The 49,972-nt window shown below is 51.4% G+C and carries 49 protein-coding genes (1 of these 49 running past the window's edge); 23 read left to right on the top strand and 26 right to left on the bottom strand.

Annotated features, from left to right (window positions below; genetic code table 11):
* The first annotated feature begins 165 nt into the window (after window positions 1-165).
* The 9 genes from BZG80_RS02325 to BZG80_RS02285 all read left to right on the top strand — a co-directional run bounded on the left by BZG80_RS02325 (window position 166) and on the right by BZG80_RS02285 (window position 11,420).
* The gene (locus BZG80_RS02325; RefSeq protein WP_077678648.1) at window positions 166-2,760 is read left to right on the top strand and encodes a TonB-dependent receptor plug domain-containing protein; all 2,595 of its coding nucleotides are present in this window, start codon (window positions 166-168) and stop codon (window positions 2,758-2,760) included.
* Window positions 2,761-2,818: 58 nt separating this feature from the next.
* Window positions 2,819-3,580, top strand: coding sequence for a DUF3450 domain-containing protein (locus tag BZG80_RS02320; RefSeq protein ID WP_077646496.1), 762 nt, complete (start codon window positions 2,819-2,821; stop codon window positions 3,578-3,580).
* Between the two features lie 2 nt (window positions 3,581-3,582).
* Window positions 3,583-4,935, top strand: a complete 1,353-nt coding sequence (locus BZG80_RS02315) for a MotA/TolQ/ExbB proton channel family protein (protein ID WP_077646495.1) — start codon at window positions 3,583-3,585, stop codon at window positions 4,933-4,935.
* Between the two features lie 9 nt (window positions 4,936-4,944).
* Entirely contained in the window at window positions 4,945-5,475 is a 531-nt protein-coding gene (locus BZG80_RS02310; RefSeq protein ID WP_077678647.1) for a MotA/TolQ/ExbB proton channel family protein, read from the top strand.
* 19 nt (window positions 5,476-5,494) lie between these two features.
* Entirely contained in the window at window positions 5,495-5,902 is a 408-nt protein-coding gene (locus tag BZG80_RS02305; RefSeq protein WP_069361944.1) for an ExbD/TolR family protein, read from the top strand.
* A gap of 3 nt (window positions 5,903-5,905) precedes the next feature.
* Complete coding sequence (locus tag BZG80_RS02300) at window positions 5,906-6,535, top strand: energy transducer TonB (protein WP_069361945.1); 630 nt, start codon at window positions 5,906-5,908, stop codon at window positions 6,533-6,535.
* Between the two features lie 10 nt (window positions 6,536-6,545).
* Window positions 6,546-7,760: a tetratricopeptide repeat protein gene (locus BZG80_RS02295; protein WP_077646493.1), complete on the top strand. Its 1,215-nt coding sequence runs from the start codon at window positions 6,546-6,548 to the stop codon at window positions 7,758-7,760.
* Window positions 7,761-7,875: 115 nt separating this feature from the next.
* On the top strand, window positions 7,876-9,969 hold the full coding sequence (locus BZG80_RS02290; RefSeq protein ID WP_077678646.1) for a prolyl oligopeptidase family serine peptidase: 2,094 nt from the start codon (window positions 7,876-7,878) through the stop codon (window positions 9,967-9,969).
* Between the two features lie 140 nt (window positions 9,970-10,109).
* Window positions 10,110-11,420 (top strand): MATE family efflux transporter, encoded by a 1,311-nt coding sequence (locus BZG80_RS02285; RefSeq protein WP_077678645.1) that lies wholly within the window; start codon window positions 10,110-10,112, stop codon window positions 11,418-11,420.
* A 212-nt stretch (window positions 11,421-11,632) separates the two neighbouring features.
* Here the strand turns inward: BZG80_RS02285 and BZG80_RS02280 are convergent, their stop codons facing one another.
* Entirely contained in the window at window positions 11,633-12,712 is a 1,080-nt protein-coding gene (locus tag BZG80_RS02280; RefSeq protein ID WP_077678644.1) for a glycerophosphodiester phosphodiesterase, read from the bottom strand.
* A 304-nt stretch (window positions 12,713-13,016) separates the two neighbouring features.
* On the opposite strand from BZG80_RS02280, the gene gmk reads away from it, so the two are divergent.
* The 5 genes from gmk (at window position 13,017) to recG (ending at window position 19,056) form a co-directional block, all read left to right on the top strand.
* On the top strand, window positions 13,017-13,640 hold the full coding sequence (gene gmk / locus BZG80_RS02275) for a guanylate kinase (RefSeq protein ID WP_025744374.1): 624 nt from the start codon (window positions 13,017-13,019) through the stop codon (window positions 13,638-13,640).
* Window positions 13,641-13,754: 114 nt separating this feature from the next.
* Window positions 13,755-14,027 carry a DNA-directed RNA polymerase subunit omega gene (rpoZ, locus tag BZG80_RS02270; RefSeq protein ID WP_077461490.1) on the top strand — a complete coding sequence of 91 codons (273 nt, stop codon included), beginning with the start codon at window positions 13,755-13,757 and terminating at the stop codon, window positions 14,025-14,027.
* 27 nt (window positions 14,028-14,054) lie between these two features.
* Window positions 14,055-16,154: a bifunctional GTP diphosphokinase/guanosine-3',5'-bis pyrophosphate 3'-pyrophosphohydrolase gene (spoT, locus tag BZG80_RS02265; RefSeq protein ID WP_077576361.1), complete on the top strand. Its 2,100-nt coding sequence runs from the start codon at window positions 14,055-14,057 to the stop codon at window positions 16,152-16,154.
* Window positions 16,155-16,238: 84 nt separating this feature from the next.
* Window positions 16,239-16,940: a tRNA (guanosine(18)-2'-O)-methyltransferase TrmH gene (trmH, locus tag BZG80_RS02260; protein WP_025744372.1), complete on the top strand. Its 702-nt coding sequence runs from the start codon at window positions 16,239-16,241 to the stop codon at window positions 16,938-16,940.
* Between the two features lie 37 nt (window positions 16,941-16,977).
* Window positions 16,978-19,056 carry an ATP-dependent DNA helicase RecG gene (gene recG / locus BZG80_RS02255; RefSeq protein WP_077660369.1) on the top strand — a complete coding sequence of 693 codons (2,079 nt, stop codon included), beginning with the start codon at window positions 16,978-16,980 and terminating at the stop codon, window positions 19,054-19,056.
* A 17-nt stretch (window positions 19,057-19,073) separates the two neighbouring features.
* Here recG and envZ read toward each other — a convergent pair whose 3' ends face one another.
* Window positions 19,074-20,393 carry a two-component system sensor histidine kinase EnvZ gene (gene envZ / locus BZG80_RS02250; RefSeq protein ID WP_077461487.1) on the bottom strand — a complete coding sequence of 440 codons (1,320 nt, stop codon included), beginning with the start codon at window positions 20,391-20,393 and terminating at the stop codon, window positions 19,074-19,076.
* A 2-nt stretch (window positions 20,394-20,395) separates the two neighbouring features.
* On the bottom strand, window positions 20,396-21,112 hold the full coding sequence (gene ompR / locus BZG80_RS02245; RefSeq protein ID WP_077461486.1) for an osmolarity response regulator transcription factor OmpR: 717 nt from the start codon (window positions 21,110-21,112) through the stop codon (window positions 20,396-20,398).
* Window positions 21,113-21,333: 221 nt separating this feature from the next.
* On the opposite strand from ompR, the gene greB reads away from it, so the two are divergent.
* Window positions 21,334-21,825 (top strand): transcription elongation factor GreB, encoded by a 492-nt coding sequence (greB, locus tag BZG80_RS02240; RefSeq protein ID WP_077660371.1) that lies wholly within the window; start codon window positions 21,334-21,336, stop codon window positions 21,823-21,825.
* A gap of 45 nt (window positions 21,826-21,870) precedes the next feature.
* A complete protein-coding gene (locus BZG80_RS02235; protein WP_077678643.1) occupies window positions 21,871-24,174 on the top strand; it encodes a Tex family protein in 2,304 nt (767 codons plus the stop codon).
* Window positions 24,175-24,306: 132 nt separating this feature from the next.
* Here the strand turns inward: BZG80_RS02235 and BZG80_RS02230 are convergent, their stop codons facing one another.
* From BZG80_RS02230 to bioH, 3 genes are all read right to left on the bottom strand, one after another.
* Entirely contained in the window at window positions 24,307-24,780 is a 474-nt protein-coding gene (locus BZG80_RS02230) for a hypothetical protein (RefSeq protein ID WP_025744367.1), read from the bottom strand.
* 67 nt (window positions 24,781-24,847) lie between these two features.
* A complete protein-coding gene (locus tag BZG80_RS02225) occupies window positions 24,848-25,279 on the bottom strand; it encodes a hypothetical protein (RefSeq protein ID WP_077678642.1) in 432 nt (143 codons plus the stop codon).
* 99 nt (window positions 25,280-25,378) lie between these two features.
* Window positions 25,379-26,158: a pimeloyl-ACP methyl ester esterase BioH gene (gene bioH, locus BZG80_RS02220; protein ID WP_077678641.1), complete on the bottom strand. Its 780-nt coding sequence runs from the start codon at window positions 26,156-26,158 to the stop codon at window positions 25,379-25,381.
* 38 nt (window positions 26,159-26,196) lie between these two features.
* Here bioH and BZG80_RS02215 point away from each other — a divergent pair, with 38 nt between their 5' ends.
* From BZG80_RS02215 to BZG80_RS02205, 3 genes are all read left to right on the top strand, one after another.
* A complete protein-coding gene (locus BZG80_RS02215) occupies window positions 26,197-26,913 on the top strand; it encodes a ComF family protein (protein WP_077678640.1) in 717 nt (238 codons plus the stop codon).
* Window positions 26,914-26,949: 36 nt separating this feature from the next.
* Window positions 26,950-27,609: a Fe-S biogenesis protein NfuA gene (nfuA, locus tag BZG80_RS02210; protein WP_174566351.1), complete on the top strand. Its 660-nt coding sequence runs from the start codon at window positions 26,950-26,952 to the stop codon at window positions 27,607-27,609.
* 75 nt (window positions 27,610-27,684) lie between these two features.
* Entirely contained in the window at window positions 27,685-27,933 is a 249-nt protein-coding gene (locus BZG80_RS02205; RefSeq protein WP_077678639.1) for a DUF3862 domain-containing protein, read from the top strand.
* A 4-nt stretch (window positions 27,934-27,937) separates the two neighbouring features.
* Here the strand turns inward: BZG80_RS02205 and cyoE are convergent, their stop codons facing one another.
* Genes cyoE through BZG80_RS02185 form a run of 4 tightly spaced genes read right to left on the bottom strand, consistent with a single transcriptional unit; the run spans window position 27,938 to window position 31,065 of the window.
* Window positions 27,938-28,840 (bottom strand): heme o synthase, encoded by a 903-nt coding sequence (gene cyoE / locus BZG80_RS02200; protein ID WP_077678638.1) that lies wholly within the window; start codon window positions 28,838-28,840, stop codon window positions 27,938-27,940.
* Complete coding sequence (locus BZG80_RS02195) at window positions 28,815-29,837, bottom strand: COX15/CtaA family protein (protein WP_077678637.1); 1,023 nt, start codon at window positions 29,835-29,837, stop codon at window positions 28,815-28,817. The genes cyoE and BZG80_RS02195 overlap by 26 nt, the downstream gene beginning before the upstream one ends.
* A 2-nt stretch (window positions 29,838-29,839) precedes the next feature.
* Window positions 29,840-30,361 (bottom strand): hypothetical protein, encoded by a 522-nt coding sequence (locus BZG80_RS02190; protein ID WP_077660377.1) that lies wholly within the window; start codon window positions 30,359-30,361, stop codon window positions 29,840-29,842.
* A complete protein-coding gene (locus BZG80_RS02185) occupies window positions 30,358-31,065 on the bottom strand; it encodes an SURF1 family protein (RefSeq protein WP_158011518.1) in 708 nt (235 codons plus the stop codon). The genes BZG80_RS02190 and BZG80_RS02185 overlap by 4 nt, the downstream gene beginning before the upstream one ends.
* Before the next feature lie 45 nt (window positions 31,066-31,110).
* Here BZG80_RS02185 and BZG80_RS02180 point away from each other — a divergent pair, with 45 nt between their 5' ends.
* Complete coding sequence (locus BZG80_RS02180; RefSeq protein WP_077461475.1) at window positions 31,111-31,317, top strand: DUF2909 domain-containing protein; 207 nt, start codon at window positions 31,111-31,113, stop codon at window positions 31,315-31,317.
* A gap of 1 nt (window position 31,318) precedes the next feature.
* On the opposite strand, the gene BZG80_RS02175 is transcribed toward BZG80_RS02180, so the two are convergent.
* From BZG80_RS02175 to lexA, 6 genes are all read right to left on the bottom strand, one after another.
* Window positions 31,319-32,185 carry a cytochrome c oxidase subunit 3 gene (locus BZG80_RS02175; RefSeq protein WP_236719577.1) on the bottom strand — a complete coding sequence of 289 codons (867 nt, stop codon included), beginning with the start codon at window positions 32,183-32,185 and terminating at the stop codon, window positions 31,319-31,321.
* Between the two features lie 10 nt (window positions 32,186-32,195).
* Window positions 32,196-32,723 (bottom strand): cytochrome c oxidase assembly protein, encoded by a 528-nt coding sequence (locus BZG80_RS02170; RefSeq protein WP_077670153.1) that lies wholly within the window; start codon window positions 32,721-32,723, stop codon window positions 32,196-32,198.
* Window positions 32,713-34,314, bottom strand: a complete 1,602-nt coding sequence (gene ctaD / locus BZG80_RS02165; RefSeq protein WP_077678635.1) for a cytochrome c oxidase subunit I — start codon at window positions 34,312-34,314, stop codon at window positions 32,713-32,715. The genes BZG80_RS02170 and ctaD overlap by 11 nt, the downstream gene beginning before the upstream one ends.
* A 9-nt stretch (window positions 34,315-34,323) precedes the next feature.
* A complete protein-coding gene (gene coxB / locus BZG80_RS02160) occupies window positions 34,324-35,439 on the bottom strand; it encodes a cytochrome c oxidase subunit II (RefSeq protein ID WP_077678634.1) in 1,116 nt (371 codons plus the stop codon).
* Window positions 35,440-35,695: 256 nt separating this feature from the next.
* Window positions 35,696-36,490, bottom strand: a complete 795-nt coding sequence (locus BZG80_RS02155; RefSeq protein ID WP_025744362.1) for a class I SAM-dependent methyltransferase — start codon at window positions 36,488-36,490, stop codon at window positions 35,696-35,698.
* Between the two features lie 121 nt (window positions 36,491-36,611).
* Window positions 36,612-37,238, bottom strand: coding sequence for a transcriptional repressor LexA (gene lexA / locus BZG80_RS02150; RefSeq protein WP_025744361.1), 627 nt, complete (start codon window positions 37,236-37,238; stop codon window positions 36,612-36,614).
* 213 nt (window positions 37,239-37,451) lie between these two features.
* Here lexA and plsB point away from each other — a divergent pair, with 213 nt between their 5' ends.
* Window positions 37,452-39,902, top strand: coding sequence for a glycerol-3-phosphate 1-O-acyltransferase PlsB (gene plsB / locus BZG80_RS02145; RefSeq protein ID WP_077678650.1), 2,451 nt, complete (start codon window positions 37,452-37,454; stop codon window positions 39,900-39,902).
* A gap of 175 nt (window positions 39,903-40,077) precedes the next feature.
* Here plsB and ubiA read toward each other — a convergent pair whose 3' ends face one another.
* Together ubiA and BZG80_RS02135 are read right to left on the bottom strand one after the other, a co-directional pair.
* The gene (gene ubiA / locus BZG80_RS02140) at window positions 40,078-40,932 is read right to left on the bottom strand and encodes a 4-hydroxybenzoate octaprenyltransferase (protein ID WP_077461468.1); all 855 of its coding nucleotides are present in this window, start codon (window positions 40,930-40,932) and stop codon (window positions 40,078-40,080) included.
* Entirely contained in the window at window positions 40,929-41,471 is a 543-nt protein-coding gene (locus BZG80_RS02135; RefSeq protein WP_077461467.1) for a chorismate lyase, read from the bottom strand. The genes ubiA and BZG80_RS02135 overlap by 4 nt, the downstream gene beginning before the upstream one ends.
* Window positions 41,472-41,628: 157 nt before the next feature.
* Here BZG80_RS02135 and BZG80_RS02130 point away from each other — a divergent pair, with 157 nt between their 5' ends.
* Window positions 41,629-42,051, top strand: a complete 423-nt coding sequence (locus BZG80_RS02130) for a flagellar basal body-associated protein FliL (RefSeq protein WP_077670169.1) — start codon at window positions 41,629-41,631, stop codon at window positions 42,049-42,051.
* Here the strand turns inward: BZG80_RS02130 and BZG80_RS02125 are convergent, their stop codons facing one another.
* From BZG80_RS02125 to ftsY, 8 genes are all read right to left on the bottom strand, one after another.
* Window positions 42,052-42,846, bottom strand: a complete 795-nt coding sequence (locus BZG80_RS02125; protein ID WP_077461465.1) for a DeoR/GlpR family transcriptional regulator — start codon at window positions 42,844-42,846, stop codon at window positions 42,052-42,054.
* 87 nt (window positions 42,847-42,933) lie between these two features.
* Window positions 42,934-44,295 carry a glycerol-3-phosphate transporter gene (gene glpT, locus BZG80_RS02120; protein ID WP_077670170.1) on the bottom strand — a complete coding sequence of 454 codons (1,362 nt, stop codon included), beginning with the start codon at window positions 44,293-44,295 and terminating at the stop codon, window positions 42,934-42,936.
* Window positions 44,296-44,548: 253 nt separating this feature from the next.
* Window positions 44,549-45,379, bottom strand: coding sequence for a rhomboid family intramembrane serine protease GlpG (gene glpG, locus BZG80_RS02115; RefSeq protein WP_077678633.1), 831 nt, complete (start codon window positions 45,377-45,379; stop codon window positions 44,549-44,551).
* 8 nt (window positions 45,380-45,387) lie between these two features.
* Window positions 45,388-45,726, bottom strand: a complete 339-nt coding sequence (glpE, locus tag BZG80_RS02110; RefSeq protein WP_021022239.1) for a thiosulfate sulfurtransferase GlpE — start codon at window positions 45,724-45,726, stop codon at window positions 45,388-45,390.
* A 333-nt stretch (window positions 45,727-46,059) separates the two neighbouring features.
* Window positions 46,060-46,911, bottom strand: a complete 852-nt coding sequence (gene rpoH / locus BZG80_RS02105; RefSeq protein ID WP_394329765.1) for an RNA polymerase sigma factor RpoH — start codon at window positions 46,909-46,911, stop codon at window positions 46,060-46,062.
* A gap of 132 nt (window positions 46,912-47,043) precedes the next feature.
* Entirely contained in the window at window positions 47,044-47,979 is a 936-nt protein-coding gene (gene ftsX, locus BZG80_RS02100) for a permease-like cell division protein FtsX (protein WP_077461461.1), read from the bottom strand.
* Window positions 47,972-48,640, bottom strand: a complete 669-nt coding sequence (gene ftsE / locus BZG80_RS02095) for a cell division ATP-binding protein FtsE (RefSeq protein WP_077576383.1) — start codon at window positions 48,638-48,640, stop codon at window positions 47,972-47,974. Before ftsE ends, ftsX begins: the two co-directional genes overlap by 8 nt.
* Window positions 48,641-48,642: 2 nt before the next feature.
* Window positions 48,643-49,833 carry a signal recognition particle-docking protein FtsY gene (gene ftsY, locus BZG80_RS02090; RefSeq protein ID WP_077678632.1) on the bottom strand — a complete coding sequence of 397 codons (1,191 nt, stop codon included), beginning with the start codon at window positions 49,831-49,833 and terminating at the stop codon, window positions 48,643-48,645.
* Window positions 49,834-49,920: 87 nt separating this feature from the next.
* Here ftsY and rsmD point away from each other — a divergent pair, with 87 nt between their 5' ends.
* On the top strand, window positions 49,921-49,972 hold the 5' end (the start) of the coding sequence (rsmD, locus tag BZG80_RS02085) for a 16S rRNA (guanine(966)-N(2))-methyltransferase RsmD (RefSeq protein WP_077678631.1). 563 nt of this gene lie beyond the right edge of the window; the window shows 52 of its 615 coding nt (coding positions 1-52); it begins with the start codon at window positions 49,921-49,923; the stop codon falls past the right edge of the window.

Raw genomic sequence — 49,972 nt, 5'->3', positions numbered from 1 at the left:
AAAAAATAAAATATAAAACCGTTAACACTGCAGTTGATATATCGGTACTTGATTTGACGCCCAGACGAAACATTGGGTATATCTTGCTGTCATGCGCGCTCAAGTAATGGAGTTGTCTGAGTCAGCGCATTTATAAGACCGTTAAATGACAGGGAGCAATCAAGGATGAAGATAAGAACAACGGCACTGTCTGTTGCCATTGGTCTGGCAGTCGGATCAGTCACATTCGCCTCAACCGCCATCGCGGACGAGTCTCAAGAACAAGCGCAAGAACTGCAGAAACTGAAAGTAACGGGATCGCGGATCACACGCGCTTCCATGGAAGGCAGTACGCCTGTCGCAGTTATCGGTGAGGCCGAAATTGCACGTGCGGGTGATGTGTCAATTGCTGATGTTTTGCGCAAATCAAGTTATAACTCCTTCGGATCTCTCAGCGAAACGTCGGGCTCGAGCGCGCAGAGCCAAGCGACGATGTCACTACGAGGCTTAGGCGGTAGCCGTACACTGATTCTCGTTAACGGTAAACGCCTGCCTGGCTCGGCTGCGATGGGGGGCGGTCCTGCGAATATTAACGCTATTCCTGCCGCCTCCGTGGAGCGTATTGAAATCATGGCCGATGGTGGCTCAGCGGTTTACGGCTCTGATGCCGTCGCAGGCGTGGTCAATATTATATTAAAAGACAGTATTGATGGACTCAATGTGACCTTCGGTGGAGGCATTCCAGACCGAGAAGGGGGCGATGAGAAAAACGTGTCTATATCAGGTGGTACATCGGGCAGCGATGGAAGCCTAATGTTCACCTTTGAGCATGATAGCAAAGACGAAATTTATCTTCGCGATCGTGACTTCTTGCGTTCTAAAAATACCGATGCCACTAGCTTTGATGATATGCGAGGGGTGAGTGTTTACGGCCGTAATGTGTTTCATGCAGGATCAATAAAACCGATCGCCGGTACGGAGAACAATGGAGAGTGTAAAGACGGATTTGTTGGTGAAGCTGTCTATCCTGGGCTGGGGACCGTGTGCGGCTATGATTACACGTCTGAAGCGGCTAAAACCGCGTCACTTGAACGTAACACGCTGTTTGTTAATGGTGATTTGGCCTTAACTGATTCGACTACCTTTACCTCTCAGCTGCTGATTAACCGCAATGAAAGTTTCGGTCGTTTTGCCCCCGCAGCCGGTACCTTTTCGGTTGATCCAACAACAACCGGCGGCGGACAATTCTTTACTGATAATGGCCTCGATCCTGCTGACGGACCCGCAACGGTTTATTATCGGTTCGACAAAGTCGGGACACGCGATAATACAGTGACCGATTTTCAAGCTGACTTGAATTTTGGTTTAGACGGTTATTTTGCCACTGAGGCCTTTGGCGAAGTGATCTGGGAAACCGGTTATCACACCAACTATTCACAAAGTAGTGAAACAGGTACCGGCTATGTATTTAAAAGCCCTGCCGAACAGCTCGCCAATGACGGTGAATTTGTTGATGGTGAGTTCACGGACAAAGCAGCCGATATACTGAATGCAACAACGTCTCGCGACACAGAGATGGAGATGCATCAATTCACCGGTGGGTTGCAATTTGATGTTGCCGAAATCGGTGGGGTTAACGTTCCTCTCTATCTTGGCTCTGAGTTTACAAGCTACGAGTATTCAGACACTTATGATTCACAAAGTGAAGCAGGCAATATCATTGGTAGTGCAGGTAACTCAGCCGCCGGTGACCGTGAAACTTTCGCGCTGTTTGCCGAATCTGTGCTGTACCTGACTGATGATTTAGAGATGAACTTAGCAGCACGCTATGACGACTATAGCGACTTTGGCAGCGAGGTTTCACCCAAGATTTCATTTCGTTATCAACCACAAGATAATCTAATGTTCCGAGCCGGTGCAGGGATGGGCTTTAGAGCGCCTAAGCTGTCAGATCTTTACGCTGCTGATTCACAATCTAGCGATTACGCTAAAGACTATGTCTCATGTGATGCTAATGGCACAGCTGATGCTGATTGTCCTGAGCGTCAATATGATGTGATTCGTAAGTCCAACAAAGATCTGGATGCCGAAGAGTCAGTTTCATTTAACTTTGGCGTTAGCTACAGCCCGCTTGAGAACCTTGATTTGGTTGCAGACTATTACAATATCTCGATTGAAGACACCATTGTCTTAAATGAATTGCAGTCAATGATTGACGAGGCACGTTCAAGCGGCCAACCAAACCCGAACATTACTCGTCAGGGCGGAAAAATAGTCAGTGCAGATGCCGAGTGGCTTAACTTGGGGACACTCGATACATCGGGGATCGATCTTAAGGCTAACTATGCGCATGACCTAAACATCGGTAGTGTTCGTTACGATTTCAGTGGTACCTATGTGCTTGACTATAGCGAACCTGAGTTCGTTAATGGTCCGGTTAATAACCAAGTGGGCCGTAATGGATTGCCAAAATATCGTTTCCAAAGTGGCGTTGGCTTCAACTACATCGATACCCACGATATCTATTTATCCGCGGATTATATCGACAGCCAAGCTCAAGATATTGACAAGGATTATAACAAGACAGGACACATCACTAGCCAAACCACATGGAACCTGGCCTATACCTACCAGGCCCCATGGGAAGGCCAGCTTTCAGCCGGTGTACGTAACCTGACTGATGAAGATCCATCTTTTGAGAGTGATGGCGTCACCTACAATGAAGATCTATACAGCATTCAAGGCCGTGTTTTCTTCTTTAAATATTCTCAAAACTTCTAACTCAAACCTGGCGCGGCCTCGCCGCGCCTTATTTCTCCACAATTAACAGGTAACGGATATGGTACGTAAGGGATTAAATAACGCCATTCTCAGTTCTCTGTTGCTGACGAGCTCGTTTGCGATGGCTACCTCTACCGATGACGTGGTGTCAGCGGTAGAAAGTAAAAATAACGCAGGGCAAGCATCGCAACAAAAAATTGATCAATACAGCGAACAAACCGACAGCATGCTGGCCGAGTACAAAGCCGTACTGCGTCAGCTCGATAGCATGCGGGTATATAACAACCAGCTTGAACGAATGGTGAGCTCGCAAAATAACGAGCTCGCGTCATTGGAAAAGCAAATTGACCAAATTGATCAAACCGCGATGGAAATCGTGCCGCTGACACTCAAGATGATTGATTCACTCGATCAGTTTGTGCAGCTCGATTTACCTTTCCAATTAGACGAACGGGAAAAACGGATTGCCAGCCTCCACGAGATGATGGACCGCGCGGATGTCACCACATCAGAAAAATTCCGTCGCGTGCTCGAGGCTTACCAAATTGAAGAGGGCTTCTCACGTAACATTGAGGCCTACAAAGCCAGCATGGCACGTAATGGTGACACCAAAACCTATGACTTTCTTCGCATAGGTCGAACGGCACTGTTCTTCCAATCGCCCGATGGTGCCGAAACCGGCATGTGGAATAAGCAAACTAATCAATGGGAAGCCTTACCCGAAGGCTACAGTGATGCAATTACGCAAGGGCTGCGGATTGCGAAAAAACAAGCGCCACCCGCATTGATCGAGCTACCTGTCTTTACAGGGGAGAAGTAATCATGAAAGGAATCAAGTATCTATTTGCAGGGATTGCCGCGGTCGCGTTATCGCTAAGCCACGTGCAAGCCAATACCTTGGATGAGCTACTCAACCAAGTTAAAAGCGAACGCGTCACCGAATCGCAACAAAACCGCGAACGTGAAGCCGCGTTTTTAGCCGATAAAGACAACCAAGCGGCGCTATTGGCCAAAGCCAAACAAGATCTCGCCTTCGAATCGCAGAGAGGTGAAGATCTCAAAGCGACCTTTGATACCAATGACAAAACCCTCACCGAGCTTAGTGAGACCCTGCGCCAACGCTCGGGATCACTCGGTGAGATGTTTGGCGTCGTTCGCCAGTTCTCCGGCGAATTTAACGGCTTATTCAGCGCCTCTCAAAACGCGGTGCAATTTCCTGAGCGGGAAGCACTGCTAACTAAACTTGCTGAAAGTAAAGAGCTGCCGTCGATTACCGAACTCGAGCAGTTTTGGCAGATCATTATGGAGCAGATGATCGTCTCAGGTGACACCTCGACCGTACCGGCCACTGTGGTGTACGGCGAAGGCAGTGAAGCCCAAGATGATGTCACTTTGATTGGTGAGTTTAATGCCATTGCCAATGGTAAATACCTGACTTATGAGCCAGAAACCGGCAAGTTTGAAGAGTTAGCGCGCCAACCCGCAGGTACAATTCTCTCTAATGTTGCCGCGTTTGAATCTGCCTCAAGTGACTATGCCCCCTTACATATCGACCCATCACGCGGGGTGATTCTGTCCTTACTGGTGCAAAGTCCAAACGTTCAAGAACGTATCGATCAAGGCGGGATTGTCGGTTATATCATTCTCGCCATGGGTGCTGTCGGCTTGCTGATTGCCCTGCTCTGCTATCTGCGTCTATCCGTCATTGGTAACAAAATGCGCAAGCAGAAGAAAAGTGAAGAAGCGATTGGTAGCAACCCGCTGGGTGAAGTGATCACGGCTTATAAAGAGCACCAAGGTGCCAGTCTCGAAGATCTAGAAGCCAAACTAGACGAGATCATCATGCGCAATGCACCAAAAATTGAGCGCTTTATCGGATCGATCAAGTTATTTGCATCGGTGGCACCGCTACTCGGCCTACTCGGTACAGTAATGGGGATGATTGGGACCTTCCAGGCGATCACCCTATTTGGTACGGGCGACCCTAAACTGATGGCTGGCGGCATTTCCGAAGCCTTGGTGACTACCATGCTTGGCCTTGTCGTTGCGATTCCTTTGTTGTTCCTCTACACCTTTGTCCACAGCAAAGGCCGTCGACTGGTTCAAACGCTTGAAGAGCAAAGCGCTGGCTTTATTGCGCGTTACCAGGAAAAGCTTCACACCGCTGAAAGCTAAGGAGATGTCATGCAATGGATACTCTCTGAACTAGAGTCGATTCGACACTTTCTCGGTATGGGCGGCGATGTCCTCGTCGCCATTTTTATCCTGAGTGTCTTTCTATGGTGTGCATTATTGGAGCGTTGGTTTTACTTTATTTTTGTGGCACCACGCGCGGCCAAGTCGGTCGTCACACAGTGGCAACAACGCAAGGACCATAAAAGCTGGGCGTCTAAGCGGATCCGTGAGGAGCTAGTCTCCCAACGTGATATTRAAAACAAGCGCGGACTGCCTATTGTCAAAGTACTGATCGCCATGTGTCCTTTATTGGGCTTACTTGGCACCGTGGTAGGGATGATTCACGTCTTTGATACGTTAGCCGTGGTAGGCACAGGCAGCCCACGAGCAATGGCTTCAGGGATTTCCAAAGCCACTATCCCGACGTTAGCGGGCATGGTTGCCTCTTTATCAGGGCTGTTTTTTAGTACCCGGCTGGATCACCTCGCCAAATTATCCACGCGCAAGCTTGAAGATAAGCTTAAGCATGTTACCTCGTAAAAGGATTTAAGGTAGCGATATGAAACGACGTTATAGCAATGAAGGCAATGAAGAAGCGGCAATCGACATGACTCCCATGTTGGATATCGTTTTTATCATGCTGATCTTTTTTATCGTCACCACCTCATTTGTGAAAGAGGCTGGGATAGACGTCAATCGCCCCAGTGCCAATACCGCACAAACAGTCAGCAAAGGCAACATCATGGTTGCGGTTGGTCCTGCTGGCGATGTATGGGTGGACAAACGCCGCGTCGATGTTGATGCCGTACGCGCCAATATTGAGCGTTTACGAGCGGAGAGCCCAGAGGGCGCGGTTGTTATCCAAGCCGATCAAGAGGCCAGTGCGGGTGTGGTTGTCGATGTGATGGATCAAATTAAGATGGCCGGAGTCGATAGCATTTCGATTGCAGCGAAAAGCAAGGACTAGCGTATGCGTTATTTGGCGTCAATAGTGATCGCGCTGTTCGTCTCGCTGGGGCTTTTTTGGGGCATGGATAAAATTGTCAACAAAGAACGCCATGAGCTAGCTTCTGATGACGATCAGCGAATCATCGAATTTGTACGGATCAAACCCGAAGAAACGGTTAAAGAGAAAAAGCGTGAGCTTCCTAAGCCGAAACCGCCGAAAAAGCCACCACCACCACCGGAAATGAAAGTGACATCAACGGTGAAGCCGCAAATGGACCAGGTAGATTTAGATATGCCTGACCTGGATTTACCCGTCAATGTCAGTGGCGGATCGGTGCTGGGGCATTACAGCCAAGGCGGCGGCGGAGTGAGCGGCAACCAAGGGCCGACACCGCTTGCCACCTTCTTACCGCAAATGCCACGTAAAGCGGCACGCGCTGGGCTAGAAAAAGGCACAGTATTGCTTGAGTTTACGGTGAATGAGCAAGGCGGCGTCGAAAACGTGGCGGTGCTCAAAGAAGATCCGCGCCGCATGGGACTTCGCCGCGCGGCGCAAAAAACCGTTAAGCAATGGCGCTTTAAACCTAAAGTAGTGGACGGCGCCCCCGTTAAAGCTCGACTTTCTCAAGAAATAGAGTTTTCAATTAACTAGGATGGCCATCATGGAAAAAAAACTGACACGGATGTTGGCACTGGCCTTATTTGCCGCCAGTTTATCAAGTGCTAGCTATGGTGCGGATACGCCTGAGCTGTCCGATCGCACGTACCGTACCGTGAACAAAGTACAAAAATACATTGCTAACGAGACGTATCAAGAGGCGAAGCAAGAGCTGGCATCGGCACTCGAGCGTCGCGGTAACAAAAATTATGATCAGGCCGTACTTTTACAACAACTCGGCTATATCTACTCAATGGAAGATAACTATGCCAAAGCGGTCACCTATTTCGCCAAAACGTTAGAGGTTGGCGCCCTGCCCGTCGCGGTCGCGCAGCAAGTGCGGTATAGCTTGGCGCAGCTGTATATGGTGCAAGAGGACTTTGGCAAAACAATCTCACTCATGCGTCAGTGGTTCGAGATACAACTCGCTGAGGGTGAGGAAAAACCCGACGCCATGAGTTATATGACCCTGGCAAGCGCGTACATACAGCAAGAGCAGTTTAAGCAAGCGATTCCCGAGATAAAGCAGGCCATTGCGCTTAGTGATACGCCGAGTGAATCTTGGTATATGATGCTGATGTCGGCCTATTATCAAACCAACGATTTGGCAAACACGGCACAAGTGTTAACGACGCTGACCACAATCAACCCGACGAAAAAGCAATATTGGAAACAACTGTCCGGTATTGAAATGGAAAGGAACGATGAAGCGGCAGCTCTGGCCGCTTTGGAGTCAGCCTATAGCTTGGGGTTACTCGATAAAGAAAAGGAAGTGTTGAGACTGACAGACTTTTTAGCCTACCAGTCGATTCCTTATCGCGCAGCGACAACCCTTGCACAAGCGTTAGACGCTGGCATTGTCGAGCGTACCCATGGTCACTTAAAGAAACTCGCGCAGTATTGGCATCAAGCCAAAGAGTTACCGGAAGCGATCGACGCGTATCGTGCGGCTTATCGCATAGATAATGACCCGAAAACCAAACTAAAGATTGCGCGACTGATGGTACAAGACCAACAGTATCAAGCCGTTATTCCCTTTGCGGACGACAATCAAAATATCGCTGGCGATGTACGCGCAGAGCTCGAGTACTTAAAAGGCATGGCGTATTTTGAGCTTGAGAATCACCAAGCGGCACTGAAAGCGATGAAACAGGCGGCGCAGTCAGAGTCACTCAAACCGATGGCGTCGCCATGGATCGCTTTTTTGAGTAATAGTTAAACCCCACCACTGCCGTTTCGGCTTACGTTGAACCTTTTTCGACGCCGAGCATTTTGTGCTCGGTTTTTTTCTGTGTATTGACACACCCACTGACAATGACGTCGGGAGAATCACGATGACAAATAAAACCAAGTGCCTGTCAGCGGCAGCACTGGCCATGACGGTTGCGAGCGCACACGGGGCTGAGCAAGCGGATCCTTACCTATGGCTTGAGGACGTCGAGAGCAAAGACGCGCTCGAATGGGTCAAAAAACACAATGGCCAAACGGACGCTTATCTGGAAAAAAAATCGCAATATGATGCTTTTTATGACGACAGTTTGGCCGTGCTTAACGCACAAGATCGGCTTGCCTACCCGACACGGCGGGGCACCTTCTACTATAATTTCTGGCAAGACGATACCCATGTTAAGGGCATTTATCGACGCACATCGGCGCAAAGTTATGCACAAAAGGCGCCTGAGTGGGAAACCGTCATTGATATCGATGCTCTGGCACAGCACGAGCAAAAAGATTGGGTGTTAAAAGGGGTCGATTGCTACGCGCCTGACTATCAGCGCTGTATGGTCGCCCTCTCTCTCGGCGGCGCCGATGCGACGGTGAAACGTGAATTCGATATGGTCGACAAGGCATTTGTCCATGATGGCTTTACACTGCCCGAGGCCAAAAGCGGGACCACCTGGCTGGATCACGATCACTTGCTCGTAGCCACTGATTTTGGGCCCGATAGCTTAACGGACTCGGGCTACCCACGCACCATCAAACAATGGCAACGGGGCACGCCGTTATCGGAAGCGACAACCTTGTACCAAGGCGCTACCGACTCGGTATCCGTCAGCACCATGACATTACGTGATAGCCACAGCCGAGTCACCTTGATTGCAGAGGGTATGACCTTTTATTCACAAAAGCTCTTTTGGCTAAACGCAGACGATCTGGTGCCGTTGGCATTACCTGCAGATAGCGAAGTCATGGGTTATTTTGAGGGGCAATTATTTTTCCAGCTTAAATCTGACTATCGCCAAGGTGAACGCACCTTCCCGCAAGGCAGTGTTGTCTATGCCTCAATGACAGAGCTTGCCAAGCCGACCCCGGATTATCAATTACTTGTAAAACCAACGGCGTCTGCCAGTATTGAAGCGCTAGACGTCACGGCCGAGTACCTTGTGGTCAGCTGGCTCAATGATGTTACGTCGCAAATACAGCTATTCCGTCCACAGGATACTGGCCAGTGGCACACTCAGACGGTGGCAATAGAAGATAATGCAACGCTCTCGGTCTTTAATGCGACACCTGAGCACCATGATTTTTTTGTCGACGTAGCCAGCTTTCTGATCCCACCTTCGATTTATCAAGTGACCCCAGATCGCCAAGATCCCCGCGTGATTAAATCGACTAAAGCCAAGTTTAATGCAGACGATCTTCAGGTGACACAGCAGTTTGCAACATCAAAAGATGGCACCGCCATTCCTTATTTTATCGTGGCGAAAAAGTCACTCGACCTGGATCAGTCCCACCCGACATTGTTATATGGTTACGGTGGATTCGAGGTCAGCTTGACACCGCACTACAGCGCGGTAACGGGAAAAAACTGGCTCGAGAAAGGGGGCGTCTATGTCCTCGCCAATATCCGCGGGGGCGGCGAGTATGGGCCCGCTTGGCATCAAGCGGCACTTAAAGATCAACGCCATAAAGCCTATGAAGATTTTGAAGCGGTGGCAGAAGCATTGATCGCGTCAAAAATCACCTCACCAGCCCACCTTGGCATTCAAGGCGGCAGCAACGGCGGGCTTTTGGTCGGCGCAACCGCGATGCGACGGCCCGATCTTTACAACGCGGTCGTGTGCCAAGTCCCCCTATTGGACATGCGCCGCTTTAACCAGTTGTTGGCCGGTGCTAGTTGGATGGCAGAATATGGAAACCCCGATAACGATGCCGATTGGGCATATATTCGTACTTATTCGCCTTATCATAATATTAAAGCTGAAACGGCTTATCCGCGCATATTTTTTACCACATCAACCCGCGATGATCGCGTTCATCCTGGCCATGCGCGCAAAATGGTCGCGAAAATGCAGGAGATGGGGCATGACGTGCTCTATTTTGAAAACATGGAAGGCGGGCATGCAGGCGCATCAAACAATACCACCCGTGCCAAGATGCTCGCGCGGACCTATACGTATCTCGCCGACCAGCTCGGCATGGAGTAACTCGCACATGGCGTCCATCAACCATAAGTCCCCTATTTATTAGGGGTTGGTAATTTTTAGCATTCCTCTACAATTGGTGCGACTATGCCGAGCATGCCAATGCTCGGCTTTTTTCACCCTATTAATGTAAAGAGTGCCTGATGGAATCCGTTTCTCGCGCCAAGCGCCTCTTCTCTACCACCCTACCGATGCTGTTTGGTGTGCTGTCGCTGATGAGCTTTCAGTTGGTCGATAGTGCCTTCATTGGTCAATTGGGTGTACTCCCGCTCGCCGCACAAGGTTTCACCTTGCCGATTCAGATGATCATTATCGGGTTGCAAGTTGGCCTCGGCATTGCGACCACAGCGGTGATCTCGCGCGCGCTCGGCGCCGATCAGTGTCGCTATGCCAAGCAATTAGGCGGTCTGATTTTATTTATTGGCACCACAGGCGTGGCATTGTTTGCCGGCTTGCTCTATGCCTTGCGCCATCCGATCTTGCTGTTACTCGATGCGCCGGACAAGGTGTTTCCGGTGATTGATACTTATTGGCAAATTTGGCTCGTCAGTGCCTGGACAGGGGCGGTGCTTTACTTCTTCTATAGCTTGGCTCGCGCTAATGGCAATACAGTGTTGCCCGGCTCCATGATGGTGGTTACCAGCTTATTAAACCTTATCCTCGATCCTATCTTTATTTTTTGGCTCGATTGGGGCATCAATGGCGCGGCCGTGGCAACCTTGATTGCGTTTGGCGCTGGCATTGCCATTGTCGCGCCTCGCGTGTTCGGCAAAGGCTGGGTTTCGTTTGACTGGCATGACGTCAACGTTAAGCAAAGTATAGGATCGATTGGTCACATTATGGGGCCAGCGATGATTAGTCAGCTGCTACCACCCGTCTCATCGATGCTGGCGACCAAGTTACTTGCGAGTTTTGGCTCAACCGCGGTCGCCGCCTGGGCACTGGGCTCGCGGTTTGAGTTTTTCGCGATTGTCTCGGTACTGGCATTAACCATGTCGATGCCACCTATGGTGGGTCGTTTGCTGGGTAAAGGCGATTTAACCGAAGTGCGCCATTTGGTCAAGTTAGCGTGTCAGTTTATTCTCGGCTTTCAATTGCTGATCGCCGTGGTCACTTGGCTTGCCGCCGCTCCCCTCGCCGACTTGATGACCAGCGATCAACAAGTTACCGATATCTTGCACACTCATCTTACGCTAGTACCTTTTAGCCTGGGCGCGCTGGGGGTGTGTATGTTGATGGTGTCAATTACCAATGCATTAGGCCGCTCATACACCGCCCTAACCATTTCTGCGCTCCGCCTATTTGCGTTTTTCCTGCCCTGCCTTTGGTTAGGGGCACAAATTGGCGAGCTGTTTGGCCTATTTGCCGGTGCCTTAATCGGTAACCTACTTGCGGGCGCGGTGGCTTATGGCATGTACCGACGTACGCTGGCTAAACTCATGGCGAGCGAGTAGATAGCCAAAACGTTAACCTTGGGGCACACCGGCTCAGTTCGCACACAGACACGCCGTCAATCCATCCCTGGAGGCTCCGCCGCGCCATCCATGGCGCGGAGGGTCTGTTTAGCGAAATAAGCCGAACCGAACCCTATCTAGCGTTTGCCCCTAACGAAAAAGCCCGCTAATAACAGGCGGGCTCAAAGGGTAAATACAATTAACGCGCGGGATTAATAACCCAGTTGCATTAAGGTTGCTTCAATGTCTTTACCGTCGCTATCCGTTAACGTTTTCACCGCCATATTCGGACGATTGGTAAAGAAGCCATCCACACCGCGATCACGGTAGCGAATCATATCCTCGCGATCATCCAGAGTGTACATGTGCATCAGCAAGCCTTTTTCATGGCTCATGTCCACCATCCAGGTCTTCGCTAGGTCCATATAGCTAAATTGGCTTGACCAGGCATCATCGAAGTTGGCTTGGGTACCTGAAGGCCCTACACCGATGGCACCGTTTTGTTTGGCGTAATCGAGCCACTCTGCGTAGTCCGCTTTCGAGGCTACTTCCTGACGCGCGTAGTACTGGGCGTAAGATTCGTCATCCGCTTTCGGTGCGCTATCTTTGGTCGGAATGTAGCCATCACCTGCCCATAGCAGCAAGATTTTTGGCACATTCGGCATCACATCTTGCAGTGCTTCAAGGCTCGATTTATTGAAGGTTTGCAGGATCACTTTGCCCTTGGCGTCCTTATCTAGCCAACCGTGTTGGGTTAAATCTTGTTTCAAATCCTCTTCAATGCCAGGGAAGAATTCAGGCACCTTGGTCTCGATGTAAAGTCCTGGCTGATGGGCGCAGCCTTCGGCGATTTCTCGGACCTGGTCAAGTGTCACCAATTTCAAGCCACGAAAGCTTTCGCGTGCGCGTTCGGGATAGGCTTGGTTATACCAGCTACCGGCATCCAGTTTTTCCAGCTCTGCCCACGTAAAGGTGTTAACCGGATCACTGGCACGCTCAGGATAGACTGTCTCAATATTGGTGTTGCGCTTGAGGTTATCGTCATGCACGGCGATCAGTTTGCCGTCTTTTGTGCGCTGCAGGTCCAGCTCGAGGTAATCCGCGCCCACTTCACACGCAAGCTGATAGGCTGGCAACGTGGATTCTGGCGCGTTGTAGGAATCACCACGGTGGGCAATGACCGCATGATCAGCAATGCCAAGTTGGTCGCTAAGCGCACTGTCACTGGCTTGAGCAAAAGAGGAAAAAGACAAGGCACTGGCGACACTGAGCGCGGCAACGGTCACGCTCATATTTTTTTTCGATGAGGTATTCAACGGGTACTCCTTACTGTCGTTGAAAAAACAGGCGATAATTAAACATGTGTTCAATTACCAAGACAGCATAGCAAAACCTTAATTTAAAGAGAAAAAGCATTGCTGATAACACCAAGTCACGCTACTCCCCTCCGAGATTGCAACTAATCCCGTTCAAATTGCGACAGGTTCGTGCTACCCTGCGCGCCTCCCACGGGAGACAAACATCTATTCGTCGATCGACTCCCATACGCATACGCTATACTGCGGATGGGCATCAGCCAGTGAAAGTGATCAATCCATGAGCCAAGGTACGCTTTACATTGTTTCCGCCCCGAGTGGCGCGGGCAAATCTAGCCTGATTTCAGCGCTACTGAATGATAACCCTCGCTATGACATGAAAGTGTCGGTATCGCACACCACCCGCGCCATGCGTCCGGGAGAAGAAGATGGCGTGCATTATCACTTTGTTGAGGTAGAAGCATTTAAGGCCTTAATCGACCAAGGTGCTTTTTTAGAGCATGCAGAGGTATTCGGCAATTATTACGGCACGTCCAGGGTCTGGATTGAAAAAATGCTTAACAATGGCGTCGATATTTTTCTTGATATCGATTGGCAAGGTGCCGAGCAAATTCGTCAGCAAATGCCCGCAAGTAAGAGTATTTTTATTTTGCCGCCAAGCCGTGAAGAGCTGGAACGACGCTTGACAACGCGTGGCCAAGACAGTGATGAGGTCATTGCCACACGCATGCAAGAGGCACGTTCGGAAATCTCTCACTATGCTGATTATGATTACCTGATTATTAATGATGACTTTGACGTCGCATTAATGGATATTAAGGCCATCGTCCGCGCAGAGCGGATGGGGCAAACCAAGCAAGCCAGCAAATATCATACAATGATCGACGACCTGCTGGCCGACTAACCCAAATATTGAGACGTGGCCGCATTGCAGCACAAAGCTAGCAATAGGTCGCGGCCTTTTGTATACTTTTCGGTCATTTTTAATGACCTGTTTATTACATAGCTGGAGTCCTTCATGGCACGCGTAACTGTTCAAGACGCCGTTGAAAAAATTGGTAACCGTTTCGATCTCGTTCTGGTTGCGGCTCGCCGCGCCCGCCAAATGCAAACCGGTGGTAAAGACGCCTTAGTCGCAGAAGAAAACGACAAGTACACTGTGCTCTCTCTACGCGAAGTAGAAGAAGGACTGATTAACAAAGAAGTACTCGACGCCCGCGAGCGTCAAGAGAAGCAAGAGCAAGAAGCCGCCGAAATGGCAGCGGTTAGCACCATTTCTGGTCAACGTTAAACGCGTCATTTATCAGGGACAGGCCGTTTGTATCTATTTGATAGCCTGAAAGAAGTTGCTAGTCAATATTTGCCGGAGTCACAGCTTGAAGCGCTCCGGCAAGCTTACCTAGTAGCACGGGATGCCCATGACGGGCAGACTCGTTCAACGGGCGAACCTTACATCATTCACCCCATTGCGGTAGCACGGATCCTGGCAGAAATGCGTTTGGATTGTGAAACCCTCATGGCGGCGTTATTACACGATGTCATTGAAGACACCGAGGTGACCAAAGACGATCTGCAGCAGCGCTTTGGTGATGTGGTGGCTGAACTGGTTGACGGCGTGTCTAAGCTCGACAAGCTCAAATTCCGTGATCGCAAAGAAGCCCAAGCCGAGAACTTTCGCAAAATGGTCATGGCCATGGCGCATGACATTCGCGTTATTTTGATCAAACTCGGCGATCGTACCCATAACATGCGCACACTGGGCGCCCTACGTCCGGATAAAAAGCGTCGTATTGCCCGCGAAACCCTAGAGATTTTTGCCCCACTCGCTCATCGTTTAGGTATCCATAATATAAAAGTCGAGCTCGAAGAGCTGGGCTTTGAAGCCCTCTACCCCAATCGCTATCGCGTGCTCAAAAAAGTGATTGCGCAAGCTCGGGGAAACCGCAAAGAGATGATTCAAAAAATCCATGCGGAAATCGAAGGGCGACTTGAAGATGCTGGCATTGAGGCCCGTGTACTGGGCCGAGAAAAAAATCTCTATTCCATCTACAACAAGATGAGAAACAAAGAGCAGCGTTTCCATACCATCATGGATTTGTATGCGTTTCGGGTGATCGTGCGCGATCTCGATACCTGTTATCGGGTGCTGGGGCAAATGCACAGCCTGTATAAGCCTCGCCCTAGCCGCGTCAAAGATTATATCGCCGTTCCCAAAGCGAACGGCTATCAATCACTGCATACGTCGATGATCGGCCCCCACGGTGTCCCGGTTGAAGTGCAGATTCGTACCGAAGATATGGATCAAATGGCGGATAAAGGGGTCGCGGCGCACTGGGCTTATAAAAACGGCTCCGATCGTCCATCAGGGACCACCGCGCAAAAACGGGCGCAACGATGGATGCAAAACATTATCGAGCTGCAACAAAGTGCCGGGAGCTCCTTTGAGTTCATCGAAAGCGTTAAGTCAGACCTTTTCCCCGATGAGCTTTACGTCTTTACGCCGAAAGGGCGAATTGTCGAGCTGCCGGTCGATGCGACCGCGGTCGATTTTGCCTATGCCGTGCATACGGATGTCGGCAATACCTGTGTCGGTGCGCGAGTTAATCGTCAGCCCTATCCGCTCAGTCAGCCGTTAAAAAACGGCCAGACCGTCGAGATCATCACTGCGCCAGGCGCGCGCCCCAATGCCGCTTGGCTTAACTATGTGGTCACGGCACGGGCGCGTACCAAGATTCGTCAGGTACTGAAAACCATGCGTCGGGAAGAGTCGGTGACCTTAGGCCGCCGCTTACTCAATCATGCGCTTGGGGAACAAAACTTGCCGGACATCGACGCCGCGCGAGTCGATACCGTGTTAAGCGATCTCAAGCTCAAAACCAGCGACGACTTACTCGCCTCGATTGGTTTGGGTGAACTCATGAGCGTGGTGATAGCACGTCGCTTACTGAATCAAGACCCGGCCGCGCCTACCGAAGGTAAAATGCCGATTCGCGGTGCCGATGGCATTCTAGTGACCTATGCCAACTGTTGTCGCCCCATTCCAGGCGATCCTATCATTGCCCATGTTAGTCCCGGCAAGGGGTTGGTGATTCACCGTGAAACCTGTGCCAATATTCGCGGTCACCGCCAAGAGCCGGATAAGTATATGCCGGTGGAATGGGCGGATGATTTTGAGCAAGAGTTCAGTACCCGCGTCAGAGTCGATATGCAAAACCATCAAGGCGCGTTGGCCGATTTAACCAACACCATTGCCTCAACGGGCTCCAATATCCAAGGGCTCTCCACTGAAGAGCGTGATGGTCGCTTGTACACTATCTTTGTTCGATTAACGACCAAAGATCGGGTGCACCTCGCCAACATTATGCGCCGCCTGCGGGTGATGCCCAATGTGGTGAAGGTCAGCCGCCAAAAGAACTGATCGTCGCGATACATTATTATTGTCTGTCGCCCACCCTTTTGGTGGGCGCGTTTGTCTTTCGTCTGTCATTTACGGAATTGAATCATGACACCTGAACGCTTTGAACGCATTCATCAGGTGCTGGCAAAGCGCCAGCCTGATCTCACTGTGTGTATGGAGCAAGTCCACAAGCCCAATAACATTTCTGCCATCATTCGTACTGCCGATGCGGTGGGCATTCATCGTATGCATGCGGTATGGCCAGAAGGCACCAAAATGCGGACCTTAGGCGGTACATCTGCCGGTTCACGCAATTGGATTGACGTGGTCACCCATAACACGACCGCGGATGCTTTTGAGGCCATGCAAGCGCAAGGCATGCAAGTATTGGTCACTAACCTATCGGAAACGGCCATCGACTTTCGTGAGGTTGATTACACCCGACCAACCGCCATTATCCTCGGCCAAGAAAAACATGGCATCAGTCGCGAAGCGCTCGATAAAGCCGATCAAGACATCCTCATTCCAATGGTGGGTATGGTACAGTCGCTGAACGTGTCAGTGGCTAGCGCCTTGATTTTGTACGAAGCGCAACGCCAACGCCAAGCGGCAGGCATGTACCAGTTGGCGAAGACACGCTTGCCCGACGATGAAGTGCATCACATCCTGTTTGAGCGCGGTCATCCGGTGCTCGCCCGCGTGGCCAAGCAAAAGGGGCTGCCTTATCCGCCACTCGATGACAATGGGCAAATTATTGCTGACGAAACATGGTGGGCGAGCATGCAGGCGGCAAAACACGCGCGTTAATCGCTTAGCAAGCTCAACCTGACGGATAAAGAAACGGATGCAATCTTCCATGCTTAGCGCAGTAACCGTCGATACCTTTAAGGGTGTCGGCAGTAAAATGGCTGAAAAGCTGGCTAAAATCGGCCTGCATACGGTGCAGGACGTGTTGTTTCATCTGCCGTATCGCTATGAAGATCGCACCCGAGTGTGGCCGGTTGCCAGTCTATTACCTGGCCAGCATGCCACCATCGAAGGTGAAATCACCCATAATGACACCGTGTTTGGCCGCCGCCGGATGCTCACGGTTCGGGTGCAAGATGGCAGCGGCGCGTTAACGCTACGCTTTTTCAATTTTAATGCCGCGATGAAAAATAGCTTGGCGGTCGGCAAACAGGTGAAAGCCTATGGCGAACTTAAACGGGGCAAACACGGGCTAGAAATCATTCACCCCGAGTATCAAGTCTTTTCCGAGCCCTCCGAGTTGGTGATGGAAGAAACGCTGACGCCGGTCTACCCGACCACCGAGGGGCTGCGCCAAGCAACGCTACGTCAGCTCACCGACCAAGCGCTAGCTTTATTAGATAAAAGCGGTGTCGAAGAATTACTCCCTGAAGGCTTGTACGATCGACAACTGTCTTTGCGTGACGCCTTACACCTATTGCACCGCCCTCCGCCAGAGACGGTACTGGATGATTTATTAACGGGCCAACATCCCGCCCAGCGACGATTAATCATTGAAGAGCTCCTTGCCCAGCACCTGTCGATGCTGTCAGTTCGTCATCACGCACAGCAAGTGAAAGGGGTCGCCCTCGCCCCGAGTCACTCGCTCGGACAACGCCTGTTAGACAATTTGCCCTTCTCTCCCACAGGGGCACAATCACGAGTGGTTAGCGAGATCAGTGCCGATTTAGCCAAACCATTCCCGATGATGCGCTTAGTCCAAGGTGATGTCGGCGCCGGTAAAACCTTGGTCGCCGTACTCGCCGCCTTACAAGCTATCGAACAAGGCCATCAGGTTGCGTTAATGGCACCGACCGAGCTATTGGCCGAGCAACACGCCACCAATTTTGCCCAATGGCTAGAGCCGCTAGGTATCCAAGTCGGCTGGCTTGCCGGTAAATTAAAAGGCAAGGCACGGACACAAACCTTGGCACACATCGCCGACGGCGAGGCGCAAATGGTGGTCGGTACTCATGCGTTATTTCAAGCCAGTGTCCAATTTAAAAGCTTGGCGCTGGTGATCATCGACGAGCAACACCGGTTTGGTGTCCACCAACGGCTTGCCTTGCGTGAAAAAGGCGAGCAACAGGGCGCGCATCCACATCAGTTGATCATGACCGCTACGCCTATTCCACGCACCTTGGCGATGACCGCCTATGCCGACTTAGAAACCTCGGTGATTGATGAATTGCCACCAGGACGCACGCCGATTCAAACCGTTGCGGTGCCGGACACGCGCCGTGATGACATTATTGCCCGGGTCAACGCCGCCTGCAGTGATGGTCGGCAAGCCTATTGGGTATGCACATTAATTGAAGAGTCTGACGCTTTAGAGGCGCAAGCCGCTGAAGATACGACTACGGCACTCAAAGAAGCGTTACCGAATCTGACCATTGGCCTGGTTCATGGCCGAATGAAAGCGGCGGAAAAACACGCAGTGATGGATGCCTTTAAGCAAGGCGAGGTGCAGTTATTGGTGGCAACCACTGTCATTGAAGTGGGCGTCGATGTCCCTAACGCCAGCCTAATGATTATCGAAAACCCTGAACGACTCGGGCTGGCACAACTCCACCAGCTACGTGGCCGTGTCGGTCGTGGATCCGTCGCCAGCCATTGTGTGCTGCTTTATCATGCCCCTTTGTCGACAACAGCCACTCAGCGCTTGGGCGTACTGCGAGACAGCAATGACGGCTTTGTCATTGCTCAACGCGATCTCGATATCCGTGGGCCAGGCGAGTTATTGGGCACCCGCCAGACCGGTTTGGCTGAGTTTAAAATTGCCGATTTAGTCCGCGACCAAGCGCTGATCCCCGAGGTACAAAAGCTGGCCAGTCATTTGCACCAGCACTACCCCAAACATGCACAGGCCATCATTCGCCGCTGGTTGGGACATAAAACCCACTATTCCAACGCCTAATGGCCGCTTAACGCGGCCTATTTACCGACCGGGAACGTCATTTGGATCCGCAGCCCGCCTTCGGTCCGTGATGATAAACGAATATCGCCATGAAGCTGTTCAACAATCCGTTTCACGATCGCAAGCCCTAGCCCTGTTCCTTCGCTACCCCGCGCCGTATCGCCGCGAGTAAACGGCTGGAACAAGGTATTTTCGAGACTCGCATCAATGCCCGGACCATTATCTTCCACCTCCACCCATTGATACGTATGGTCCGCATTGCTACCACACCGCAGCCTTACCCAGCCATTGCCATAACGCACCGCATTAACCACGAGGTTGGTAACCGCCCGTTTTAGCGCCACCGAGTTGGCATATAAATCACCGTGCAGCGATTCTAAGTCCAAGACAATATCAACGCCCATTGACTGCTGATGGTTCGCTACATCGCGACAGATGGTGGATAAATCAACGGGATCCGGATCTTGCTGTTGCACCGCGCGTAAATAATCCATGAATTGATTAATGATCTCATTACACTCTTCCGTGTCTTCGGTGATGCTATCGGCCAAATACGCATCGTCGGATGACATCATTTCAGTCGCCAGTCGAATGCGCGTGAGTGGTGTGCGTAAATCATGGCTGACGCCCGCCATTAACAAGGCGCGATCTTCTTCGAGTTTACGTATCCCTGCTGACATTTTATTAAAGGCCACGGTCACCGCCTGAATTTCTGACGCCCCCCGGGGTGGGACGGGATCAGGAAAGCGACCATCGGCGACATCGAGCGCGGCCCGCTCCAACGCAACCAGGGGTCGGTTTTGCATCTTAATAAACAACCAGCCGCCGGCAATCACCAACAACGCAATCACCAAGCTATATTGAAACAGCGGCGCAAAGTCATCTTGATGCAGCTCCGATAAGGGGATCCGCATTAAAAAATCATCAATGGCCTCAAACTTCAGCCATAACACATAGCTTTCTTCGCCACTGACCAGGCGCACTTGGGTCTTTGTTCCGAGCTCTTCGCTAATATGTTCGCTTAAGTAGTCAATCTCCATCGCATCTTGGAACGCGCTTGCGCGCTCACTGCTTGGCGCATGGAGGGTTACCCCAATTTGTTCCAGCAATTGTCGGCGCACCGGCTCACCCAGATGAAGGACTTCACCATCTTTCAGATACCAGTCTTCTTCCAGCATCAAGCGGACTTCAAAGGCTAAAATCTTATTGAACTGCTGCAAGCTCGGCAGCAACGCATAATTAACAATGGTCAGGTAAGAAAAAACTTGGCTGGCAATTAATAAGCCAGCCAAAATCAATAAGGTTCGCGCGAAGCTCGTCCGCGGTGACATCCGCATCGCTACACCTCACCATCAGGCACAAACACGTAGCCGAGTCCCCACACCGTTTGGATATAACGCGGTTTGCTTGGATCCTCCTCGACCATACGGCGTAAACGGGAGATTTGTACATCAATCGAGCGCTCCATCGCTGAGTACTCGCGGCCACGCGCCATGTTCATGAGTTTGTCCCGAGAAAGCGGCTCACGCGCATTGGTCACTAAAGCTTTGAGCACTGCAAATTCCCCCGAGGTGAGTGTCATCGGTTCGTCATTACGAAACATCTCACGCGTGCCCAAATTAAGACGAAACTCACCAAAGGTGACCGTGGTGGAGTCAGCACTCGGCGCGCCAGGCGCTTCTATTGTTTGACGGCGTAAAACCGCACGCACCCGAGCCAGTAATTCTCGTGGGTTAAACGGCTTAGGTAAGTAATCGTCGGCTCCGACCTCCAAACCGACAATTCGGTCAATTTCATCCCCTTTCGCCGTCAGCATTAAAATGGGCAATTGATTATTGGCTTGGCGCAAGCGGCGGCATATCGACAGGCCATCTTCCCCAGGGAGCATTAAATCAAGCACCATAAGATTAAAGGCTTCACGCGCCAATAATCGATCCATTTGTTCGGCATTGGCGACACTTCGTACCTGAAACCCTTGCTCGGTCAGGTAGCGCTCTAGCAGTGAACGCAGACGCATATCATCATCCACGACTAGAATTTTATAGTTCTCTTGCATGCTTCGCCCTCAATGCTGTTCGCTGCCTAATCATCAAGCAGCTATTACCGTCATCTGATTGAATTTTGCCACAGTTGTGCGCCAGGCCGCGTGTTTGTCCGCACAGAACTGTACGGTAAATTGTTACCGAGTGTTGCCTCGACAAGCTCACTCGCTTCTTGTACTTTCCTGAACAAGGTTATATCGCACGACGCCAGTTGGCTAGTGAAAGGAGAGGTAACGTGAAAACCAAATTGGTGACCCGTGAAGGGTTTAATGCGCTCAAAACCGAGCACGATTACCTGTGGCACGAGCGACGTCCAGAAGTGACCAAAATTGTCAGCTGGGCCGCCAGTTTAGGGGATCGTTCAGAAAACGCGGACTACACCTATAATAAACGGCTGTTGCGGCAAATCGACCGCCGTGTCCGCTACCTGCGCAAGCGGCTGAACGACTTAACCATTGTCGATTATGCGCCCGAGCAAGAGGGCCGAGTGTTTTTTGGCGCCTGGGTCGAGATTGAAAACGAGGCCGGCGACACCAAGCAATTTCGCATTGTCGGTCCCGATGAAATTTATGAGCGCAAAGACTACATTTCGATTGATGCCCCCATGGCGCGCGCGTTATTGAAAAAAGCGGTCGACGATGACGTCGTGGTGTCAACGCCGGAAGGCGAAAAACAGTGGTTTATCAATACTATCACCTATCCCAAGCCAGGCAATGATTCAGTCTGAGCATCACTCATCTTGATGACCTTGATGGGAACGAAAAGGAAACACATGCACACATCGATTATCCAAACCCTGGCCCAAGAGCTTAATGTCGCGCCTGGCCAGGTCAACACCGCGGTAACACTGCTGGACGACGGAAACACTGTCCCTTTTATCGCCCGCTACCGTAAAGAAGCCACGCAAGGTTTAGACGATTCGCAGTTACGCACCCTTGAGACCCGTTTGGTCTATCTGCGCGAATTAGACGCTCGTCGTGACACCATCCTCAAATCGATTGACGAACAAGGCAAGCTGACCGAGGGGCTACGCCGCGATATTATCGCCGCAGAGAGCAAAAACCGACTGGAAGATTTATACCTTCCCTACAAACCGAAACGCCGGACCAAAGGGCAGATTGCCATCGAAGCAGGGTTGGAACCTCTTGCTGATACGCTATGGCACGATCCATCCCAAACACCTGAGACCACCGCCGCACCATTTGTGGCCCCTGATAAAGGTGTGGCCGATACCAAAGCGGCGCTGGATGGTGCCCGAGCGATCATGATGGAGCGTCTTGCCGAAGATGCCAGCCTGCTTGAAACGCTACGCCAATACCTGAAGCAATATGCGGTGCTGCGCGCCACCGTGGTTGCTGGTCAGGAAGACGCCGGTGCCAAGTTTAAAGACTACTTTGATCACCAAGAGTCGATTGCCAAAGTGCCTTCTCACCGCGCGCTGGCCATGTTGCGCGGCCGCAACGAAGGCGTATTACAGCTGGCATTGATTGCCGATCCGGATCAAGATCCAGCAAGCAAGCAAAGCGTGTGCGAGACCATGATCGCTCAGCATTATCAGCTTTCTTTGGGCAGCGCCCCAGCTGACCGCTGGCGCCAACAAGTGATAGCCTTTGCCTGGCGGGTCAAAATCTTGATGCACCTAGAAACTGAGTTTATGGCTAACCTCAAAGAGCGGGCGGAAGACGATGCCATTGATGTGTTTGCCGCCAACCTCAAAGATGTATTGATGGCCGCGCCAGCAGGCCCTCGCTGCACCTTAGGTATTGATCCTGGCCTGCGTACCGGCTGCAAGGTCGCCGTGGTTGACGGCACCGGCAAACTGCTCGATACCGCCACCATTTATCCTACCGCACCTCGACATGATATAGACGGCGCAAGCAAAGTGCTGCACCGCTTTATTAAAAGCCATAACGTGAGTTTGATTGCCGTGGGCAATGGCACTGCCTCTCGCGAGACAGAAAGCTTTGTGACCACCTTGCTCAAGCAGGCTGATTTAAGCATTCAAACGGTGATGGTCAGCGAAGCCGGTGCCTCGGTTTACTCAGCCTCTGAGCTAGCGGCTAACGAGTTTCCAGACTTAGATGTGTCGCTCCGTGGCGCCGTCTCAATCGCTCGTCGCCTGCAAGATCCTTTGGCGGAGCTGGTAAAGATTGATCCTAAGTCGATTGGGGTGGGCCAATACCAGCATGATGTCTCTCAGCACCAACTGGCCAAAAAGCTTGATGCGGTGGTGGAAGATTGTGTCAACGCCGTGGGCGTAGATTTGAATATTGCCTCTGCACCGTTGCTCACGCGCGTGGCGGGCTTAAGCCAAACGATGGCACAAAACATTGTTGCGTTTCGCGACCAAAACGGCCGCTTTAATGAGCGCAAGACACTGCTGAAAGTACCTCGTTTGGGCCCCAAAGCCTATGAACAGTGCGCGGGATTTTTACGCGTCATGGACGGTACCAATCCGCTCGACCGCTCCGGCGTTCACCCAGAAACCTACCCACTGGTCAAACACATCGCCCAAAAGACGGGTAAAGCGGTCGATGCATTAATCGGCAACGGGGGCGTACTGCAAAGTTTAAACGCCAATGATTATGCCAATGACACCTTTGGGGCGATCACTGTCGCCGATGTGCTGAGTGAGCTTGCGAAACCCGGTCGCGATCCGCGTCCAGAGTTCAAAACGGCGACCTTTGCCGATGGCATTAATCAAATCAGTGATTTGAAGCCTGGGATACAGCTCGAAGGTGTGGTGACCAATGTCACTCACTTTGGCGCCTTCGTCGACGTGGGTGTTCATCAAGACGGTTTAGTCCATATCTCTGCGCTGTCGACGCGCTTTGTCAGCGACCCACGTGAGGTGGTCAAAGCCGGTGATGTAGTAAAAGTTAAAGTCATGGAAGTGGACGTGGCGCGCAAACGGATTGGCTTATCAATGCGTCTTGATGATACGCCCGAGGCATCGGAAGCGAACGCGAAAGCGAGGCCGACTAAGCAGCGCGAAAGCAAGGCGCCCAAACAGCAATCATCATCTTCCCTAGGAGGGAGCATGGCCGATGCCTTTGCGCGCGCCAAGCGCTCTTAAAGTCAAAGGTATATAGAGCTAACCTAATAGTGCCTAACAAATGGCATATTTAGACACTAATGGCCCCGCCAATACTGGCGGGGCTTTTTATATTTTGTCTTAATCAGGACATGGCTTAAGGACTGGATCGTATTAAATCACAATCAATACTTCGGAGGGCATGTTCGCCACGCTTGCCTGCTGGTAGCGCATCGCCACTACCGCACGCGTTTGCTCAAACCGTTTTAGCTGCTCAATTTTTTCTAACACTTCTTCGGGCATTTTTAAGCCCATCGTGTAGCCATTATCTTGGCGAGCTTGCTCACTGGGATCCGTGCGTGCTATGGCATCGATACGACCTGCGATATTGGCGCCATCGTAGTCGGCATGCGTTAATGAATCACGCTGATAGTCCAGCGAGTAGTTGGGGTGTTGGGCAGGATCCCAGGATGAACGTCCCAGCTGCTTATCTTGATCAGAAGGGGCTTTACCATTGTCGGGCTCGGGAGATGACTTAGCAGGGACGATTTTTTCGCGCAAGCGATTGTCCCGCGCAACTTGCTCCGTTGGCGGGTTCACCGATGGCGCGACAGTTGGAATACTGACGCTGGCTGGCGATATGTTCATCTGATGCTACCTCCCACACCAGCTGAAGGCCTAATTGTTAGTGCGGCCTTGTCGTCTTTCTATCAGTTTAGACGATAACCGCGAGTATTGTACCTATTGTACCTAAGGCCGACACAAATTTACCCGCAGTGTACGATGAATCATCGCTTTCTTGGACTTTCTCCGGATGATCCATCCCCAATGCGCCGTAGGTAAACGACTTTACGGCGGACGTTTCTTCCGGCTCTTTTCCCTCTTGGGCTTTAGCGACCGCACCAGCGTTGGCGCCGTCTTTCACGTCAGCGCCGCCTTTCACGTCAACATGGTGTTTTGCGGCTTGAGGCGAAGCCGGTTTATCACCTTCTTTGACCTCATTCGCTTTTGCGACGTGATCCTTAAAAGTATTGGCTTTGGACACCTGCTCAGCTTGTTTGTCCGCATTTTGCTGCGGCTGTGCCGGCGTTTTGGACTTCATCGCTTGATGATACGCCGGAGACTGCCCAACGTTACCTACGTTCATTATGGTCTCTCCTTATGCCAAAACAAGTGACATAGTTAACTTATCGGCAGAACCGTGACAGGATTGAGTCAATTCTACCAAAAAAATGATCCGCACTGGCTATGTTGCCGGCAACTTGTTGCCTAAAAAGGCTTTTAGCTTGTCTATCACCGCTTCAGGCTCGGTCACGAACGGCGCGTGAGCACTGTGTGTCAGGACCTCACTGTGTGAGTCCGGAGCCAATGTTGATACCGCATCAGCCACCGATACCGGCACTAAACCATCTAACCGCCCATACATTCTCAACCAAGGCACCTTGATAGCGCCACAGCCCTGACGCAAATCCGTATCTGCTAACATGGCTAAGCCATCCGCAAGCGCACGAGGGTCCGGTGTTGGCCGCGAAAATACCGCTTGCTTAAGCGCTTTTACATCTTTTCTCGCGGTTGGTGATCCCATCGCTTGCAGCGCCATAAAGCGCTCTACTGTCAGCGAAAGGTCACGCTCAAGCTGACGAGCAAAGTCACCGAGCACCCCAGGTTTAATTCCTCGCCACCCAGGTTCGGCAACAAACTTGGGTGAGCTGGCGATGGTAACCAATCTAGTTACACGCTGTGGCGATAAAAGCGCGGCTTGTGTTGCCACTAACCCACCTAACGACCAGCCTATCCAAGTGGCATCTACTGGTGATTCTTTAAGCAACACTTGTGCCAGATCTTCGATATTAAGCCCCGGTTGTGCCGCGCTATAGCCAAAACCGGGTAAATCAACACAGTGCACCCGAAAGTGTGGTGTTAGGTACGGCAAGATTAATGACCACACTGCGCTGTTCATACCCCAACCATGAATGAGAACCAGATCGGGTCCTTGTCCGTGCGACTGCCAATCACATTCCGCCATGTTTACACTGCCTTGATTGCTTTTTACTCAGGACGCTTATGATATCAACAATCGTGCCACGGCGCTTTACACGTGTACTGACCCACTGGCGAGGCAAACTCTTGCCCTTACAGTGTCCCGTTTGCCACCTCGCCTTGCCTGCCCATCACTCCCTGTGCTGTGATGCGTGTTGGGATGCCCATCATCAGTGTTTACTTTGTCAGTGTTGTGGACTGCCTGTTTCACAACCACAAGCGCGATGTGGCGCCTGCCTCAGCCAGCCGCCAGCTTGGGACCGCTTGGTTGCTATCAGTGGCTACCATGATCCTCTCCCGCAGTTAATTCACGCGTTCAAATACCAAGGAGCCTTCGAGCTGGCATTGCCGTTTGCCCAGCAGCTCAGTGATCGTATTCTCACCCCCGCACCGGTGCTGTTGCCGGTGCCGCTGCATTGGCGACGTCGTTGGCAACGAGGGTTTAATCAAAGTCTGCACTTGGCTTGGGCACTTGCCGACAACCTTGATACTCGGGTGGTGGATACGTACTTGTCTCGCGCCCGACATACCGCGCCACAACAAGGTCTCAGTCGGCAAGACAGGTTACATAATCTGTGTGGTGCTTTTGCTCTTCATGGCCCGCTCCCCGCTTCTCATGTCGCCATCGTCGACGATGTCGTCACCACCGGACAAACGGTATCGCAATTATGTCGATTACTGCGCAAAGCCGGTGCAAAAACGATCGATGTTTACTGTTTGGCCCGTACCGATCTACCCTAGCGGTAAGCGTGCTACCCCTGCACATAAAGTAGCCACATGGTTCGAGGGGTGATAGCCAAAGCAAACCGGAGTACACTGTATAAAACACACTGGATTAGTCAGGTATTTGTCGTGTCAGAAGTCAATATTTCAGAAAATGCACAAAGCCACTTTGTGAAGTTGCTTGAGCAGCAGCCCGAGGGCACCCATATTCGCGTGTTTGTTGTCAATCCAGGCACGCCAAACGCAGAGTGCGGTGTCTCATACTGTCCGCCGGAAGCGGTAGAAAGCAGTGATACCGAGATAAAATTCAACGGTTTTTCTGCGTTTATCGACGAACTGAGTCTCCCTTTTCTCGACGAAGCAGAGATCGACTTTGTCACCGATAAAATGGGCTCGCAGCTCACGCTGAAAGCACCGAACGCAAAAATGCGTAAAGTCGCCGATGATGCACCTTTGATGGAGCGCGTCGATTATGTGATTCAAAGCCAGGTAAACCCACAACTTGCCAGCCATGGCGGCCATGTGAACCTGATTGAAATCACTGATGATTCGGTGGCCATCCTCCAATTTGGTGGCGGGTGTAACGGTTGCTCCATGGTGGATGTAACCTTGAAAGAAGGGATTGAAAAGCAGCTATTGGCTGAATTTAGTGGTGAGCTACACGGTGTGCGCGATGTGACCGAGCACGCCCGGGGCGATCACTCTTACTACTAATAGACACCACCACGTTAATAGCAAAACAGGCCATGAGGCCTGTTTTTTGATCACATCAGTGAGTGAGGTATTGTTATGCGCGTCTTTTTTGCCTGTGTCTTGGTCGTCTTTCTGGCCGGTTGCTCGAAAGTGACTAAGCAAAACTACGACCAGTTGGAGGTCGGCATGAGTTATGACGTGGTAGTTGCTCACATTGGCGAGCCAAGCCAATGCGACGACACCATGGGATTGACCCACTGTGTATGGGGTGGCGATGGTCAACACATCAAAGTCTCGTTTGTCGCCGATAAAGCCACCGTGCTGTCGGCGCAAGGGCTAAAATAGCCTCTTAATAGCGCAACGCGTGGTCGGCAAGCAGCACCACAAAGGTCGCAAAGATATGCCATATCGAGAACTTAAAGGTCTGCCACGCGATGCCTTTTTGCGACTGGGTTTTCAGTCGCCACGCATAGCCGACAAAGACCAGATTTAACGTGGTCGCCCCGACCAGATACAGCCAACCACTCATTCCGGTCAGCCAAGGGAAAATCCCCACCACCACCAGCAATAAGGTGTAAAGCAAAACCATGGTCTGAGTAAAGCGAACCCCGTGGGTGACGGGCAGCATCGGCACATCGGCTTTGGCATAATCATGGCGCCGATGAATCGCCAGCGCCCAAAAGTGGGGCGGCGTCCACGTGAATATAATCATCACCAGCAGCAGCGCATGCGCGTGGACCTCGCCTGTCACCGCCGTCCAACCAAGTAGTGGCGGCATTGCGCCGGCCAAACCGCCAATGACAATGTTTTGCGGTGTCGCGGGTTTAAGCCACTGGGTGTATACCAACGCATAACCCACCAGGCTGGCAAAGGTCAACCACGCGGTGAGCGGATTCAGCCACCAACAGGTAATAAAGCCGCTCACCATCAGTGCCACCGCAAACACCAAAGCGGCGCCTTGACTGACACGGCCTTCAGCAACGGGACGATGGCGAGTACGCTGCATTTTGGTATCAATTTTCCAATCAATCACGTGATTAAACACCGCCGCAGCACTGGCTTGTGCGCCAATGCCAAATAATCCCACCAGCACCGCCGACCAGGGTGGCCAGCCGGGCGTGGCTAAACACATCCCCACCAGCGCGGTGAGAAGCAGCATGGCGACCACGCGCGGTTTGGTGAGCTCGTAATAATCACGCCAATTAGCGCCAGCAGGCGTCGATACATTAGCGGTGCGTTGATACTGTGCCATGGTGAGATCCTTGTCGGGCCGACGGTGAAAGACATAAAAACCGGGAGAGCAGTAATATGGCCAGTAGCGACAATCCACCGAGGTTATGCGCCACCGCCACACTTAGCGGCAGCAACGCGACCACGTTGGTCACGCCCAACGTAATTTGAATCGCCAACACACCACTCACTGCCATTGCCAGCGCACGCGCCCCAGCACGCCACAGCATCCATGCCCAAGCGAGCACTAATGCGGTGACCACCATGGCGCCGAGACGGTGCGTGGCATGAATGGTCACCCGCTCGGCATGATTCAGTACGCCAAACTGGTAGGTCTCGCTGTGAGGGCTGATAGGATTAAACGCCGAGGGGGTGAAAAGCTGCCACCAAGGGCTTTCGCAGATAGGTAACTGCGTACAGACCGTGGCGGCATAATTTGCTGAGGTCCAACCGCCCAATCCTATCTGTATGATCACGGCGACCACTGCCACACTGCCCACGCGGCGTGCGGGCGGCGATATTTGCATAACGGGCAGCTTGATTGCCCCTGCCAACACCGCAAGCCAAGCCAGCAAACACACCGTAGTGAAGCCACCGAGCAAATGTGCCATCACCACCACCGGCATTAAGCTTAAGGTGACCGTCCACATCCCGAGCGCCGCTTGCATGACTACCACCACACTCAGCAGCGTGGTCATCGGCCGTAACGCCCGATAATCGGAGCGTCGCCAGCTTATCCAAGTCAACGCAAAAATAGCCAATGCTAAGGTGCCTGCGACATAGCGGTGCAGCATTTCATTCCACGCTTTCGTCACATCCAAGGGCGCGTCGGGGAACCGCAACATCGCCACCGATTGCGCAGTTCCACTGTCGGGCACGCCCAAGTGGCCATAACATCCGGGCCAATCAGGGCAGCCAAGTCCGGCTTCAGTTAAACGGGTAAACGCGCCCAGCCCAACCACCAGCACGGCCAGTATCAGTGTCGATAAGACGGCGAGTTGGTAGCGACGTGTTGCCATAATCAGCCTACCTTAGACAACTTGAGAAGCCGTTTGAGATCGCGCAATAAGCCTTTACCTTGCGCAATCCACTGGGTGTTATCATCACTGACTGGATAGGCCAGCACCACATTGTTCATCGGATCGCTAAGATAAATAGTATTTTTATCAAATGCTTGCTGCTGCCATGCCTGCGCCTGCTCGGTCGTCAAAGTTTGCCATGTCAGTACCTCCGGCGCTTTCGGTGCAGTACTTGTCAGGGCCACGCTAGTGACGCGATCGCGCTCTTTACCCACCGCAATAGGAATTTGCGTTAACTGAAAAAGGGCTTGCTCACACACCAAGTCACACTGCTCTGGCACCCGATAAATCAACCGCCACTGCCCTTGCTCGGGTAACCAATTCAAGGTCGCTGGCTCAGCAAGAAACTGGCCGTAATTGGTGACACCTTTTTGGTACCAACTTTGCTCGAGCACTAATTTGGCCACCACCACCGGCAGTATAAAGATCCCTATCAATGCCACGACAAGCATGCGTCCTTTCATTCGCACTCCTTCCTTTGTGTTTTGTGCCACCATATGCCCGCACCGATACCGACTGCGAGAGCCATCAGTGCCCATTGCAAGGCATAGCCATAGTGCTTCGTCGGCGGCATCACCACTGGCTGCCACACCGGCCTCACCCCTGCTTGCGCCAAGGCATCCCGGCTCGGCGCTGCCACATCCACCAGTTTTTCTGCCCGTATCAGCCACTGCACCTCTAGCGCGGGTAGTCGTGCCTGCAATGTGGGTAAATCAATGCGTTGTACCCGCACCGGCCAGGTTTGCGTTTCCGTCTGTTGCTTAAGCACAACGCGCTTTGACGGTGTGTCAGCAAATCCGAACAGTTGATAGCGCGATGCTAACGTGGGTACGTCCGGCAATGCACGAAGCGCAGGCGCGGCCATCCAGCCCAATTCAACCAACCACCACTGCGATGGCTGCTGGCTTGGAATAAAAGGAAGAAAAAGGCGATAGCCTACGCGGCCTTGGTGAATCTGATTGTCGAGCCACACGGCGAACTCGGGGCGAAACTGGCCATCGATCACCAGGTATTGCCCTTTTTGCACCGAGCCTGTGAGTGATTGTGGTGTTTGGTTGGCGTCAAACCGTGCCAGATGTTGGGCTTTTTGCGCGCCACGCGTCCATTGCCAATGGCTTAACTTGACGAGCAGCAAGACCACAACCACAGTCAATATCAGAAATCCCATTCGTCGTCCTTGTTTCATACTTACCCATTGCGCGAAGGAGCGCTTATGTTGATCAAAGCCATTCTGATTTGTTTACTGGTTTTTATTTTGTTTAACCTCTTTCGTGCCTTGCCCGTGTTATTAAAAGGCGATAATTCAGTGCCTTTATCCCGTTATCTCGGTCGCCGGGTGCTGTTTTCCGTGATTGTCTTCGTGTTATTGCTGATTGCGCTCTCCATGGGCTGGGTTGCCCCCAATCCGCGCCCATACTGAGTTAAAGAATGTAAACCAACACAAACAAGCACAGCCACACCACATCCACAAAGTGCCAATACCACGCACTGGCTTGAAAGCCAAAGTGATGCTCAGGACTAAAATGTCCACGCATCACGCGCAACCAAATAACCAAGAGCATTACGGTTCCCAAGGTCACGTGTAAACCATGGAAGCCCGTCAGTAAGTAGAAGGTGTTGCCATACACGCCTGAATCGAGGCGCAAGTTCATTTCTTGATAGGCATGCACATACTCTTCGCCTTGAAAGAACATAAACACCGCCCCAAGTAAGACGGTCGCCAGTAAAAATCCCTTCAGCCGTCCGCGTTGGTTTTTTTCAATCGCAGTATGGGCAATATGGAGCGTGACCGACGAGGTCAGGAGGATCAGCGTGTTAAGCAAGGGCAGTCCCATCGCGGGCATTGCCGTGGTTTCTATCCCGCCCGGTGTGACAGTCAGTGGCCACTGGGCAACAAAATCCGGCCACAATACCGCCGCGGTCATCGCATTATTGCTGGCCCCGCCTAGCCAAGGTACGGCGATAAAGCGGGCGTAAAAGAGCGCACCAAAGAAGGCACCAAAAAACATCACCTCAGAGAAAATAAACCAGCTCATTCCTTGGCGAAAAGAACGGTCCATTTGAGCCGAGTAGAGGCCTTGCATGGATTCGCGGATCACATCGCGAAACCAGCCGGTCAGCATCACCACAATCAGTACGGTGCCCGCAAGCAACAACCAAGGGCCGTATCCCCCAAACAAGCCGCCTACCGTGGCACCGGCCCCTGCCGCAATTAAAAACAGCGCCAGCGCACCGACAATCGGCCATATACTGGCAGCTGGGACGTAGTAACGTTCAGGCGTCGCCATGATCGCCTCCTTATTCCTTGGCACTGGCGGTGACATCAAACAGCGTATAGGCCAGCGTTAAATGGTTAATGTCATCCGGCAGCTCAGGATCCACATAAAACACCAGGGGCAACGCCGCGTCCTCGCCACGTGGCAATGGCTGCCGGTTAAAACAAAAGCATTCAATCTTGTTAAAGTATTGCGCGGCTATCCCCGGTGAGACCGAGGGTACGGCTTGACCAATGGTGTCATAGCGTGCGTTATTCGTTGCGAGATAATTAATCGTGTGAGTCGCACCAGGGTGCACTTGCATCTGGTTGACTTGGGGCTCAAATGTCCAACGCATCCCCGGATTGGTGTAGGCAATAAATTCAATGGTCACCAAGCGATCTTGGTTAATGCCAGCACTGGATGCGGCCGCCTCGGTATCCGTTTTGCCATTAATGCCCGTCACGTCGCAAAACACGTCGTAGAGCGGAACTAAGGCAAAGGCAAAACCAAACATACCCACGGCGAGCAACAGTAGACGACGAGCGGAGCGCGTTGATTTAGTGACCATAGCGCGTTTCCTCCAGATCCGGCGGTATCTCAAAGGTGTGGTAAGGCGCGGGCGATGGCACGGTCCACTCCAGACCTTCGGCCCCCTCCCAAGGTTTAGCGGCAGCAGGCTCGCCACCACGCGCGCATTTAATGACGACGGCTAAAAAGATGAGTTGCGACAGACCAAAGGCAAAGCCACCAATGCTGACAATGGCGTTCACGTCGGCAAACTGCAGGGCATAATCGGGGATCCGGCGTGGCATGCCTGCGAGGCCGAGAAAATGCATCGGAAAAAAAAGAATATTGACGGAAATCACTGAGCACCAAAAATGCCACTGTGCCAGGGTTTCATTAAACATATGCCCAGTCCATTTAGGCAGCCAGTAATAGGCGGCTGCCATGATCGAGAACACCGCCCCTGAGACTAAAACATAGTGAAAGTGCGCCACCACAAAGTAGGTGTCGTGGTACTGAAAATCAGCCGGTGTGATCGCCAACATTAGCCCAGAAAACCCGCCAATGGTAAATAAGACGATAAATGCAATCGCAAACAGCATCGGCACTTCAAACGTTAGCGAGCCTCGCCACATGGTCGCCACCCAGTTAAACACTTTGACCCCAGTCGGCACCGAGATCAGCATGGTACAGAACATGAAAAACAGCTCGGCAAACACCGGCATCCCGGTAGTGAACATATGATGTGCCCATACCAGAAAGCTTAATCCTGCAATCGAGGCGGTGGCATACACCATGGAGCTGTAACCAAATAGCCGTTTGCGTGAGAACGCCGGCACGATGGCCGAGATAATGCCAAAACTGGGCAAAATCATGATGTAAACTTCTGGGTGACCAAAGAACCAGAAAATGTGCTGGAACAAAACCGGATCACCGCCCCCCGCTGCATCAAAAAAGCTGGTGCCAAAGTATTTATCGGTCAGCACCATGGTCGCTGCTCCCGCTAATACCGGCATCACCGCAATCAGCAAAAAGGCGGTTATCAGCCAGGTCCAGACAAACAGCGGCATTTTCATATAGGTCATGCCAGGCGCGCGCATATTGATAATTGTCACAATCACATTGATCGCCCCCATAATGGAGCTGATCCCCATAATATGTAGGGCAAACACAAATAAGCCGGTGCTATCGGGGCTATAGGTAGTCGACAGTGGCGCGTAGAAGGTCCAGCCAAAGTTGGGGCCGCCACCTTCCATAAATAACGAGCCGATCAACAATAGAAACGCAAACGGCAGAATCCAAAAGCTCCAGTTATTCATCCGTGGTAGCGCCATATCCGGCGCCCCTATCATCATCGGCACCATCCAGTTAGCGAGCCCAGTAAAGGCAGGCATGACCGCGCCAAACACCATAATCAAACCATGAACCGTAGTCATTTGATTAAAAAAGTTGGGCTCTATCAGTTGCAGGCCGGGCTGGAATAATTCCGCACGGATCACCATTGCCATCGCGCCACCCAGCAAAAACATGGTGAAGCTGAAAATCAGATACATGGAGCCGATGTCTTTGTGGTTAGTGGTCAGCACCCAGCGCATGATGCCGCGCGGTTTATGGTGGTGGTCGTCATGAACGGATTCTGGCGTTGTATCTGTCATAGTGCGCTCCTAAAGCTCTTCGCCCGACATCACCGCGTTAACCTGAGCGGCTTGTACCGTCTCGCCGGTGTCATTGCCCCACGCATTGCGCTCGTACGTCACTACCGCTGCTAACTCTTTGAGTGACAATTGCGGTCCAAACGCTTGCATGGCGGTGCCGGCTTTGCCGTTGACGACAATATCGATATGATCGACCAATCGATTTGGTTGCGTCGCAATCTCAGCATCCGCTAACGCTGGGAATACGCCAGGCATGCCTTGCCCTTCACTTTGATGGCACATGCCGCAGCGGCTGTCATAGACTTGTTTGCCCAGCGCCATCAGTTCATCCATCGGCATTTCCATCCCCAATAAGCGTTGCTCTTCTTCGCGAGCTTGTTGCTGAGTGAGTGCGGTTTTTTGCACCCAAGCATCAAATTCTTCTTGCGGCTTGGCGATCACCACAATTGGCATAAAACCGTGGTCTTTACCGCACAGCTCGGCACACTGCCCACGATAAATACCGGGTTTGTCGATTTTGGTCCAAGCCTCATTGATAAACCCAGGGTTGGCATCCTTTTTCACCGCGAAGGCCGGTACCCACCAAGAATGAATCACATCTTGCGACGTGATCAAAAAGCGCACCTTGCGTCCCACCGGTAACACCAAGGGTTGGTCGACTTCTAACAAATAGTTATCGCGTTTTTGTCTTTCGTTGCGGATCTGTTCAGGGCTAGAGGCAAGCAAGGAGAAAAAGGAAACATTGTGATCAAAGTAGCGGTAATGCCACTTCCATTGTGAGCCGGTCACTTGAACGGTTAAATCAGGCTTGGTGGTATCTTCCATATCGAGTAGCACTTGGGTGGCGGGGATCGCCATACCCACCAAAATGAGAAACGGTACGAGCGTCCACGCAATTTCTACCTTGGTACTTTCATGAAACGAAGCAGGCTTGGCGCCTTTGGATTTACGATGGCGGATAATGGCCCAAAACATTACGCCAAACACCAATACCCCTATCGCCACGCAAATATAGAAAATCGTCATATGCAGGTCATACACCTGCTGACTGATGGCCGTGACCCCTTGAGTCAGGTTCCACCCTTCACGTTCGGCAGCCTGCACTTGCCCAGGCAGCAAAGCCATTCCCGATGCCAGTATTGGTTTATGGTAGCTCGACACAGCCCCCTCCTGCTCGCAGGCATGAATGCGTTGCACCTTTGCTTAAACCCACGCAGCTTAAGCAAAGGTTAAGGAAACAACGCGATACATACGATCACAAAAATTAACGTTTTGTTTACATTCAATCTAGGAGAGGTTTGCCCAAAGGACAAAAAATAGACAAAGAAAGATCGTGAGGCCAAGCACAGACTGGAAAGCGAAAGGTGGCACCCGCGCCGCGCTAGATCTCAATATGCAACACCATCGGGGTAAAACGCAGACGATAACGCGGCATCGCCGCCAGTGCGCGCTGCCAAAAACGCCACCTTGGGCAGGGTTTATCAAGTGGGGAGTGTTCTTCAACCCGACAGGCCCAGGGCAAGGCTTGAATGATCGCCATACGCGGATCGGCAAAACCATGTTGATAAGATTCACACCCCAGTTTCTGGCCGATCCGGCTATGGCACTTATCCCCCGCTAAGACTAAACAGGCCTCAACTTGCGGAAAATAGCGACTAATATGCTGGCAAAATGCAGAAATTTCTTGGTTGGTGCACTCAAGTAAGGCTTGATCGCAAATTAACATGGTCGGATGACCCGCAGGGACCGCCAGTTGCGCCAGCCAATCAAGCTGTTTGACCGACCCTTGCACCATCCGGAAACGCTCACTGGTGTGGAATAAACGCTCTCGCCATAACAAGGTTTCGTCAACATCGACTTCTAACCAACGACAACGGCCGTTATCCAGTCGATAAAAGCGGGTATCTAACCCACCACCAACATTAATGATCCATGCCGTGGGATGCTGAGCAAGAAACTGTTTAACAATGGCATCACACTGGCTAGTGAGCGTGGCATAAAGAAGCTGGGTTTGATCGAGATTGTGCCAATCACATTCGGGCTGCATGACACACCCTTGGCATGCGGCGGCCGCCATGGGGTCATAGATCACACCATTGTCAGTCAGGCTCTCACGACTGCGCAGCCACATAGGCTTAAATAGCTTACTGGGAACAGAATGCTGTTGCGTACGCACGGACACCTCCACACACGATAATCAAGGATGATAATAATTATCGTTTAAATGTAGAGAAATGCAAAGATGTTTTTTTAACCGCATTCCATTGGCGGACATCAATGTCCGCCAAGGTGGGAAATCACATCCAATCGGTATTGCGAATCACACCAACAGCAACACCTTCAATCGTCAGTGATTGTGCAGTTAAATCCACCGAGATCGGCATAAATTCATCGTTTTCAGCATGAAGAACAACATTCGACCCTTTCTTCTCTAGCCGTTTGACGGTGACATCGTCATCCACTCGCGCGACGACCACTTGGCCATTATGTACGTCTTGTGTTTTGTGCACCGCCAGTAAGTCACCGTCAAGAATGCCAATATCTTTCATGCTCATGCCGCTAACTCGCAGTAAAAAGTCGGCACTTGGCTTAAACAAGGCTGGATCGACCTGATAGAGGCTCTCAACATGCTCTTGTGCCAAGATGGGCTCACCCGCCGCGACACGGCCAATTAAAGGCAAGCCTTGGTCATCAGGCGTCACCACTTCTTCTTCGCTAATTAAGCGAATACCGCGTGATGCCCCGGGAATAATCTCGAGTACGCCTTTGCGCGCCAACGCTTTCAAATGCTCTTCGGCAGCGTTCGCGGAGCGAAACCCCAGCTGACGGGCGATTTCGGCACGTGTTGGGGGCATCCCTGTGTCTTCAATATGGGTTTTAATCAGCTCGAAGATTTGTTGCTGTCTCGCGGTTAACGGCTTCATGCTCTTACCTGTCTTTTTATACAGTTAACTGTGAGTATATCCAGTAACATACGGCTTGAAAAGGACTAATTATAGACACGAGAAGCGGATCTCATTGTCGGTAGCCGATTCAAACGCGCGCAATCTCGCGTCAATTCTCTGCCTTTGGTTGCAAGTTCGCAGCCATTTTCTGCTATCCTTGGCGCGCATTTTGAATTTGAGGCACTGACAATCATGGCGCTCTGGCAAAAGATTTATTACAAGCTATTGAATTTGCCGCTTTCTGCCTGGGTAAAAACCCAATGTATCCCCTCTGAACCGGTCGAGCAGCTAAACCTGTCTCTCGCACGTCCTATTGTGTACGTGTTGCCGTTTCAGTCTCATTCGGATTTATTAACGCTACGGCGAACCTGTTTACGTCAAGGATTACCGGATCCATTAAAGCCCCTCATTATTGGCGATACCACACTGCCGCGCTATGTCTTTATTAGTCACGGTCGTAAGGTCTTTTCCGCGGATCAAGACTTGCCCAAACGCTCCTTAGCGCATTTTCAAGATCTGCTGCGCTTACATCGTCAAGATAGTGAATTGGATATCCAGCTGGTTCCCGCTTCCGTGTTGTGGCAACGCGATCCGGGGAACGAAACACAACGCCACCAAGCAACGCTGCACGCAATGAATGGGCCAGAAAAATTCTGGACCATCCTTACGCGTGGCCGTGATGGCATGGTGCGGTTAAGCCAAGCGGTATCCTTGCGCTATATGGCGGATAAACACGGCACCGATCAGGCGATCGCCCATAAACTGGCGCGAGTGGCAATGATCCACTTTTCGCGTCAAAAACTCGCGGCTTCAGGCCCACGCTTACCTAATCGTGCTTTGCTCTTCAAACGCCTACTGGCGTCAAAGGCCATCGACAAAGTCGTCCACGATGAAGCACAAAGCCGTGATGTGTCAGTTGAAAAAGTTCGTAAAGAAGCCGTCGACATGATGGAAGAGATTGCGGCAAACTTTTCGTATCGTTTGATTCGATACAGCGACCGCATTCTAACCTGGCTTTGGAATAAACTGTATCAAGGCCTTCATGTTAACAATGCCGAACGGGTTCGCCAGCTGGCACAAGATGGTCACGAGATTGTCTATGTGCCTTGCCATCGCTCGCACATGGATTACCTGCTGCTCTCTTACGTACTGTATAAAGAAGGCTTAGTGCCGCCGCATATTGCCGCGGGTGTCAACCTCAACTTCTTCCCTGCCGGGCCGCTCTTCCGTCGCGGTGGCGCCTTTTTTATTCGCCGCAGTTTTAAAGGCAATCGCTTATATTCCACCGTTTTTCGTGAATACTTGGCCGAGTTGTTTGCCCGCGGTTATTCGGTCGAATATTTCGCTGAAGGCGGGCGCTCGCGCACTGGTCGCTTACTGTCGGCCAAAACGGGGATGTTATCGATGACCTTGCAAGCCATGCTGCGCGGGCAACAGCGTCCTATCACCTTAGTGCCTGTCTATATCGGCTACGAGCATGTGATGGAAGTGAACACTTATGCCAAAGAGCTACAGGGCCAGCGTAAAGAAAAAGAGAGCTTTGGTCAGGTAATCGGGATCGTGCGTAAGTTGCGCAATTATGGCCTTGGCTATGTCAACTTCGGTGAGCCGATTGCGCTCAATCAACACCTCAATGAGAAAGTGCCAGATTGGCATGATTATATTGATCCAATGGAGCCTCAAAAGCCGGCTTGGATGAATCCAGTGGTGAGTGAGTTAGCGACCAAGGTCATGACCCATATCAACGATGCCGCCGCGACCAATGCGCTGAACCTCTGTGCGACCGCGCTGCTCGCCTCGCGCCAACGAGCCCTGAGCCGAGAAGCCTTAGAAGCACAGATTGCGGTCTATCAAGGCCTACTGACTCAGGCCCCATATTCCACCAGTAGCAGTGTCCCACAAGCCTCGCCGGTAGAATTGGTCGAGCATGCGTTGTCGTTAAATAAACTGGTGGTCGAGAAAGACACCATGGGTGAAGTCATTTCGCTTGATCGCCAGCAAGCCATCTTAATGACTTACTATCGCAATAATGTGATCCACCTAGTGGCACTGCCATCACTGATTGCACAAATCCTGGTAACCCACCAAACCATCAGTCAATCCGGCTTGCGGGCTTGTGTGCAGCAGTTGTATCCCTTGCTCAAAGCAGAACTCTTTATGAGCTTTGATGATGCCGGACTCGACAGCTACTTTGATGCACTCTTACATGCCATGCATGCGCAGTCCTTGTTGTGCTGTGAGGGCGACAAAGTCACCATGAATAATGCCAAGCTCGGCGAGCTACAATTACTCGGCCGTACCATTGCCGAAACCCTGCAGCGCTATGCCATTACCTTGACCTTGTTCACCCATCAGCCACACATTGATAAGCGCGATTTGGAAAAACACAGCCAAATGTTAGCGCAACGACTCAGCCGTTTGCATGGTATCAATGCGCCTGAGTTTTTCGATAAACAGGTCTTTACCATCTTTATCGATACCCTGCGCGAGCAAGGCTATTTAGACGATGATGCCAAAGCCAATGCTGAGCGCATCCAGGCCTTAAATGACTTTGTCTGTGGTTTGATCTCACCAGAAGTGCAATTAACAATTCAAGCCGTGCTAAATCAGCCGCTGAATGAAAGCCAGCGTGATGATAGCTAACAGGATACCGTCAGCTTGTGGTGCCCACAAGCTCGTGGTTTTCATAAGCTCTTGGTTAACATAAGATATTGATTAAAAAGCTTTGATGGCCATAAACAGTTAGATACTTAAAAAAAGGCGCTTCATTCAGAAGCGCCTTTTTAGTGTCTCGTTGTTGATGATAAGAGCGACAACATTAACCGTAAATACCGGCCAAAACACCAATGAAGACCACTAAACCGACATAGTTATTGTTTAAAAAAGCCTGAAAACATGCCATGCGTTCCCGTTCACGGGCAAGATAGTGTTGATAAACAAATAGCGCAAAGGCCGCTAATAGGCTCCATTGGTAACCGGCCGCCAGCTCTAGCCATTGCCCGGCGAGCATCAATAGCGCAAGCGTCAATAACTGCAATACACCAACCGCGGCTTTATCCCAACGTCCGAACAAGATGGCGGTCGATTTAATCCCAATCTTTAGATCATCATCGCGGTCCACCATGGCGTACAAGGTGTCGTAAGCAATAGTCCAGCAAATATTGGCCATAAATAGCAGCCAAATCACCGGAGGGAGTGCCCCTTGTGCCGCAGCAAACGCCATCGGGATCGCCCAGCTAAACGCCAGCCCCAACACCAGCTGGGGAAGATGGGTATAGCGCTTCATAAACGGGTAAATAAACGCCAGCGCCACCCCGACAAACGAGAGCTGAATGGTGAGCGTATTTTGGGTTAACACCAATAAAAATGCGCCTAACACTAGCGCAATAAAGAAACCCAGCGCTTCTTTCTCGCCAATCCGCCCTGAGGGCAAAGGACGCGCTTTGGTGCGTTTGACGTGACCATCAAAGTGGCGATCCGCATAATCGTTAATCACGCAGCCGGCAGCACGCATCATATACACCCCGAGCACAAAGACGACCAGGGTCAGCAACGCCGGCATGCCATCGGCGGCTAAAAATAACGCCCATAATGTTGGCCAGAGTAATAATAAAGTGCCAATGGGACGGTCTAAACGTGCAAGCTGGCCATAAGCAGCCAATTTCGTGCTCATGCAGGCGCCTCCTTGCCATATAAGGGCGAGTGAGGCAAAAAGAGTTCGGCCACTAACATGGGTCGATTATGGAGCCAAAGACGTGAGCGACGGGCATAAAGCTGGTGTGACAAGCAAGAGACATGCGCGGTTTCAATCGCATCGCGGCGAGAGGCCCGCTGTTTAAACACATGCTGACCCAGTGGTTCGGTCCCCAGCGCGTGTAAGTGACCACCCTGTCCCTCTAAGGTAGAAGCCGGCATTAGCGTTCGCGCACAGAGCCAAGCTTGTCCGTCACCTTTGAGGACGACTTCCCGTACCACACAGGCCTCTGGGCCAATCAAAGCGGTTTCATGATCGGTCAATTTGTCCGGCGTCAGTTGATAGACCTGGAGCACATCGACATCGAAGTCCTGACAGTGGCGTTTGAGTCGCGCCGTCATGGAGTGTGATTCTAACAACCAGCTGCCTTTTGCGGTGCGCTTTAACGCCGCAATATCGGGTCGCTCCCAGCGTGCCTGTTGCAGCGCCTCTAGATAGGTATGATTTAAGTCTGACATTATTTCCTGTGCCACATCGCGCAAAATTCGCCTGTCCGTCCCCCTATGAGGCGGACAATGTTGCTATACTCGGCGGGTAATTGTATCAGGCTGACCGCGATTGGAGAATGCGCACGGCCTACTCCTATCACATCATCAACCGAATTTTTGGGTGGCTATGAGTAAACGACAACCCCTATTGATGGTACTGCTGAGCCTGTTGTTATGGGTCAGTACCGCCGTCCAGGCACAAGAAGAAGGCAGTAACGGCAGCCAAGCAAAGTACAGTTACTTTTCCTTAGAGCCTGAAATTACCACCAATTATGTCACCGAAGGCCCACGGCTCGGTTTTATCAAGGTGAAAGTTGAATTGATGGTTGATGACCCTAAGTGGGTCAGCGAGCTGGAATACCACTCGCCGCTGATCCGCGATGTCATCATAGAAACCTTGGCGCAACAGACCGCGAGCAAAATTAAATCGCTGTCGGGACGCGAAGCGATTCGCAAAGCATGCCTAGAAAAGGTCAACGCGCTTCTTCTTGCCGAAACCAATCGCAGAATGCTGGCCGACCTTTTATTTACCAAGTACCTCTATCAGTAATCACCCAACTGATGGCATATCCTCAGAGACGGCATGGCTGATCACCTCTAGGTGGCTGCCTTGTGCCGCTAACATCTCCTGAATTTGCGCGGGCGGAGTGACATCGGTAAAGACCATATCCAGTTGGGTAATATTGCCTAAGTTCACCATCGCATTACGGCCAAATTTAGTATGGTCAGCGGCCAACATCACACAGCGGCTATTGTCTAAAATGGCTTTTTTAACCCGCACCTCATGATAGTCAAAGTCCAGTAATGACCCATCATCGTCAATACCACTGATCCCCAAGATGCCAAAGTCGAGTCGAAACTGAGAGACAAAATCGAGCGTGGCCTCTCCCACAATGCCACCATCACGATTGCGTACCTCACCACCGGCAATAATCACCGTAAAATCCTGTTTCGGCATTAAGATCGCCGCCGCATTGAGGTTATTGGTGACTACCCGTAAGTTATGATGATCCAGCAATGCGCGCGCCACCGCCTCTGGGGTGGTCCCAATATCAATAAATAACGTTGCGCCGTCGGGAATATGCTGCACCAGCGCCTGAGCGATGGTGTCTTTTTCCTGTTGTTGCAATACTTTGCGGGTCGCATACGCGGTGTTTTCAGAGCTGGAGGGCACGGTGGCACCACCGTGATGGCGGCGAATTTGATTTTCTGCTGCCAATTCATTGAGATCACGTCGAATCGTTTGTGGGCTGACATTGAAGCGCTCAACCAAGTCTTCCGTGCTCACGTATCCTTGTGATTTAACCAGATCAATGATTTGCTGATGACGTTTGTTTTGCTTCACTGCATCTCCCCTTACAAAAAAAGCCCCCGCGATCACGAGGGCTTCCTAGTTTACGCATAGCCACTAGGCAATGCCAAGACAGATCATTTAGGCAGCGTGCACAGCCGCGTCACGGCGCACACGATGCTCTCCCACCCACGCGAGGCACAAGAAGAAGATGGCCAAGCCACAGCCACCGGTGAGCAGCATAAAGCCACCGTCCCAGCCAAAGTGGTCCACGGTATAACCCAGAGCAATGTTCGCGACAACCGCGCCACCTAGATAACCAAATAGTCCGGTCAGTCCTGCCGCGGTACCCGCCGCTTTTTTCGGTGCAAGCTCCAAGGCATACAGACCAATGAGCATCACGGGGCCATAAATTAAGAAGCCAATCGCAACCAGTGCCACCATATCAATGCCTGGATTGCCGGCGGGGTTAAACCAATACACCAACACAGCGACCGTCACCAGCACCATAAATAGCACCCCGGCTGGCGCACGAGCCCCTTTAAAGAACTTATCGGACATCCAACCGCACAACAGTGTGCCTGGGATACCGGCCCATTCATACAAGAAGTAGGCCCAAGACGATTTATCCACAGTAAAGCCTTTGGCTTCATCCAGGTAAACCGGCGCCCAATCGAGCACGCCATAGCGAATCAAGTAAACAAAGGCATTGGCAATCGCGATATACCACAACAGACGGTTTTTCATCACATAAGTGATAAAGATGTCTTTGGCAGACATTTCTTTTTCAAATGCTTCTTCGTCATAGTTATCCGGATAATCGTCTTTGTACTCTTCAATCGGCGGCAAGCCACACGATTGTGGGGTATCTCGCAAGGTAAACCAGATAAAGACAGCGACCAACGCAGCAAAGAATGCCGGCACATAGAAAGAAGCGCGCCAGTCGTCGTTAAACAGCCATAAACCCAGTAAGAACAAAGGACCAATCAGTCCGCCACCAATGTTATGGGCAACGTTCCAGACGGAGACTAGCTCACCACGCTCTTTCCGTGACCACCAGTGCACCATGGTGCGTCCACAAGCCGGCCAGCCCATACCTTGCACCCAGCCATTGATAAACAGCAGCACAAACATGATGGCAATACTGCTTGTCGTCCATGGCAAAAAGCCAAAGCTGAACATCACCAGTGATGACATTAACAGACCGGCACTTAAGAAATATCTTGGGTTTGAGCGATCAGACACGCTGCCCATGAGGAACTTGGACAAACCATAAGCGATGGATACCGCTGCCAATGCGACACCTAGATCGCCGCGACTAAAGCCATATTCGTCAATCAGAAACGGCATCGCCAAGCTAAAGTTTTTACGCACCAGATAATAACCGGCATAGCCGATAAAAATACCAAAAAATAATTGCCAGCGCAGTCGGGTATAAGTGTCACCGATCTGTGACTCTGGCAATCTTTGCCGGTGAGCTGCCGGCCGGAAGATTCCAAACATGGGAGGGTCCTCAGTAAGATGTACGCGATGGATTAATTAAAAAGATAAAAATCAAACAAGTGAGCAACTAAAGTTTCGATTTCGCTCAACAAATGGAATAATCACTCAAAATGAAAACCAAAACCGTGAAATCGAACATAAAAACATAGATCTAACGCAAAAAAGGCATGCGTTCGAACAAAAAAAGAGCAATTCATTGCTCTTTTTTTAGGGCACAGTGGTATCTGTCGGTGAACGAGGGGTTAGCGGATAGTCAGGCGTGGCGTTTTGCGTCCCATAAACCCAGGACACAACCGATGATTAAGCCAAATAAATGCGCCATATTGGCGATATTCATGCCCATAGGCTGGAAAAATCCAATCACAAGCCATGCCAGCATAAAGATCACATAGGGTTTTTCGATGGTTAATCCACGCTCAGGAGCCAACCAAGTTAGCCACCATAAATAGCCCAATAGCGCATAAACCACGCCGGAAAGCCCACCAAAATACGGGCCGTCTAACCAATATTGGCCTAAGCCTGAGAAAAGTGCGGCAAAGAGAAAGATCTGCACCAGCTTACTGCTACTATCGAGACGCTCAATTCGACCTCCAAGCACCCACCACCACAACAGATTAAAGATGATGTGTAAGGCAGAAAAATGCAGCAGCGCATGGCTGAATAAACGCCATAATTGCCATTGTTGGCTGCTGTCTGCAGGAAACAGCAGACGACGCACCACCATATCAAAGCCGCCGAGGGTCATCAGCGTAAACAAGGCCACACAGATAAACATGATACTCAAGGTAACCGGGCCAGATTTCTCTTTGACCGTTTGCCATAATCGGGCTGAGGGGTAGTGAAAGCGTGCTTGGCGCGTCTCGGCAACTTGCCAAGACGCCGCTTGATAACGACTATGTGTTGGATCGGCAATAAAACGTTCAAGCTCGTTGTCGACCCATGCTTTGTCGTCGTCATTAATCAACCAAATCGCAACGTGTGCGTCTGGCTCTGGCGCGAGCTCAAGGCTAACATCATGCGCGGCCGCGTAATCGATAAAAGCTTGTGCCAAGCGCGCATTGGGCAATACCGCGATTTTTTGCATGGGCTGTCCTATTTTATATCGATCCCTGATGCGGTCGGCAGTGACTGTCGATGCCAGGCTTCAAACCCACCATCGACACTATAAACCGCATCGAAGCCTTGATTGATCAAATACTGTGCCGCCCCTTGGCTACTGATCCCGTGATAACACATCACCAAGACGGGTTGATCAAAATCGACCTGATCCATAAACGCCACCAGCGTGTCGTTGGTAAGGTGATAGGCCTCTTGAGGATGCGCGACCTGAAAGGTTTGAGGATCACGAATATCCACTAATACTGCATTTTGCTGATCATCGTTCAGCATTTCCCACGCATCGGTCACAGAGATATGTGCGAACTGATCCATACCTTATACCTCTCCACTCACAAAGTTATTCCCAACAGATGTTACACGAGGATCGCGTGCGCCTCGAGATGAACCCGCATTGTACCTGAGTTTGTCTCCCCCCGCCTGCCTAGCAATACTCGCTTTGTTTGATTTTTGATCGTTTGTGGACAAAGGTGTGAATTGCGTTGATAAGCGATGATCGTAGCTAAGGATCCACTACATATAGTATGGATCCAGGATAAGCTGTGCATAACTTGCTATCGTGATGAGTACCGCCTGGTTTTCAGGCATAAAAAAACCGGCCAACGGGCCGGTTTTTCTTCACGAAACCAATACAAGGATCAGGAGGCGCTATAGCGCATCGCCAATGGCTTGCTTTAATTTCTTCATCGCATTTTTTTCTAGTTGTCGCACGCGCTCTGCGGAAACTTGATAATGCGTTGCTAAGTCTTGCAACGTTGCCTTATTGTCCTCTAACCAACGAGCACGAACAATATGCTGACTACGTTCATCCAAGCCTGATAACGCATTCGCCAAGCGACGATTGGCGTGCGCTTCCCAGTTTTCTGCCTCTAGAGACTCGGCAATATCTGAGCTTTTGTCCTCTAGGTAGTAAACCGGCGCCATTGGGCCATTTTCACGCTCATCGTCTGCCGATGCGGGCGCTTCAAAGGTCGGATCTTGTGCCGCTAAACGGGCTTCCATCTCACGAACTTCTGACGCCTCAACGCCAAGCTGCTCCGCGACCATATTCACTTCGTCGTTATTAAACCAACCCAAGCGCTTCTTATTTTTACGTAAGTTGAAAAACAGCTTACGTTGCGCTTTGGTCGTTGCCACTTTAACGATACGCCAGTTACGTAATACGTACTCGTGAATTTCGGCTTTGATCCAATGGACGGCAAATGACACCAGACGTACGCCAACTTCAGGGTTGAAACGTTTGACCGCCTTCATCAAGCCAATGTTGCCTTCTTGAACCAAATCCGCGATGGGTAAGCCGTATCCGGTGTATCCACGGGCGATGTGAACAACAAAACGCAAGTGAGATAAGATCAGCGACTTTGCCGCCTCCAAATCACCATGATAATGGAGACGCTCGGCCAGCGAATGCTCCTCTTCCGCGCTGAGCATAGGGTGGCTGTTAACCGCTTGCAGATAACCATCGATGTTACCTTGTACAATCGGTGCCAATGCGTTCATCTCTTTTGTCATTCAAACCTCGTTTCCGAATCGTCGAAGACCGAATTGCTATTAAGCATGCAAAAATATACCCAAGCGGGGGAAAACTGCAAGCCCTGATGTCTCTCTCGTTGTTCTATGACCGTATTACCCCTATACAGGTTCAATCTCTTTTAAGTGACGGCGCGTCGCCAGCAAGGCAGCGCCTACGCCAAGCAAAACGGAGCCCATCAATAATAGCAAAGACTCATCCCAACTCAGTCCGCTGAGGGTAAAGGGCTTGTCATATAGCTGTGCAAATTGGTGGACGGCACCATCCATCAGCCACGTGTTCATGGCAGTGAGAATCCAGGCCACGACTGCAGCTAAGCTCCCCAGCCAAGCCCCCATATATAAATAGGGACGCAAAATAAAACTGTCCGTTGCGCCCACCATTTTCATCACCTGGATCCGGGGTTGATGATGCAGGACCTGTAAGCGCAGCGTATTCCCGACCAGCAAAACAACAGCCGCCAGCATTAAAATAGAAAATAACCACGCCATCGTCATCGCCAAGGTCTTTATGGCATCAAGACGCGCGAGCCAGTCGGTATCGAGCCGCACTTCAGCGACCTCATCCCGTTGCCTTAATTGCTCTGCTAATCCACTCGCGCGATCCGACAGTGTCCGAGTGCTGTCATTGTCAGCATCTCCCCTGGGAACCACCACGATCACGCTGGGAAGAGGATTGTCCTCCAATAAAGTGACCGCTTGATGAAAGCCACGCTGCTTTTTAAGCGCGGTCATGCCTTCAGACGGTGACACATAGGTGACGCTATCAATACCTGGCCACGTTTTCAGTGTGTCCGCCAGCGCCTGTCCCTGTTGCTCAGATTGTGTCGGCGACAAGAAAACATTGATCTCTGCTGGGCTTTGCCAATGCGCACTTACCGCGACCACATTTTTAGCTAGCAAATAGAAGGTCGCCGGCAAAGACAAGGCAACGGCCAACACCATCAGCGTGAGTAAATTACCCATCGGACGCTGAAAAAGATCACGCCAAGCCGTCAATGCGTGACGTTGCTGGGTCTGAATAAATGATTCAGCCATGCCCCACCTCCGCTAAGCTTCCGTGTTGAAGGTCAAAGCGCCGTAAATGGTTGTATTGTTCGAGCAGGCTGGTGTCATGCGTTGCCATCAAGATGGTCACCCCGACTTGATTGAATAAGCGGAATAATTCCATAATTTGCGCAGACAACGCCGCATCTAAATTTCCGGTCGGCTCATCAGCCAACAGCACTTGGGGACGATTGACCACCGCACGCGCAATCCCTACCCGCTGTTGCTCACCACCGGACAGTTGTATGGGGTTACAACGCGCTTTATCAAGCAAACCAACTTTATCGAGCGCGGCTGAAACCCGCTTTTTGATTTCATTGTCTGACTGCTGCTCAATCCGTAAGGGCAAGGCGACATTTTCGAACACGGTCGCGTCCATCAGCAGTTTATGATCTTGAAAGATAATCCCTAAATGACGACGCAAAAAGGGAATATCTTGACGCGGGAGGCGCGATATATCGTGGCCGTTGAAATAAATGTGTCCATCACTGGGACGCTCAATGGCACAAATTAGTTTCAACAAGGTGCTCTTCCCTGCGCCTGAATGACCCGTGAGCAGGGCCATGTCGCCTTTAGGCAATTCAAAATTAACCTTTTGTAAGGCCTGACGTCCCCCGCGATAGGCTTTGCTGACTTGCTGAAACTGGATCACGGTTATTCCTCCCGGCTAAACAGCGCCTCGATAAAGTCATTGGCGTTAAAGGTGCGTAAATCTTCAATGCCTTCACCGACACCAATATAGCGAATCGGAATATTAAATTGTTCAGCCACCGCAAAAATCACCCCGCCTTTTGCGGTGCCATCTAATTTAGTGAGGGTAATACCGGTGATCGGTGCTATCTCATTAAATAACTTGGCCTGACTGATCGCATTTTGCCCGGTGCCTGCATCAAGGGTAAGCATCACTTCGTGCGGGGCACCTACGTCCAGTTTTTGCATCACACGGACAATTTTGCGTAGCTCTTCCATCAAGTTGGCTTTGTTTTGCAAGCGTCCGGCGGTATCGGCAATCACCACATCGACATTTCGTGCTTTGGCCGCTTCAATCGCATCATAAAGCACAGACGCGCTATCAGCGCCGGTATGCTGGGCAATCACGGGCACGTGGTTACGCTCACCCCAAGCTTGCAGTTGTTCAACGGCGGCAGCACGGAAGGTGTCACCGGCGGCTAACATGACCGATTTGCCTTGATCCTGAAATTGGCGTGCCATTTTGCCGATCGTGGTCGTTTTACCCACGCCATTGACGCCAACCATCAAGATCACATAAGGCTTTTGCTCCGTCAGCACCAAGGGTTGCTCAACGCTTTCCAGCATGTGCGCCATTTCTTGTTTGAGAATGCCGTACAGGGCTTCACCATCTTTGAGATCGCGACGGCTGGCCTTATCGGTGAGGTTATCAATGATTTTGGTCGTGGCCTCCATCCCTACATCAGAGATCAGCAACTGTTCCTCAAGCTCTTCAAATAGCGGCTCTGGCTCTGGCTCTGGCTCTGGCTCTGGCTCTGGCTCTGGCTCTGGCTCTGGCTCTGGCTCTGGCTCTGGCTCTGGCTCTGGCTCTGGCTCTGGCTCTGGCTCTGGCTCTGGCTCTGGCTCTGGCTCTGGCTCTGGCTCTGGCTCTGGCAAGCTACCCGTGTTGATTTCGCCCTCAGGTGCAAGGCTTTCTTGTTGATTTTGTGAAGCAGTTTCAACAGACGTATCCGTCGACGTCACTGACGCCACCGTATCGTCCGCCACGTCTGGCGAATGCGTTGATGATTCTTGTTCTGGGTCCGGCTGTGCCTGGTCTTTTTTACGACCCAAGCCCAACCATGACATAAATCCACGTTTCTTTTTTTCTGCCATTGGCAAATCCTAAAGCATGCTTGATACAATCAGCGGCACAATACCGAATCGGCATAGTCTACCACCTTCTTAACGGTCAAAAAATCTATGGTTAAACGCGCCAACCGCAAACCCTCATCGCCTACCCCTTCTCGTGGGG

Source organism: Salinivibrio sp. MA440, from assembly GCF_001996265.1.
In the GTDB taxonomy this organism is placed as follows: Bacteria; Pseudomonadota; Gammaproteobacteria; order Enterobacterales; family Vibrionaceae; genus Salinivibrio; species Salinivibrio costicola.
This window is presented reverse-complemented; position numbering and strand designations above follow the sequence as displayed.

Coding starts and splice junctions, on each gene's coding strand:
- BZG80_RS02325 (WP_077678648.1), top strand. CDS start 166: ATGAAGATAAGAACAACGGCACTGTCTGTTGCCATTGGTCTGGCAGTC.
- BZG80_RS02320 (WP_077646496.1), top strand. CDS start 2,819: ATGGTACGTAAGGGATTAAATAACGCCATTCTCAGTTCTCTGTTGCTG.
- BZG80_RS02315 (WP_077646495.1), top strand. CDS start 3,583: ATGAAAGGAATCAAGTATCTATTTGCAGGGATTGCCGCGGTCGCGTTA.
- BZG80_RS02305 (WP_069361944.1), top strand. CDS start 5,495: ATGAAACGACGTTATAGCAATGAAGGCAATGAAGAAGCGGCAATCGAC.
- BZG80_RS02300 (WP_069361945.1), top strand. CDS start 5,906: ATGCGTTATTTGGCGTCAATAGTGATCGCGCTGTTCGTCTCGCTGGGG.
- BZG80_RS02295 (WP_077646493.1), top strand. CDS start 6,546: ATGGAAAAAAAACTGACACGGATGTTGGCACTGGCCTTATTTGCCGCC.
- BZG80_RS02290 (WP_077678646.1), top strand. CDS start 7,876: ATGACAAATAAAACCAAGTGCCTGTCAGCGGCAGCACTGGCCATGACG.
- BZG80_RS02285 (WP_077678645.1), top strand. CDS start 10,110: ATGGAATCCGTTTCTCGCGCCAAGCGCCTCTTCTCTACCACCCTACCG.
- BZG80_RS02280 (WP_077678644.1), bottom strand. CDS start 12,712: ATGAGCGTGACCGTTGCCGCGCTCAGTGTCGCCAGTGCCTTGTCTTTT.
- gmk (WP_025744374.1), top strand. CDS start 13,017: ATGAGCCAAGGTACGCTTTACATTGTTTCCGCCCCGAGTGGCGCGGGC.
- rpoZ (WP_077461490.1), top strand. CDS start 13,755: ATGGCACGCGTAACTGTTCAAGACGCCGTTGAAAAAATTGGTAACCGT.
- trmH (WP_025744372.1), top strand. CDS start 16,239: ATGACACCTGAACGCTTTGAACGCATTCATCAGGTGCTGGCAAAGCGC.
- recG (WP_077660369.1), top strand. CDS start 16,978: ATGCAATCTTCCATGCTTAGCGCAGTAACCGTCGATACCTTTAAGGGT.
- envZ (WP_077461487.1), bottom strand. CDS start 20,393: ATGCGGATGTCACCGCGGACGAGCTTCGCGCGAACCTTATTGATTTTG.
- ompR (WP_077461486.1), bottom strand. CDS start 21,112: ATGCAAGAGAACTATAAAATTCTAGTCGTGGATGATGATATGCGTCTG.
- BZG80_RS02235 (WP_077678643.1), top strand. CDS start 21,871: ATGCACACATCGATTATCCAAACCCTGGCCCAAGAGCTTAATGTCGCG.
- BZG80_RS02230 (WP_025744367.1), bottom strand. CDS start 24,780: ATGAACATATCGCCAGCCAGCGTCAGTATTCCAACTGTCGCGCCATCG.
- BZG80_RS02225 (WP_077678642.1), bottom strand. CDS start 25,279: ATGAACGTAGGTAACGTTGGGCAGTCTCCGGCGTATCATCAAGCGATG.
- bioH (WP_077678641.1), bottom strand. CDS start 26,158: ATGGCGGAATGTGATTGGCAGTCGCACGGACAAGGACCCGATCTGGTT.
- BZG80_RS02215 (WP_077678640.1), top strand. CDS start 26,197: ATGATATCAACAATCGTGCCACGGCGCTTTACACGTGTACTGACCCAC.
- nfuA (WP_174566351.1), top strand. CDS start 26,950: ATGGTTCGAGGGGTGATAGCCAAAGCAAACCGGAGTACACTGTATAAA.
- BZG80_RS02205 (WP_077678639.1), top strand. CDS start 27,685: ATGCGCGTCTTTTTTGCCTGTGTCTTGGTCGTCTTTCTGGCCGGTTGC.
- cyoE (WP_077678638.1), bottom strand. CDS start 28,840: ATGGCACAGTATCAACGCACCGCTAATGTATCGACGCCTGCTGGCGCT.
- BZG80_RS02195 (WP_077678637.1), bottom strand. CDS start 29,837: ATGGCAACACGTCGCTACCAACTCGCCGTCTTATCGACACTGATACTG.
- BZG80_RS02190 (WP_077660377.1), bottom strand. CDS start 30,361: ATGAAAGGACGCATGCTTGTCGTGGCATTGATAGGGATCTTTATACTG.
- BZG80_RS02185 (WP_158011518.1), bottom strand. CDS start 31,065: ATGGGATTTCTGATATTGACTGTGGTTGTGGTCTTGCTGCTCGTCAAG.
- BZG80_RS02180 (WP_077461475.1), top strand. CDS start 31,111: ATGTTGATCAAAGCCATTCTGATTTGTTTACTGGTTTTTATTTTGTTT.
- BZG80_RS02175 (WP_236719577.1), bottom strand. CDS start 32,185: ATGGCGACGCCTGAACGTTACTACGTCCCAGCTGCCAGTATATGGCCG.
- BZG80_RS02170 (WP_077670153.1), bottom strand. CDS start 32,723: ATGGTCACTAAATCAACGCGCTCCGCTCGTCGTCTACTGTTGCTCGCC.
- ctaD (WP_077678635.1), bottom strand. CDS start 34,314: ATGACAGATACAACGCCAGAATCCGTTCATGACGACCACCACCATAAA.
- coxB (WP_077678634.1), bottom strand. CDS start 35,439: ATGGCTTTGCTGCCTGGGCAAGTGCAGGCTGCCGAACGTGAAGGGTGG.
- lexA (WP_025744361.1), bottom strand. CDS start 37,238: ATGAAGCCGTTAACCGCGAGACAGCAACAAATCTTCGAGCTGATTAAA.
- plsB (WP_077678650.1), top strand. CDS start 37,452: ATGGCGCTCTGGCAAAAGATTTATTACAAGCTATTGAATTTGCCGCTT.
- ubiA (WP_077461468.1), bottom strand. CDS start 40,932: ATGAGCACGAAATTGGCTGCTTATGGCCAGCTTGCACGTTTAGACCGT.
- BZG80_RS02135 (WP_077461467.1), bottom strand. CDS start 41,471: ATGTCAGACTTAAATCATACCTATCTAGAGGCGCTGCAACAGGCACGC.
- BZG80_RS02130 (WP_077670169.1), top strand. CDS start 41,629: ATGAGTAAACGACAACCCCTATTGATGGTACTGCTGAGCCTGTTGTTA.
- glpT (WP_077670170.1), bottom strand. CDS start 44,295: ATGTTTGGAATCTTCCGGCCGGCAGCTCACCGGCAAAGATTGCCAGAG.
- glpG (WP_077678633.1), bottom strand. CDS start 45,379: ATGCAAAAAATCGCGGTATTGCCCAATGCGCGCTTGGCACAAGCTTTT.
- glpE (WP_021022239.1), bottom strand. CDS start 45,726: ATGGATCAGTTCGCACATATCTCTGTGACCGATGCGTGGGAAATGCTG.
- rpoH (WP_394329765.1), bottom strand. CDS start 46,911: ATGAACGCATTGGCACCGATTGTACAAGGTAACATCGATGGTTATCTG.
- ftsX (WP_077461461.1), bottom strand. CDS start 47,979: ATGGCTGAATCATTTATTCAGACCCAGCAACGTCACGCATTGACGGCT.
- ftsY (WP_077678632.1), bottom strand. CDS start 49,833: ATGGCAGAAAAAAAGAAACGTGGATTTATGTCATGGTTGGGCTTGGGT.